This is a genomic window from Vibrio sp. TRT 29B02 (genome assembly GCF_050113655.1).
Taxonomy (GTDB): Bacteria; Pseudomonadota; Gammaproteobacteria; order Enterobacterales; family Vibrionaceae; genus Vibrio.
In genome coordinates, this window is the sequence record NZ_JBNJOJ010000011.1 from 1 (window position 1) to 57,671 (window position 57,671).

General features: G+C 42.7%; 52 protein-coding genes (1 of these 52 running past the window's edge). 18 read left to right on the forward strand and 34 right to left on the reverse strand.

From position 1 onward, the window contains the following. From ACQEXT_RS08470 to ACQEXT_RS08490, 5 genes are all read right to left on the reverse strand, one after another. A partial coding sequence (locus tag ACQEXT_RS08470; protein ID WP_426951499.1) for a hypothetical protein occupies positions 1-3,646 on the reverse strand: 3,646 nt, incomplete at its 3' end. Positions 3,647-3,672: 26 nt separating this feature from the next. Further along, the gene (locus ACQEXT_RS08475; protein WP_426951500.1) at positions 3,673-5,007 is read right to left on the reverse strand and encodes a hypothetical protein; all 1,335 of its coding nucleotides are present in this window, start codon (positions 5,005-5,007) and stop codon (positions 3,673-3,675) included. Position 5,008: 1 nt separating this feature from the next. Continuing rightward, on the reverse strand, positions 5,009-5,803 hold the full coding sequence (locus ACQEXT_RS08480) for a hypothetical protein (protein WP_426951501.1): 795 nt from the start codon (positions 5,801-5,803) through the stop codon (positions 5,009-5,011). 3 nt (positions 5,804-5,806) lie between these two features. Then, complete coding sequence (locus ACQEXT_RS08485) at positions 5,807-6,823, reverse strand: hypothetical protein (protein ID WP_426951502.1); 1,017 nt, start codon at positions 6,821-6,823, stop codon at positions 5,807-5,809. Beyond that, complete coding sequence (locus ACQEXT_RS08490) at positions 6,798-7,373, reverse strand: hypothetical protein (RefSeq protein ID WP_426951503.1); 576 nt, start codon at positions 7,371-7,373, stop codon at positions 6,798-6,800. The genes ACQEXT_RS08485 and ACQEXT_RS08490 overlap by 26 nt, the downstream gene beginning before the upstream one ends. A gap of 574 nt (positions 7,374-7,947) precedes the next feature. Here ACQEXT_RS08490 and ACQEXT_RS08495 point away from each other — a divergent pair. Continuing rightward, entirely contained in the window at positions 7,948-9,207 is a 1,260-nt protein-coding gene (locus ACQEXT_RS08495; RefSeq protein WP_426951504.1) for a hypothetical protein, read from the forward strand. A gap of 108 nt (positions 9,208-9,315) precedes the next feature. On the opposite strand, the gene ACQEXT_RS08500 is transcribed toward ACQEXT_RS08495, so the two are convergent. From ACQEXT_RS08500 to ACQEXT_RS08510, 3 genes are read right to left on the reverse strand one after another with little or no spacing between them, the layout of a single operon-like run. After that, complete coding sequence (locus ACQEXT_RS08500; protein ID WP_426951505.1) at positions 9,316-10,569, reverse strand: toprim domain-containing protein; 1,254 nt, start codon at positions 10,567-10,569, stop codon at positions 9,316-9,318. Beyond that, on the reverse strand, positions 10,559-11,524 hold the full coding sequence (locus ACQEXT_RS08505; RefSeq protein WP_426951506.1) for a hypothetical protein: 966 nt from the start codon (positions 11,522-11,524) through the stop codon (positions 10,559-10,561). The genes ACQEXT_RS08500 and ACQEXT_RS08505 overlap by 11 nt, the downstream gene beginning before the upstream one ends. Then, positions 11,521-11,961: a hypothetical protein gene (locus tag ACQEXT_RS08510; protein ID WP_426951507.1), complete on the reverse strand. Its 441-nt coding sequence runs from the start codon at positions 11,959-11,961 to the stop codon at positions 11,521-11,523. Before ACQEXT_RS08510 ends, ACQEXT_RS08505 begins: the two co-directional genes overlap by 4 nt. Positions 11,962-12,021: 60 nt before the next feature. On the opposite strand from ACQEXT_RS08510, the gene ACQEXT_RS08515 reads away from it, so the two are divergent. From ACQEXT_RS08515 to ACQEXT_RS08535, 5 genes are read left to right on the forward strand one after another with little or no spacing between them, the layout of a single operon-like run. Next, positions 12,022-12,315 carry a hypothetical protein gene (locus ACQEXT_RS08515; RefSeq protein ID WP_426951509.1) on the forward strand — a complete coding sequence of 98 codons (294 nt, stop codon included), beginning with the start codon at positions 12,022-12,024 and terminating at the stop codon, positions 12,313-12,315. Further along, complete coding sequence (locus ACQEXT_RS08520) at positions 12,312-13,415, forward strand: hypothetical protein (protein WP_426951511.1); 1,104 nt, start codon at positions 12,312-12,314, stop codon at positions 13,413-13,415. The genes ACQEXT_RS08515 and ACQEXT_RS08520 overlap by 4 nt, the downstream gene beginning before the upstream one ends. Before the next feature lie 7 nt (positions 13,416-13,422). After that, positions 13,423-14,055 (forward strand): hypothetical protein, encoded by a 633-nt coding sequence (locus ACQEXT_RS08525; RefSeq protein WP_426951512.1) that lies wholly within the window; start codon positions 13,423-13,425, stop codon positions 14,053-14,055. Beyond that, entirely contained in the window at positions 14,048-16,720 is a 2,673-nt protein-coding gene (locus ACQEXT_RS08530; protein ID WP_426951513.1) for a hypothetical protein, read from the forward strand. Before ACQEXT_RS08525 ends, ACQEXT_RS08530 begins: the two co-directional genes overlap by 8 nt. An 8-nt stretch (positions 16,721-16,728) precedes the next feature. Beyond that, entirely contained in the window at positions 16,729-17,541 is an 813-nt protein-coding gene (locus ACQEXT_RS08535; RefSeq protein ID WP_426951514.1) for a hypothetical protein, read from the forward strand. Positions 17,542-17,588: 47 nt separating this feature from the next. Here ACQEXT_RS08535 and ACQEXT_RS08540 read toward each other — a convergent pair whose 3' ends face one another. The 13 genes from ACQEXT_RS08540 to ACQEXT_RS08600 all read right to left on the reverse strand — a co-directional run bounded on the left by ACQEXT_RS08540 (position 17,589) and on the right by ACQEXT_RS08600 (position 31,551). Beyond that, a complete protein-coding gene (locus ACQEXT_RS08540; RefSeq protein WP_426951515.1) occupies positions 17,589-18,029 on the reverse strand; it encodes a hypothetical protein in 441 nt (146 codons plus the stop codon). A gap of 41 nt (positions 18,030-18,070) precedes the next feature. Next, positions 18,071-18,403, reverse strand: a complete 333-nt coding sequence (gene bamE / locus ACQEXT_RS08545; protein WP_426951516.1) for an outer membrane protein assembly factor BamE domain-containing protein — start codon at positions 18,401-18,403, stop codon at positions 18,071-18,073. 42 nt (positions 18,404-18,445) lie between these two features. After that, positions 18,446-19,786 carry a type II secretion system protein gene (locus ACQEXT_RS08550; protein ID WP_426951518.1) on the reverse strand — a complete coding sequence of 447 codons (1,341 nt, stop codon included), beginning with the start codon at positions 19,784-19,786 and terminating at the stop codon, positions 18,446-18,448. Between the two features lie 99 nt (positions 19,787-19,885). Further along, a complete protein-coding gene (locus ACQEXT_RS08555; protein ID WP_426951519.1) occupies positions 19,886-20,452 on the reverse strand; it encodes a hypothetical protein in 567 nt (188 codons plus the stop codon). 35 nt (positions 20,453-20,487) lie between these two features. Further along, positions 20,488-21,654 (reverse strand): hypothetical protein, encoded by a 1,167-nt coding sequence (locus tag ACQEXT_RS08560; RefSeq protein ID WP_426951520.1) that lies wholly within the window; start codon positions 21,652-21,654, stop codon positions 20,488-20,490. Further along, on the reverse strand, positions 21,651-23,360 hold the full coding sequence (locus ACQEXT_RS08565; RefSeq protein ID WP_426951521.1) for a GspE/PulE family protein: 1,710 nt from the start codon (positions 23,358-23,360) through the stop codon (positions 21,651-21,653). The genes ACQEXT_RS08560 and ACQEXT_RS08565 overlap by 4 nt, the downstream gene beginning before the upstream one ends. A 2-nt stretch (positions 23,361-23,362) precedes the next feature. Continuing rightward, complete coding sequence (locus ACQEXT_RS08570; RefSeq protein WP_426951522.1) at positions 23,363-24,055, reverse strand: hypothetical protein; 693 nt, start codon at positions 24,053-24,055, stop codon at positions 23,363-23,365. Continuing rightward, positions 24,042-25,688, reverse strand: coding sequence for a hypothetical protein (locus tag ACQEXT_RS08575; protein ID WP_426951524.1), 1,647 nt, complete (start codon positions 25,686-25,688; stop codon positions 24,042-24,044). The genes ACQEXT_RS08570 and ACQEXT_RS08575 overlap by 14 nt, the downstream gene beginning before the upstream one ends. A 3-nt stretch (positions 25,689-25,691) precedes the next feature. After that, a complete protein-coding gene (locus ACQEXT_RS08580) occupies positions 25,692-27,320 on the reverse strand; it encodes a hypothetical protein (RefSeq protein WP_426951525.1) in 1,629 nt (542 codons plus the stop codon). A gap of 11 nt (positions 27,321-27,331) precedes the next feature. After that, positions 27,332-28,513 carry a TcpQ domain-containing protein gene (locus ACQEXT_RS08585; protein WP_426951527.1) on the reverse strand — a complete coding sequence of 394 codons (1,182 nt, stop codon included), beginning with the start codon at positions 28,511-28,513 and terminating at the stop codon, positions 27,332-27,334. 290 nt (positions 28,514-28,803) lie between these two features. Continuing rightward, positions 28,804-30,000, reverse strand: a complete 1,197-nt coding sequence (locus ACQEXT_RS08590) for an ATPase, T2SS/T4P/T4SS family (RefSeq protein WP_426951529.1) — start codon at positions 29,998-30,000, stop codon at positions 28,804-28,806. Further along, a complete protein-coding gene (locus tag ACQEXT_RS08595; RefSeq protein WP_426951530.1) occupies positions 29,990-31,009 on the reverse strand; it encodes a type IV secretory system conjugative DNA transfer family protein in 1,020 nt (339 codons plus the stop codon). The genes ACQEXT_RS08590 and ACQEXT_RS08595 overlap by 11 nt, the downstream gene beginning before the upstream one ends. Beyond that, positions 31,006-31,551 (reverse strand): DotD/TraH family lipoprotein, encoded by a 546-nt coding sequence (locus ACQEXT_RS08600; protein WP_426951532.1) that lies wholly within the window; start codon positions 31,549-31,551, stop codon positions 31,006-31,008. Before ACQEXT_RS08600 ends, ACQEXT_RS08595 begins: the two co-directional genes overlap by 4 nt. A 227-nt stretch (positions 31,552-31,778) precedes the next feature. Here ACQEXT_RS08600 and ACQEXT_RS08605 point away from each other — a divergent pair, with 227 nt between their 5' ends. Continuing rightward, positions 31,779-32,417, forward strand: a complete 639-nt coding sequence (locus ACQEXT_RS08605; RefSeq protein WP_426951533.1) for a hypothetical protein — start codon at positions 31,779-31,781, stop codon at positions 32,415-32,417. A 53-nt stretch (positions 32,418-32,470) separates the two neighbouring features. Here ACQEXT_RS08605 and ACQEXT_RS08610 read toward each other — a convergent pair whose 3' ends face one another. The 13 genes from ACQEXT_RS08610 to ACQEXT_RS08670 all read right to left on the reverse strand — a co-directional run bounded on the left by ACQEXT_RS08610 (position 32,471) and on the right by ACQEXT_RS08670 (position 44,708). Next, a complete protein-coding gene (locus tag ACQEXT_RS08610; RefSeq protein ID WP_426951534.1) occupies positions 32,471-35,479 on the reverse strand; it encodes a hypothetical protein in 3,009 nt (1,002 codons plus the stop codon). A gap of 10 nt (positions 35,480-35,489) precedes the next feature. Then, positions 35,490-35,789 carry a hypothetical protein gene (locus tag ACQEXT_RS08615; RefSeq protein ID WP_426951536.1) on the reverse strand — a complete coding sequence of 100 codons (300 nt, stop codon included), beginning with the start codon at positions 35,787-35,789 and terminating at the stop codon, positions 35,490-35,492. Positions 35,790-35,802: 13 nt separating this feature from the next. Then, on the reverse strand, positions 35,803-37,002 hold the full coding sequence (locus ACQEXT_RS08620) for a hypothetical protein (protein WP_426951538.1): 1,200 nt from the start codon (positions 37,000-37,002) through the stop codon (positions 35,803-35,805). A gap of 8 nt (positions 37,003-37,010) precedes the next feature. Continuing rightward, on the reverse strand, positions 37,011-37,784 hold the full coding sequence (locus tag ACQEXT_RS08625) for an HNH endonuclease (RefSeq protein ID WP_426951539.1): 774 nt from the start codon (positions 37,782-37,784) through the stop codon (positions 37,011-37,013). Further along, complete coding sequence (locus tag ACQEXT_RS08630; protein ID WP_426951541.1) at positions 37,784-38,170, reverse strand: hypothetical protein; 387 nt, start codon at positions 38,168-38,170, stop codon at positions 37,784-37,786. Before ACQEXT_RS08630 ends, ACQEXT_RS08625 begins: the two co-directional genes overlap by 1 nt. Before the next feature lie 53 nt (positions 38,171-38,223). After that, positions 38,224-38,640 carry a hypothetical protein gene (locus ACQEXT_RS08635; RefSeq protein WP_426951542.1) on the reverse strand — a complete coding sequence of 139 codons (417 nt, stop codon included), beginning with the start codon at positions 38,638-38,640 and terminating at the stop codon, positions 38,224-38,226. 26 nt (positions 38,641-38,666) lie between these two features. Next, positions 38,667-39,821: a hypothetical protein gene (locus ACQEXT_RS08640; protein WP_426951543.1), complete on the reverse strand. Its 1,155-nt coding sequence runs from the start codon at positions 39,819-39,821 to the stop codon at positions 38,667-38,669. A 10-nt stretch (positions 39,822-39,831) separates the two neighbouring features. Further along, positions 39,832-41,208, reverse strand: a complete 1,377-nt coding sequence (locus ACQEXT_RS08645) for a hypothetical protein (protein WP_426951545.1) — start codon at positions 41,206-41,208, stop codon at positions 39,832-39,834. Further along, on the reverse strand, positions 41,201-42,391 hold the full coding sequence (locus ACQEXT_RS08650) for a DotH/IcmK family type IV secretion protein (RefSeq protein ID WP_426951546.1): 1,191 nt from the start codon (positions 42,389-42,391) through the stop codon (positions 41,201-41,203). The genes ACQEXT_RS08645 and ACQEXT_RS08650 overlap by 8 nt, the downstream gene beginning before the upstream one ends. A gap of 84 nt (positions 42,392-42,475) precedes the next feature. Then, the gene (locus ACQEXT_RS08655; RefSeq protein ID WP_426951548.1) at positions 42,476-43,177 is read right to left on the reverse strand and encodes a hypothetical protein; all 702 of its coding nucleotides are present in this window, start codon (positions 43,175-43,177) and stop codon (positions 42,476-42,478) included. After that, entirely contained in the window at positions 43,178-43,741 is a 564-nt protein-coding gene (locus tag ACQEXT_RS08660; protein ID WP_426951550.1) for a hypothetical protein, read from the reverse strand. Then, complete coding sequence (locus ACQEXT_RS08665) at positions 43,738-44,436, reverse strand: hypothetical protein (RefSeq protein WP_426951551.1); 699 nt, start codon at positions 44,434-44,436, stop codon at positions 43,738-43,740. The genes ACQEXT_RS08660 and ACQEXT_RS08665 overlap by 4 nt, the downstream gene beginning before the upstream one ends. Further along, a complete protein-coding gene (locus tag ACQEXT_RS08670; RefSeq protein ID WP_426951552.1) occupies positions 44,406-44,708 on the reverse strand; it encodes a hypothetical protein in 303 nt (100 codons plus the stop codon). The genes ACQEXT_RS08665 and ACQEXT_RS08670 overlap by 31 nt, the downstream gene beginning before the upstream one ends. Before the next feature lie 87 nt (positions 44,709-44,795). Here ACQEXT_RS08670 and ACQEXT_RS08675 point away from each other — a divergent pair, with 87 nt between their 5' ends. The 11 genes in view from ACQEXT_RS08675 to ACQEXT_RS08725 are tightly spaced (at most 56 nt apart) and all read left to right on the forward strand, a layout consistent with a single transcriptional unit that may run on beyond the window. Next, positions 44,796-45,344, forward strand: coding sequence for a hypothetical protein (locus tag ACQEXT_RS08675; RefSeq protein WP_426951554.1), 549 nt, complete (start codon positions 44,796-44,798; stop codon positions 45,342-45,344). Further along, positions 45,341-46,801 carry a hypothetical protein gene (locus ACQEXT_RS08680; protein ID WP_426951556.1) on the forward strand — a complete coding sequence of 487 codons (1,461 nt, stop codon included), beginning with the start codon at positions 45,341-45,343 and terminating at the stop codon, positions 46,799-46,801. Before ACQEXT_RS08675 ends, ACQEXT_RS08680 begins: the two co-directional genes overlap by 4 nt. Continuing rightward, entirely contained in the window at positions 46,801-49,644 is a 2,844-nt protein-coding gene (locus ACQEXT_RS08685; RefSeq protein WP_426951557.1) for a type IV secretory system conjugative DNA transfer family protein, read from the forward strand. The genes ACQEXT_RS08680 and ACQEXT_RS08685 overlap by 1 nt, the downstream gene beginning before the upstream one ends. Beyond that, positions 49,641-50,201 carry a transglycosylase SLT domain-containing protein gene (locus tag ACQEXT_RS08690; RefSeq protein WP_426951559.1) on the forward strand — a complete coding sequence of 187 codons (561 nt, stop codon included), beginning with the start codon at positions 49,641-49,643 and terminating at the stop codon, positions 50,199-50,201. Before ACQEXT_RS08685 ends, ACQEXT_RS08690 begins: the two co-directional genes overlap by 4 nt. Next, positions 50,185-52,569, forward strand: a complete 2,385-nt coding sequence (locus tag ACQEXT_RS08695; RefSeq protein WP_426951561.1) for a DNA topoisomerase — start codon at positions 50,185-50,187, stop codon at positions 52,567-52,569. The genes ACQEXT_RS08690 and ACQEXT_RS08695 overlap by 17 nt, the downstream gene beginning before the upstream one ends. Next, the gene (locus ACQEXT_RS08700) at positions 52,566-54,800 is read left to right on the forward strand and encodes an ATP-dependent helicase (protein WP_426951563.1); all 2,235 of its coding nucleotides are present in this window, start codon (positions 52,566-52,568) and stop codon (positions 54,798-54,800) included. The genes ACQEXT_RS08695 and ACQEXT_RS08700 overlap by 4 nt, the downstream gene beginning before the upstream one ends. A 7-nt stretch (positions 54,801-54,807) precedes the next feature. Beyond that, on the forward strand, positions 54,808-54,942 hold the full coding sequence (locus ACQEXT_RS08705; protein WP_426951564.1) for a hypothetical protein: 135 nt from the start codon (positions 54,808-54,810) through the stop codon (positions 54,940-54,942). Continuing rightward, on the forward strand, positions 54,935-55,981 hold the full coding sequence (locus tag ACQEXT_RS08710) for a hypothetical protein (RefSeq protein ID WP_426951565.1): 1,047 nt from the start codon (positions 54,935-54,937) through the stop codon (positions 55,979-55,981). Before ACQEXT_RS08705 ends, ACQEXT_RS08710 begins: the two co-directional genes overlap by 8 nt. A gap of 56 nt (positions 55,982-56,037) precedes the next feature. After that, positions 56,038-56,691 carry a hypothetical protein gene (locus ACQEXT_RS08715; protein ID WP_426951567.1) on the forward strand — a complete coding sequence of 218 codons (654 nt, stop codon included), beginning with the start codon at positions 56,038-56,040 and terminating at the stop codon, positions 56,689-56,691. 10 nt (positions 56,692-56,701) lie between these two features. Beyond that, the gene (locus tag ACQEXT_RS08720; RefSeq protein WP_426951568.1) at positions 56,702-57,421 is read left to right on the forward strand and encodes a DNA/RNA non-specific endonuclease; all 720 of its coding nucleotides are present in this window, start codon (positions 56,702-56,704) and stop codon (positions 57,419-57,421) included. 45 nt (positions 57,422-57,466) lie between these two features. Beyond that, positions 57,467-57,671: the beginning of a hypothetical protein gene (locus ACQEXT_RS08725; protein WP_426951570.1), read on the forward strand. It continues 1,136 nt past the right edge of the window; the window shows 205 of its 1,341 coding nt (coding positions 1-205); the start codon lies at positions 57,467-57,469; its stop codon lies off the right edge, out of view.

The window sequence follows — 57,671 nt, forward strand, 5'->3', positions numbered from 1 at the left end:
CAGGAGCTTCTGCATGTTCTGCGACATCATGCTCTGGTGTCACCGCTTCCGGTTGCTCAGGCTCACTCTCAGGAGCTTCTGCATGTTCTGCGACCTCATGCTCTGGTGTCACTGCTTCCGGCTGGTCAGGCTCACTCTCAGGAGCTTCTGCATGTTCTGCGACATCATGCTCTGGTGTCACCGCTTCCGGCTGGTCAGGCTCACTCTCAGGAGCTTCTGCATGTTCTGCGACATCATGCTCTGGTGTCACCGCTTCCGGCTGGTCAGGCTCACTCTCAGGAGCTTCTGCATGTTCTGCGACATCATGCTCTGGTGTCACCGCTTCCGGTTGCTCAGGCTCACTCTCAGGAGCTTCTGCATGTTCTGCGACCTCATGCTCTGGTGTCACTGCTTCCGGCTGCTCAGTATCCGAATCAAAGAAGTGAGCAAAATTGTCCGTATCGTAATGTTGTCCATCAAAGCTCTCATTCATTGCCATCTCATGCTGACTTGCATCCATCATCAATCCATCAGCCCAGTCATTGTTACTAGGAGTCCAATCGGGTTCAGGTTGGATGTTAAGCGAATCAATCGCAGCTCTTGCTTGTTCGTCAAAGTTGACGTTGAGAGTTTCGTCGGCTTGCTGTTTTAACGCTTCTAAGTGAACGAAGTACTTTGAATATTCAGTACTAGTTTTAAGTGAGCCAGATACCAAACTCTCGGAATTATCTTCAATTCCCGTCAGGTGCTGCTCTAATTCAGCAATGCCAATACTAAATGCAGAGAATTGCTTATTCACGTCATCGTGGGGACTTTCTAGTAGCGCATCAAGTTCAGCTTTTTGATCTTCAGCCCATGCATGCAATAGATCGACTATCCCCTGATTATTGTTAGAAGGGGAGTCGTCGTTGTCATAGACTTGTTTGAACACGTCGTTTAGCAGGCTTTGGCTATCTACCTCTTTGACATCAGCAGATTGAGCGTTTTCAAGAGACTCAAATTGGAGATTTTCTTTGCCTTGATTAATAACAAGTGGGTCATTGGATTCTGTAATTGACCTGTCATAGTATTTGTTTAGGCTTCTTTCTCGTTTTATTTGGTTTGCGCTGACTCCAAGTAATCGGGCTTTCTCATCATATAACCTGTCTAGTGCAGTCGAATTGACTTCCATGCGCTCTTCGAACTTGGCAATAGGGTATTTGTCCATGTTCTGCTCAAGGTTGTGAATTCGACGAGTGAGTGAAGTTATCTTCGCATCTACCTTGTTTACTTTCTCATCAATAGTTGGAGAAATAAGTGACCCTAACTGTGCATCCAACTCAGTCATTGGTTCACTTTCTATTGAATTCTCATTTACTTCAACCACACCGTTCTCAATATTTTCGATGTGCTGTGTGATCGCGTCTTCGTATTGTTCAATCGTATCGTCAGCAACAACCATTGATGCCATTTCTTCGCTGGAAGGCGACCAATGTCGAGTTTGGACCATTGATTGGTATACGTCGTATTTCATCCCATAGTTTTTCTGAAAAACTTCCTGTGCGTGGCCAATAGACTCTTTCATGTGGTAGTAGTTAGGTAGGCGTTGCTCAGACAAGTTTTCAAGGGAAGGGCACCAGCCAAAATCTTTTTGTCGTTCTTTAGTCCAGTGCGGACTTACACTGAATTTCATGGTGCTTTCAATTTTGTTTTCAAATAGGTCTGTTACACGACGCCATGCTTCTTGCTGGCTATCTTCAACTCCATTATTTGCCAATTCTTGTTGTACGGCATTTAGAAGGTCGTCAATGTCCGAGCCTTTTTGGGATTGCTGGAAATTGAGTAAGTTCATCCCTTCAACATCACTCTCAAAATCATAGGCAATGTATGGCAAATTGACCGCTTGGTGGATTTCAATAGCTTTATCCATACCAATGTTGGTGTTTTTGCCATTTGGCTCGATCCCTTGCGCTTCTAACTCATGCCTTAAAAAACGCCTTTGCTGGTCACTGTTGAAAAGGTCATTATCTGCGAAGTTGACTATGGGCTTTGTAGGGTGCTCGTCTATGATTTTTTTCACAGCTGACGTTAAGTTTCCTACATCCAAAGCACAGACTATGGCTAGTTCAATACCTCTCTGTTTAGCCATTTCCATTTGTATTAGGCCGTTCTTGACTCCCTCTGACGTGCCGATGATACTAGCTGTTTTCGGGTCGCCAAGCGTGACTGAACATTTGTGCTTATAGCCATCACCAAGTCCTTGAAATAGTTTATTCGTACTGCTCCATTCGGGCTTGTTAGCTAGAAGCTCTTGAAATGCTTCTATGTTTTCTTCGACAGGTTTGTTTTCGATCACATTTGCAAGGGGGAGCCAGACGTTGCCTTCAGGACTTACTTTAAGGCCGTGGATATATTTCACAGCCAACTCAGCGACATTTGCTTTTCCGAAGTAGGTATCTTGGAGTTGTTCTGCATTGGTTACGTCTTGAAGAGTGTTATATACAGAAAACGCTTCTGCTCGTTTGACTGCATTCTCTTCTATCACTTGTGCCTCAAACGCTGCTCTTCGTTCAGCACTTAGCTTTTCTTCTTCTAGGTGCTGCAGCGCTCTTTCGGGCGTAAAATAGGGCTGAACTTCATTTTCTGTCTTAAGGTAGGCCGTTAATTCATTTGTGGAAGAACCATCTAGTGGATTACTTGTATGTGAGAAGAGAAACTCGTTGTAGTTGACGTGCTCAGCGCCATCATGCTCTGTTACGTTAACGATTAAGTGACTGAGTCCGTATTCACCAAATGATTCATCTCGTTTGATGTAGGCACTAATTTTCCCACGAACCCCTTTTTTATTGTTAACTCGGGCTTTTCGATATACTGATGAAGGGATTGAGTTGGTTGGAGACTGGCTCTCATTCTCCTGCCTAAAAGGGATGTCTGCAGCAATTACAGACATATCAATATTGATCTTATCGCCTAGATGTTGCAGTGCGTTAGCATTGTCGACTAACAACATCCTTAAGTAATGTTGGTCAAATGTACTGCCGAAACGCTGATTGATAAACTCTTGTACTTTCTCACCTGTATTACTAAACATCGCAGAGATTTCGTTATTGCGAGTAAGTGGTGTATTCGCGCTATGCATGATATTGACTTCGAAGGATTTAACGAATAGGTCTGCTGCGCTCTTCGCGTCGGAAATACTTACTTTTGCTGCTTTAAGGTCGCCACCAGCATTCATCTCTTCTATCGCAGTGTCGATCATTAATCTTGCATTCTTGGTGATGAGGTTAGCTTCATCGCTTTCAATGGCCTTTCGCCACGCTTCATTAACCTCAGTTTCCAGCTCGCTACTGAAGCGTTTTTGCTGGCCTCTCCCATTAAAGAAGGCATTAATTGACGAGTTCAGCTTTTGCGCCAGCGGTTCGTCTTTTCCCAGCTGTTGAAAAACAGAGTAAATCATCGCGCCTTTGACTAGATTTTGGAGCTGAATTCGTACAGGGTTTGTGTTGTTCTTATCGCTAGCGGCAATATCATTGTAGTTCGTGCTGTACATAAACAGCGTCTTGGGTTGCTTGGAACGAACGAGTAAGGGGATATGGACTGAATTTTTTCCATCCATGGTTGCAAAACGTCGGTTGCTCTTACCACTAATTACGTTTTCTAAGAATTGCTTCATGTTTAAATCTGTCATATATGAACCTCTGCGAGTGACGCGAGTTATTGCGCTATTTGCTTAATGAATTGCTTATAACTGCTAGGCAATTGCTCTATTGGTAGTTTGGTGAATGCCACTACTTGGATCATGTGCTCAATACACAGACCGACAATGTTTATGTCTTGTGTCGTTTCAATAGACCCAAATAATGTTGGGGTGTTTGGTAAGCATGACTGTACGCTTTGTTCGTCTTGCATTGATGTTGCCACGAGAAATTGTCCATGATATGCAAACTTGTTTGAGTTTATTGTGGCAATATCTTCGGTGGAGTTTTTCAGTAATTCATCCACAGCGGCATACATAATTCGGCCTTCGTTATAGCTTTTTGGCAGAGGAAAAATAATGGGGCTATTTTTAGCAATTGCTTCCATCATAAGCGTGATCACTTTGGTCACATTTTCGTCCGTTACTGAGGTTTTTCTAGAAAACTCATCTTCAATAACCGGCAATAGTTTCCACTCTAAGATTTCAATGGCTGCGGACTCGTATTTCGCACAGGTGTATGCTAAAGAACGCTGCTCGTTATACTCTATGTACGTATATGGTTGATGCTCCTTTTGCGCGTACAAAGAGCTTTCGGCCATAATTCTTAGTTCATACGATGCACTTTTGCAGGATAGAATCGATTTAGCTTCAGCATCGATACTTTGGTATCCGCTTTTGACTGAGATAATGCCTTTGGTTGCTTTGCAAATGACAACCTTGAATTGATAAATAGACTGTTTGACTGCTTTCTCGAACAGGTTGAACAACTCAGGCTTGTTACTGAGATTGTACGTTGTTTCTACTTCGATATTATTCAGCCTATCAATCATCCGTCGTACATGTTCAGGAGGGATGCTCACGCATATTCGTTCAGCATTTTTCAACTGTAAGAAGGTGTTAATAGGGCAGTGAGGGTTATTTTGGTTGGTATCGAGATACTCAATGCCATCTACAGAACCAATCGTGATGCATGGAACTTCACCAATTAAGCCGATTGATACATTTAAGGTCTCTAGCAAGCTTTTCAGAACAGGGTTCATTGCAATATCTGTACATGCTTTTATGTCAGTGCCATCATATAGGCTCGGATACCCCCTCATAACTGACATAATCACTAGTTTTTTCTGCACTGGAACATGTTCAGCAATTACTAACTGATCTAGGCTAGCATTTTCTCCAAGATCTACTTGATAGAACTTCAGTACCTCTTCTAAATTAGCTCCATTAAGCCTGTCAAAGAAGCGCATAGCGTCATAGTGTTTTTCTGACTTTCTAAGACAATTCAGCACATCTTCACGCTGCGTCTTTTGAACAAGCGTGATTTCGTTTTGATACTCTATAGTACTAGCCATCTTAGCTTCCCACCTTCAGACCAAGGGATTGAGGGGATAGCTTGTTTGCTATCTCTTTGATTGCATTGCCAATACTATGAGCAGTTTCTTTGATGTTGTCGCCGAGAGAATGGAACTCCACTTTAAGTTCATCGGATAGCTCGGCGTTTCTGGTCTCCAGCTTCGCGGCATGCTTGGAAATATCATCGCCAAGCGATTTAATATTTCCGACGTCTTTAGTTAAATTGCGTTGTGCCTTATCGAACGTTTTTTTGTCAGCGTACTGAAGGTCTTTAATTTGCGTGTTGAGAGTTTGGTTTATAGTTGTGATGTTATCTTGAAGTGCCCGAGCTGCTTCAGTTACGGCTTTCGGTGAAGAGTCAGGGTCTATGAGTGTCTGGATCTGTTTTTTACTGTCTTTGACAAGCGAGTTTACTACTCGGCCTGTGCTGAGTTTTTGAGTTACTTCCGTTAACCTCTGTGCAGTTGTTGGGCTCTCTTTTTTAGATTGACTCTTCTGATTCAGGAAGTGAGCTGTCGCAACCGCCAGAGCACTGATATTGGAGGCACCCTCCAGCTTTTGCTGACTAGGCTGCATCTGTACTTGTGGATCGTTTTTTATAACAGTTGTAGGTCTTGGTATTTTGATTCCACTCAAAGCTTGATTAAGCGATTTACTTTGTACTTGCATCATAAGCTCGTGCTGGAGGTTTTGCTCTTCTCTAAGTTCCTTTTCCAGATCTGCTTTCGTCGCTTCTATCTCTTCATTGCTTAGAGCATCTAAATGCTCTTTGGTTACTGTTGATTGAGTCGCCATAGATCACCTCAGTTGTTGTTTAAGTTGCAGACCAAGTGCGCTTTGCTCTCGAAGCATCAGGTCAAGTCGTCGATATTTTTGAAGGAGAGATTTAGATTCGTTTAAAGCAAGGAGTCTTAAAGCATCAGACGAGTATTCTGCGTTGGCCAGTTCTTTTGCTCTTGCCTTAATCGTTTCAGGTCGGTTGGCTTCTATAATAGGTGCGTCAATTGCATGTGCTGTCGATGTTGAACGCCTATCCGTAAGCTGCCGCTCTATATAAGCTTTGTACGTATTGGTAAAGAAATACTCGCTGAACTTAGATTCGACGTTATCAGCGAATAACTCTTGATCTAATGTTGCAGGGTGGGGAAGACTGACGTCTTGATTGAATACTAAGTCATTAACGTCTCTGAGTCGGTCTAGCTCGTCTTGGCTGATGGTTGTGTATTCAGTTAGTGTTTTGGCATATAGCATTACATCATCGGCCATAGACTCTATGATTTCTTTTTCATCACTATCTGCAGATACCACTTTCTTCGAGTAATAGTCTCCATCAGCGAATGAGCCTTTCAGAAACCTTGCCGTCATCTTAGAAGACTTATCACGTTTTGCTTGGTAGCCTAGGTTACAAAGTGCTTTAGCGTTTGGCCCGTCTTTACCCTCGTCACGTCCCAACAGGTCTCCAAAGGTTTGCAATGTTGAGCACAATGCTGGTGTGTTTGTAGGATGATAACGCTCTTCAGAGTAGGTGTTTTGAGTTGCGGAAATGGATGTGGTGCTTGAAGTGATTTTGGCGCTGTTGTTTGCCTCACTGTTACGTACCGCCATCATTGTTTGCAGATTGTCAGAGATCATCCTATCGACTTTAGCTAGTCTTCTTTCCGCAGCGATTAGGTAGCCTTTGATTTCTTTTAGATACCAGTTCATATCGCGCACCGGATCAACGATAGTCCAATACAGTACTGCATTGCTTGGTAGCGACAGCGTTATCAGGGTGGTGATACACGTCGCTTTAAATACTCGGCGTATCTTGTTCATATGCTATTTCACTTTCAATCTGGTGGGCTTCTGGAAGCAAGTGTTTTTCAACGTCAAGTTGCTTATTAAGGGCTAAGCGGCTTGGGTTTTTTAGCGACGCATATTGGCAGGCAGTTACGTTCATACAGATCACATCGTTTGGCAGCTCGACGAAGCGTGACCGTACTTCTACAGGAGTGGTTACTTGCGCGCCCCCGTTAAAGAGTAAAGTGGACAACGCACTAGCTAAGTAGATGTCTAGTTGCTGACTATTGACTTCGCTCATCTTGTAAGCTTTGTAGTAGTTTGAGTTAGTCTCTCGTTGAAATGAGGTCAACCCTTTCTCATCTTGCACAAACACCTTGCCATTCACTTTTAAGAGTGCTGCGTGAGGAATGTATTTGTTTTGTGTTATTGCAAACCATTGAGCTAACCCAAACACGTCCATTTCAAGAGCGGCATTCCCATATGGAGCTTTTATAGGAAACTTCTTGTAAGTGAGTGATGAAAGGTCTGTTTGCTTGTGTTTAGCAAGGCGTTCAATAGTCTCCATGATCCTTGTAAGTAGCATCGCAATTCCTAGAAACTTGGTGTATATTTAGTCATTATAGTTATTTTGGTATTATATCTCAAATGAAAGCAAGGGTTAGGAAAACAGCTTTATACAAACCAGCTGTCTATGCGAAATTACTTAATCGAGCGGATATATCACTTGCGGTTTTACTGCAAAACGATATAGAGATGAGCGATAAGTCGCTGGTGATCTCCCAGCATCTATCAAGCCATTTTGGGTTAATAATCGATGGAATGAATGTATACGTCGGAGTGCCGACTAAGCTTTGGGAGGGCTTTGAACGTATTAATTGGCAATCCTTCTCGATTGACTCGGAAGGGTTCTATTTAGTTCTCTATTTTGATATCGATGTTGAACGAGAGTCTAGGACACGTACAAGTTTCGGAAATCACTCTACAACTAAGGCTACGGTCGATAGGTTGGCTCTAAAATTCCCTTGCTCCCCATTATTTATAAACAGACTCTCCAATAGTTCGTTTGTCCATATCTGTGAGATGGATGCACAGAATGAAAAGACAACCACCCCCTCAATCCCAATCACCAAGATTGCTTACTCGAAAGGTTGATTAGTATGTTACGAAATATATGTATTACAGCATCTTTAGTGGCACTGAGCATTTCTGCCGTGCATGCAGACGATAAGCTGCATTCAATAGATAACGATAATATTGTGGTTGCCGAAAGAAGCACATCAGTGCCTCCTGTAGAATCATTAAGCATTCAGTTAGCCGAGGTATTGGGGCGCCCCGTATTAGTGCAGCAGGTAAGCGGTAGTGATTTATTCTCGGTCGCTTATGATGATAAGGTGTATTTCACGGATACATCTGGCAGTGTACTCATTAATGGCGATGTCATCACTTTGGCCGATAATGTTTTAGTTAGTGATATCATCAAGCATGAAATTCGCGTTTTGTATGAGAAGCAGCAGAAAATCAAGAACTCTCAGCTATCTTCTCTCGATTCGTTCTTGAGTACGTCTAATAAGAAACCAAGTCCCAACTTATCATCATCACAAAGTCAATTAGGAATGGGTTCGCAGTCATTGGGAGAAAGTATTGCTGAATCCAAGACGTCTGCAACGACATCTATCGATGAGAAGAATGTAATTCTACCCCAAGCAAGCATGAGTAGCGCAGATCTAACGGCTTCAATTGCTATAAGTAAAAAACAACGTCAGCAGTTGGAGGGAGAGCGTCAGTGCTTAGAAAAAATGACCAAAGCAAATGATTTAAAAGAACTCTACCAGACATTCTATTACATGGATAAAGAGGAACGTATTACTTGTGGTAAAGCCTATGCCGCAGCAAAAGTGCCATTTACTGATGATGCACAGTACATTGTTTATAAGGCAGAGAATGAAAAGGATGTCATTACTATGTTCTCTGATTATACCTGTAGCATCTGTGTCAAAGACCATAAAAATATCCAAGAGCTTAACGCACGAGGTGTAACTGTTCGTGTCGCACCGTTTGGGCGCGGTGAGTATAAGAATGTAGTTAAAGCAGCTAGTGGTGATTACACATACGGAGAAGGCTACTCCATTCTTGGGAAAAACTATAATGCACTGGCTTGTGGGACAGATGATCCTATCGAGCGAAAAGCGATGTTCGGGGAGTTAATGGAAAACCCTTATAAGTACACAAATAGCATCTTGCCGCAGGCAGAAACGACATCTACAGATGGAGTTTGTACCGCTAATTTAATGCGCGAGAAGATCGTCATGGACCTCTATACAACTCGTGGAACGCCTTTCTATGTGTTTAGTGATGGTTCCACTGTGCGTGGTGGTATGGGCGTGAATCAAATAGTGTCTCGTTTACCAGCGAATTAAATTGGTACGGACCACCAAATAACCTAACTAATGAAGTAAAAAAGCCCTCAAGTTGCTATAGAACTAGAGGGCTTTTTTTGTTTGTAGGTGTTTTTCAGAAAAACCACTCTAATAAGCCATGAAGTTGTTTGCGTCAGAGTCAGGTGCAAAGCTTGTTTCCATTCTCCTGTCCTGTACGACTTTCTCTAGTGCGATCTCTTGCTCGCTTACGTGTTTTACTGTTATTGGATTTTCAGAGGCAATGATACTTTTAATTCCCCTTTCATAAATATCAGGCACTAATCTTTGAGCCTTAGATCTAATTCTAGAAACAGAGCTGTCATCAAGGTAAGAGCCTGTAAAAAAGACCTTTTCGTACTTTTGTGCAGCCGATGAAATCGTCGAAGCAAACGCATTTTCGTCTAACGACAAGTGCAGCATTAGCTCACAGGCTGGCCTTAGCTCACCTATTGGTAATGGTTCATCAATTGCTAATATGCTTCCTAAAGACGTTCGAACTTCTAAAGCGTGATGGCGATTCGATACCGCTGATTCATTAATCTTGTAGACGTATCGTTCAATATCGTTTTGATAAGGAGTCAGGTTGTAGATGGCGTAGTGAGCAGAGTCCAAGACTGTTTCAGATATGTGTTCGCTGTACAGTAAGTTAGTTTGTGGCAACACAGGTGAGTCTGTTCTTATGTATGACAACCTTCGCGCCTGATACAAGTCCTGCATTGCATTGTGAATATTTGTGATATTTTGAAAAGCAGCCAGCATGGTAAGATTTCTGGTTACAGCTGGTAGTGGTTGAAGAACGGCATCTAAGTTCTTTTCGAGAGCTTCAGGGTAGCGCGTGTAGTACTCCTGTCCTTTGTGGGCAATGGTGTAATTCTGTAGCTGGTTTAATCGCCCTCTGTCCTCGATGCTCTTCGCTAGCGTTATGCTAGTTGTCGTCAGCACTCCTCTAGGCTCAAGCTTACTGAGTTTGAGATTGAGCATTCTTATATACGCTCCTTCATTTGCTAATTGATGGTTCACTGGCACTGGTCTACTAAGCGCATTTTGAATGCCGTCTTTAGTAAGCTCTGATATATGAATACGCTGATGGGTAGCTCTTGGGGTTATGGCTTGAATATGCTGAGCGATCAGTTCACCTTGAGCATCATTATCTGTAGCTATAATCAACGTTTGATCCGGACTATTTTGAAGAGCTATTTGTTTAACCAAGTTGGGGTTTTTAGCTACCAAACCGATAGATTTGTTGATGTATTGGTAATCAAACAAATGTCCATAAGTTGCCATTACATCTATACCACTAGCGCGTTGTATAGCGCTAGCGGCAAGTGGGCTTTCAGAAATAATGATTCGTCTACCATTCATAACCAGAAAATGGGTCTCGGTTGTTGAATAGCTGATTGTGGAATGTTAAGCAAGAAGCGGCTTGGAAGTTACCGTTGAGATGGCCATAACACGCCTTTTCAATGGTACTACATGGTACATTTTTACGGCTTCCACCTTCATAAACAGAACAGATGCGTTCGTTCTGTGTAATCTTTTGCGCCAGCGAGAGTTCGGTACAATAGTTCGTTTTTCCATTCACAGTACATGCCTCTTGTTGAAGCGAACGCAGCTCAGCAGTGCAGGCACCAATAACCGGATAGCGAACATTAGTTCCTTCTTCTCTCTCCCAGCGCACAATGCATTGTTCGCTTTGCTTTGTGTAGCGACCACATTCAATCGGCTCAAATGGACTGCTATAGTTATTGCTTTTGATGTAGCACTTATTGAGATCTGAGGGGTTTTTAGCAATCTCACACGGGACTGCTATTCGTTTGCCTGCAGGGTCAGTTGTATAGCACGTTTGATTACTTTGGTCAGGTTGAGCCATAACATCATCGCGCCAGTTGTAATCGTCACCAACGTCATTCTTAATTTTGTCTAACTCATCGTTCAAGTCTAAACCCAAATTGACCTCATCCGTAAGGTTATCAGGGATCTGTTCGTTTACATCGTCAATGAGTTCATCGATAGTCTTATCTTTCACTTCTTGAATTTCCTCACATATCGCGCCTGATAATCCAGCCGTGATATCTGAAATGGATGGCAAGCCAATCATATCGAAACTCAATTCGCACGTTTCGAATGGATTGAACCAGTTTGACGGGTTTCCGCTTTTATCATCCAAATCACATTCATAATCGAGTGATGGGAGAGGGAGCTTGATTGAGATCTTGTCGCAAACGTTATTGATTTCAAGCGTCCACTTTTCATCCATCGCTATTGCTGTAGAAAGGTTTGATAGAAAAACCAAACCCAAGAGAATCCATTTAGTCATATCTTTCTTCCATTAACTGTTTGTAGTATTGCTATTTTGTTCACGACCGCGACTCTATCTGTAATTGTCTTGGAGTTGACGCAAGGAGGGGTAATTAATGCACTCTGGAAGGCTATCTCATAAATGGCATACCCATAGTCTTCGTTATCCAAACCTAGAAATGCTAAAGCAGTAATAGAGTCTATAAAAGGAAGGTAAGCCAGTAGGCGAATGAGGTCTTCGATAAGCTTTGTATCATGTTCTGTAAACGGTTTTCTGCAAACGGAAGGAAGTTTTTCGAATGTGGCTAGTAACTCAGTAACACTGACTTTAACCGCCCAATCTTCTCGTGTTTCTAATGACCGGAAGTAATTGAGAGTGCTTGAGCTATATTGCTCAATGTATTTATCTTTAAACGATATGTAATCACTGAAATCTTTCTTCAAGGTGTTGGGCATGACTTAACCGTTAGTGTGATATATAATATTAATACTGATATTAGCACGGATGATTAACGAATGAAATTTACAGATTCAATAGGTGTTAGCGGGCTAGTTGAGCAGAATCTTAGCAATCTGATTCAAAACTCTTCGGCTTCAGTTAATCCCGAACAAGTAATGAACGTCGATGCTTTCTTTTCTAAACTTTCCTTCTTTCACGATATGAGTGTAAAACCAGAGCTTCAAGAGCTTGTCCATAACTTCAATCAGCCTATTTTTGACTTTGATGAAATGAAAGTCCGTGCAATGTCTGATGCTGAACTGGAAGAAATGGCAGCGCAAATGCAGCTGGATAGCGGGTTGGAACTATGAACAGAAGAAGTTTAGCTATTGCATTATCGGCATGCTTATTTACGTCGCAAGCCTCTGCTGTGGTGTGTACCGATCCTGCTGGTAATGCTCTCCACATCCAAGAGATGCTAAAAGATGCGGCTCTTTGGGCAGAGGAAAAATCCATGTGGGTTGCAGGGATGGCGTCTGACAAAGCACTGAGCATTTACGAGACCATGAAAAATGAGTATTTCGCTAGTGCAAATATTTCCTCTCAAACAACAGCAGTAAGCTCTACAGCAAATGCTGCTTCTGAGGAACGCTACGCGACTTCTCCAACAGCTTGCGAAACTTTTACTCGTGTTAAAGCATTTGCTGACTCTTTTGATAATGTGTGTGAAAACCCCGTATCCAAAGCAATGTTCGAGCACACACAGGCTCAAATTACGGACTGTGGCGTTGGAGGCTCCGGCCTGAACTGTGGTCGAGTGGCTAAGCAGCGAGGTATTGTTACCAATAAACTTGCGACGGCTATTAACGAGAAGGATGGAGATGCGCTTGTTTTGATGCTAGACGGTGCGCAATTGTTGGGTTTAAGTGACATTCCAATGCAACCGGATAACAGGGATGAAAATGCTGTGGCATTCGCGTTACTTTTAGGTATGGATGAACCAGTAAATTTACCTCGCAATGCGGACGGCTCTCTTCCTGATGGAACTGACAAGCATTCATCGAAACGAATGAGTGATTGGGCTACTGGCCATGTTTATCGCTCTGTTGCTAACTCTGCACTGACCAAGGTTAAACAGATGCACGAACCGACTCCGGACGGAAAAGCGTCATTAATGGCTCAACTGAAAGAGCGAGTCGATTACTACAATAGCCCTGAGTTTCTTAAACTGCTGACCAACACGAACGACAAAGATCAATTGCCATCAAATTGGGAGATGCTGTCACCCGCTCAAAAACACGACTGGAACCGTAAAGCCTCGGCAGATAAGAAGCTCGTATCGAGCGAACAAGTCTTACGCATGCTTGGTGAAATGCAAATGCTTTCCCTGCAGCTGGAATACTTCACATTAGAGTCGGCGTACACAAATACGTCACTAAATGCTCTCCAATTAAAGCTACGCTCCCTATAGGTTTTCTATGAACGAAGATGAACTGCCAGTCTCTGACTTAGAGCGTGTCTTAGACATACTATTAGCTAAAGATATCCCCGCTCTCTATTTCCTATTCGAGCGTCTAGCTCTCGCATTGTCTGCGGTGTATTTCTTATCTGCATGTATGAGTTTCTTAAAGGTTCGAGCCTTAACGGGCCATTACTCAATGAGTTCTATGCAGATGTCAGAAGCATCGCCCGTTGAGATTTTTGCTAAGTTTGGGGCATGTGTATTCCTCGGGAGTTTCGGACTAGGGCAGGCTGTCATCAGTAATACGCTCTTTCTAGGGAACTTCGAGCCATATTCAATCGAAGTCATTCGGTCAATTAGTTGTTCAGTGGACGATATGTCAGGTTGTGTGCATTACGAATTAGGCGTTTTTGCAGATGGCTCTTGGACAAAGGCAACGATCAATGAAACATTCTTCGAGTTCTTTACGGGGTTGCTCGCTATTACAGGAACTATTTGTTACTTCCTCGGTTGGGTAAGCTTTGCCAAGTTGGGCTCTCAACGTGCTCCGAAAACATTCTGGCAATGTGTTATTCAAATAGCGATAGGTGCGTTGCTAATGAGGCCAACCGAGTCTTGGCAAATGATTACAGGAGGTTTCGGTGTTTGAAAATACGCTTTTTGATGCAATGCTAAACCCGTCAATAATGCACTGGCTTGCACTTATGTTTGGCGAGTGGATCTATGAATTGTCTAGTGCAGATGTTCCGATCGATCACCCTGTCTCACCTTTCATGGTTGTATTAGCGACTTTGTCTGTTTGTGCGATCATTGCTTTCGTCATTCTTGTTACCTTTTTGGGTGGAAGGGCTATCATTTCGGCTGGAGCAACAGGAGTCATCGCATCGCAAACAAGCCCTTTTTGGCACTTGAGGGTATTAGCTTCTGTTGCGTTGTTACTTCCTACCAATTATGCAATGAGTGAGCTAGATGAATACAACGTTTCCGTGTCGCAAGGTCAGGTTGGAGTTATCCAAGCCTCATTGTGGGGAGGCGGTGTTGCTGACGTCATGTATCAAATGTCTACAAGCAGTTTGCTTAAATACAATGTGTCGGGCAGTCCTGCTCTTGATAACACGGTAATGAAATCAAACGAACTGGCTAAGGCGTTTACTTGCAACGAGTTTTACTTCAAGAATGTTGGGGTAGCCAACGGTCAAAGCAAGATATACTACGTAGTCTCATCTAATGATTCTTCCGTCGCGACAAGTGGTATTGTTGGGATCGATAGCGTAGCTGAAATCGATGTAGCAAATGTTGACTCAATGACTTCTCCAGCGACGGTGCAAGTTATGCTGGGGGGGCCGAAAGCGTATTGTGGTGATTTTTCCATGAGTCTTAGCGAGATCAACAAAGAAGATTCAGATTCATTTATTGGCACCCTTAGTCGTTCTCTATACGCAGGTTTGAAGCATGTAAGCAATGTGTCCACCAATGTATCTCAGATGTCTCTAATTCGTTCCTTAGACATATATGAGGTGTTTGCTGACCGCTATTACCAAATGTTTGCAGGAACCAACGCTGACTCATTAGTTGAAACGTCAATCTCAGAATCTGGAGATAACAGCATAGATTCAACGATGACAATAAATGCTGGTGGTCTCCAGTCAGCATCAGCCAAGTCTCTTGAAGAGCGCGTTGCTGCGACAACTGACGCACTAAACTACCTTGCAATCTATCTGAGCTACAAACAGCGCTCGATAGCCAGTGAAACATCAAAAAGGTTCTATGCGGAGATTACTGGCGTAGAAGATAGTGGAGGGAGTTTAGAAGGTTTTTCTGAAAAACTTTGGAATGACCACATGAGTGATTACATCTCAGCTGGAATGTTCTGGTCAGTGTTCCACAACCTTTCAGAAGTCATGTATGCCAGTGGCCGTCAATTGAATTCGTTTTCTCTTGCAAATAGCGATATCGAGCAAGCACGCTTGTGTCAGGATGCAAATATTTTGCAGCGAGGCTGGAATGCAGTGGCTAGCGTGTTTAGTGACGAACGTTTCCTTTGTGAAGCATCTCAGCATGTAATTGAAGGTTTCAATGTTGTAGTAGCCCATGCAGCTACAAAAGCAAAAGTAACATTACCAGATACGATTACTACTAGCACTGGTTCAGTTCCCGTCGAAAAAGGTATGTGGCGCAGCTTTTTCTCTGCAGCAAGCCAAGATAACCCTATGAATGGTGCTGATGTCGACTTTCTATTAGTCGGATTAATTAACCTGATAGAAAATGTCTGGTCAGCTAGTCTTTGGTTTGGTAACGACAATGCTGTAGTCGGTGGAGGCATTTCAATGGATCGCTCCCTGCTAGCTGGTAACGATGCAATAATGCTCGACTTAAATGGTACTACAAGTCCATTCTCACTCCTTACACAATTGGGACAAGAAACGCGAGATTTAGCCTTCTTAGTGAAAAGTGTTTACGTATTACTTAAGTCTTTTGTCGAGGCTATCAAGCTCACAACAACTGCAGCTGCTCATGGAATGATGTCTAGTCCCGTAGGTATGGGATTTTCGTTCGTCACATTTTGGGTAACACTAGGCTCAACAATTTTATCTAATACAGCAGCAGAGATAGTAGATGTTGTTATTACGCTCTATGGCATTCTAGTCACTTCAAGCCTTGCAATTACCTACGCAGTTCCATTGATTCCCGTTGGCGGTTGGGTATTTATCATTGTAGGTATTTTGTACGCAATTGGAGCAGCAGCTGCATCTATAAACTTTGGCGCTATTTTAATGGCTCTTCCAAAAGGGGACGGGGTGTTTGCGCCTGATACTGAGCGTATTGTCAGTCTGGTTTATGGGATATTCATACGTCAGGCTCTGATTGTTGTAGGCTTCATATTTCACCTTACAATTGCTTATGTTGGGCTTTCTGTACTTAACCTGATCTGGATAGGGACATTCCTAAATAAGTTCGACAATCTATCGCTGTTGGACGGTATATTTTGGGTGTTTGCATTTTTTATTGGTTACGTCCTTTTCGCCTTTTTCTTGTGCCTGTATGCGTTCAAGGTAATTGGAAATATCGTCGATACTGTTGGTGTATGGGTGTCTACCCATTTGGTTGGTGGTGCGTTTGGTTCGAACCATGATGACATCCAAGCGTCAACTAGCGGGTTTAGTCAGTTGTCAGGCAAGCTTGATGACCTCGCTAAATCAGTCAACCGTACAGGCTCAAATTCAACGCAATCACCTCAATCGTCAAATTCGCGCAGTTCAACCGAACCGTCTAGCAATCCTAAACAAAACCCATGGAATAACGTTAACGCATGAGCAATGAAATGAAAGACAAAATCGATCCTGTTTCGGTTCAAGCGGTGCTGAATACTTTGGAGCAGCAAAGTCCCACAGGAGATAGTGTTGCGCAATCTAACGAACCTACTTTGCCTTTAACTCCCATTGATAGGGAAGTGAAGGCGACTCAGGTTAACGTGCAACAAAACATCGATCAGATTAATATTCATGTTCCACCGGCATTACCGCCGTCAACTCAGACAGTATTGGAAAATAGCCCACCACCAATTGAAGTTAAAGTGACGGTAAATCACCAAAGCATTGCTTATAAAGTCGGTAAGTGGGGGTGGCAGTTGATTGATGGTTGCACTCTCGTGCATCTGCGTAGCAATCAGCCGCTCTACAGGAACTATCTTGGAACAATCAAGAATGACTTGGTACTTTTGTACCGTGGCCATGAATCAATTGACAGCTTGGACTGGCTTGGGCATCAGAATCTTCCGATCCGCAAGACTCTCCAATCGATTGAACATCCTGACGTGATGGCTCAACGAATTGAGGGTAACTTTGCCAAAATTCGATTCGTGCTACTGGTGATGATGGTTGCGTTCTTAGGTTTGCTCATTGGTTATATTGTGGATACATATGAACTTATATTTGTAGAGCAGCTTTCCTTTCTAGCCCTGCTAAATAACTTGTACTTAATGTCAACGACATTACTGTTTGCCTACTTTTACTATGCCTATGCATACCACTCATTTGCGCTTTCTCATGATCGCTTCATGCTTCAAAGTGATTTTCACAAAGCACTAAAAGCATTTAGGCGAGATGCATGGTTTCCATTCTTTAAGGAGTTCTGATGCAAAAAAAGGGAGCACACGCTCCCTTTTTTAATTGCCCTTAGTGGTTACTTCAATTTGGAATCAATAACTTTGGCCAACAAAATACTTGCTGCGAATAGCATTAATCCTGCCGCTACGTGCTGTGATGGCGTTCTAAGACCCAAAGTAATAGCCATACCACCAAATTCAAAAGGGCTCATTGTGAGGCCGTCTAACGTCGTAATGCGGTCAATTCCTCTGTCCCACAGTTTCCCTAAGTTGTTTAAGTAGAGAAGATATAGCGTTGAGGCATGATTAAAGAAGTAATTTCCTACGCCCAAGATGATAATGGTCGCGCACACAGCAATTCGTGCAAAAATGTTAGTCCCATTGCTTGGAATCAACACACCTAGTAGTTTTGTGAACGCAATTGGTAGCGCGTAAAAGAAACGACGAACTAACGAAGTGTATAAGAGGGTGAACGCCACCATTGGAACACCGACTAAATAGTACAATAATCGTGTCATATTCTGTCCTTATGCTCTGTCTGATGGCGTAACGTGTATCACTAATTTAGAGGCTGATACTCTTCAGCGTCGTTCACAGTTATGTCAATCAAACGTTGTTGTTTGTTGAAGACAAAATCTACTCCTTGCTTGTAGATTTCCGAATTGTCTTTATAGCTATAACGATAACGATAAATCGTTCTGTTATCAGGATATTCAATTGCTTGAGGATATCCAAATACTTCTTTCACGGTTTGCTGTGTTGATAGACCAACTGATAATCTTTCCAGCTTTGCAAAGTTGATTGGCCTACCTGTTTGTTCAGGAGTTGCACAACCAACTAGAGCCGATGTCAAAAGCAATGTTGTCAGGATACTTTTACTGAAAAACTGCATAATCTTCTTGATTCCCAAAATGACTAGTTAATAGTAGCACAATTACGGATAGTAGCAATAGATGTTTGCAAGACCGACCGCATTTACATCGTCTATGTAAGCTCTAGTTTGTGCGCTGTAAGTCTTCATTCTTGTAATCCAGTTTGAGCCGGATTCATCTGCATAGAATTCGTTAATATTGTTATTGATAGTGATATTGCCCTCATCAAGAAAGTATGTTGTCCACTTGATAGGAATTAATATCATTCGAGCAGCCCCCGTAGCTCCACAAGTCGGCATAGGAACTGAAGTGTTAGCGGTCGTGACTACAGCCCCTTTTTGAACGAAATTGGGTAGCCTTTCTGATAATCGAGCTTCGTTGAGTGCGCCAAGTGCGATATCTTGAAATCGACTCGTCCCATCAATATCAATTAGATAGTTAGGGTCATTGGCATCATAGATATTACCTGTAGTAAAAATATGCCCTTCACTTAACGTTGTATGGTTAGTGGCGTTTCCGACACGTAGTTCACCAGCGATTATGTTTTGGATATTTGCATCTAACTGCTCAAAATAGTCGGTTTGGATACTTTCGAGATAGCTATTGTCTGACCGAAGAGATTTAGTTGTGATCTCTTCTGCAGCATTAAGAGACTCTATTTCACTGGTGCCGTCAGGTTCTAAAAAGCGCGTAGTTGAGACCGTATTGGATGCTCGGTCATATGCCGAAAATCGTTCGGCACTAACGATGTTTGCCCCTCGAACATCGCCTGCCGAGTCAAAAATAATCGACGCCCCATTTGTTAGATGCTCATCACCAGTAATAGGTGAACGACCATCTGTACGTTGATAGGGTGTATTTGCGATGTTTAGGCCGATTTCCATCGAAATAATAGCGCTAACAGGATCAACTCGAAAGAATGTGTTGGTAGCGCCTGCAGAACTAAACGATACTGCACCTTCTGCTTTTGTTGATAAAGTGGCTGCAACCAAGGGTTCGACATTGCCGCGAATAACCACCCCTCTCGCAGTGTTCGAGCGGTCGAGATACTGGAAAGACACGACTAAGTTAGTTCCATCATTATTGACAGTGAATCGATACACTTGGTCATCACCAACAATAGGCCGTTCGACGTAGTCACACGGTAAGTAGTTGCTTGGAGCCAAACCACCTGAACAGGTGGTTTGCTTCAACCAGCTTAGCCCAACATGAACAGCACCATTGTTAAAGGGTTGTCCCGCTGTACTAAATTGTTCATGGGGGGCGAGCAAACCGGTTGCTGGATCGCCTGCACTCGATATGTAGCGAACTACTGCATTTGCGATCTCTCCAAGTCGTTTTGCTTGGGTCTCGTATGCGGTGTTTTTGATATCTTCAACTTGCTTCGATTGCCAGCTGAGCATTAAAGAACTAAACAAAATAGCAGCAAGAGCAAAGTTTACGAGAAAGTTGCCTCGTTGCCTATTTTGACATCGGTGTATCGTAGTTCGCATACAAATCCCTTACGAGTCGATAAGCGTAATATTGGTTGTACCAGTAATGGCAGCACATGCAGTATCCATCGCTGCTTTACCCGAGATTCGAGTTGTACCAACGTTCACTTGAATGACTTTATCAATGTAGTTTTCGACCTCATCTATACAGCGCTCTGCGGGGATATTTGCAATGACTGCAGTTACGTATCCGTTAGTAAGTGTGGTTGATGTGCCACTAAGGTCAGTTGCAGTATTTGTCGTACCAAATGTAATTCCATTTTGTGAGTATGGAGTTACGAACTGGTCTCTAACAGCCGACTTCATAGTTGCAGGAAGGTACTCGTCACTGTTCCATACAGACGTATTGGAGAAGCCTTGATAAGTTCCCCATTGCTGTTTTACTACTTTAACTTTTGCAAAAAAGCCTACAAGCGAGTCCATCATTTGCTCAGATTGCTGCGAACGTTGGTTCTGCTGGTATTGGGTGTAAGTGTAAGTAGCAATACCTGTACCTAGGATGGCAACTAGTGCGAACTGTAACAGTGTTACACCAGACTGCTTTTTCCCATTTTTTACACGTACTTTTGTATTCATTTGTTTATCCTTTCGAGTTTTAGGTGTTGGTAGGTCTATCTGATAGATCCCATAGACATAGTGGCAATCACGAATAGTGTTAGGTACAAGCCAAAGGCAATGAGTGCCGCAAAGTTGACGTTCTTGGTAAAGCTAATAATTTTTTGTTCAATTCCTTCTAAGATAGTGGTCGCGATTTTATCCATATTGGATGTTGGATCGCTTAGTTCGAAATAAACGCTAAGTCTAAATTGCGTGTCTTTGTCGAAAAGGTCGTTTCTGAATGCCTCTATATCTGAGCCAGTCTCACTGTGCGTTTTTTCCATTTCATTTAGTTTTGATACCATGAATCGTGACGAATTCTTTGATATAGCCTTTAGAGATTGCTTTGTATTTACGCCAGACTTGTACAGCAGAGCTATTGACTGAAGAAATAGGCCTGATTGAATCAACCTTGACTGCTTTAATGGCATCCCAATCAATGGGAGTTTCTCTATAAATGTCCTCGCAGTTCCAGAAAGGTTGTTTGCTGACCAGCTATATCCAGCCACAGTTAAAATCAGCACCAATACACCTAACTCAAGGTTATTTAATATGGCGTTATTGATATTGCTGAAAGTTGTTAGCTCTTGCGGAACTCTAGCGCCCAAACTATCGATAATCTTCATTGTTTCTCTAACGAAGGTGTCTTGTGTGAACCATGCAATGCCAATTGTCATTACTAGGTATAACAAGGGGTCCCTCATTGAAGCTCTAACTACCGCCATAATCCGTTTCCTAGAGTCACCTTGCTTGATGATTACATCTAGTCCAGCGATTGGTTCACTTGTAGCGCCGAGCACCATACAATCGGTTTTTGTAAGAAATGGTTGCAAGCTGTAGGCAATCTCGGGAGTGGGAGATATAGAGCGCTCGTAAATTGCCTTGTATAGATGCTTCTCCACAGGCCTCTGCCATTTTTCAGGAAAACCTTCGACAAGCTTTTGATGCAATTGTTCTGTTATTTGCGTAAAAGCGGCTCCCGAATCTTTGCCGTTTATTCCACCGGATAAAGAGACGATAAACTGCATATAGCTGATGACTTGCGAGCGGTAGATAGTCTTGTACAGAGTGTTGATGCACAGAGTTAACAAGTTAGCTATATGATCTCGGGGTTTCTTAGCAAGTAGCCTGTTGCGCGTGGCAATAGCTCGTACTTGAATATTGTTCATTAAATCATTCATTTATAAACTACCTTTGGATGCTCAATTTGATGATTATTTCGAAATAGAAAAGCTGTATTAAGAGCCTGAAACTGTTCGATCACGTCAGTAGGGTCGAGCTTTCCTTCTCGGATGTAACTTAGTGCGATATCGAAGCGAGTGAAGTTGTTGTTTTGTAGCCACTTTGCACGAGCTGCAACCTTGTCACCTTTCCCCACTAACGCGAGGATCTCTGGAGTAAACTGCACTACTTCTGCAACTAACTGACGGCCTTTAATGCCTCGGTTAGAACACTCCGAGCAACCTTCGGGGTTACGCCATTTTACTTCTTTAATCCAGTGGCCAAGCCCCATCATCCCGAGCTGTTCGATGGCATTGAATTGCATTGCAGAAGGGGTGTTAATTTGCTGTATGGTTTTAGAACAGTGTGGGCAAAGTCTTTTGAATAGCTTCTGTGCGACGGCAAGCTTTAAAACCTCACTTGTTTGTAGTACTCGCGAGTTAGCACCAAGCCCAGCCAGTCGTTCAGGAATATCGAACGGACTATCACAGTGGAGTGTCGCTAAAACATTATGTCCGGTCAGTGAGCTTTGTACTGCTGCTTCGCATGTGTAGGAACTATTAATCTCACCAATAGCTATGTCGTCAGGGTCTGCACGTACAATGAAACTTAAAAGTCCTTGTACCGCGATCTGTTTTTTTTCATGACTTGATACTCCAGATTGGATTAGAGTGAACTGTTTCACTCCACGAATATTTCTTTCTATAGGATCTTCCACAGACAAGATATTTTTAGTGCCGTTACTGGAAGCATCGATTTCCATCAGAAGGTTTTCTTGAGTCACAGACTTGCCAGAGTTCGTTTCCCCAATCAGCAAAGTGATACCCTTACCATTTGTAGCATGGATGATCTGTTCAATTTGGTTGTAGCGAAACCCTAACTTTTTAAACGGAATTCTTTCTGCATCTGCGTCTTGATCGCCAGTGCAGCGCAGTACCATGTAGAAATTCTTGTCTTGCTTGTTGGTTGAATGGGAAGCAATACGAGCCCCAAGCCTACGGTCGGATATTTGCCGTACAAGCTGACCATCTAGTTTATCTTTTGCGTTAAATCCCGTTCCTTGGATGGAACCATCTTTTGCTGCGAGTGATGAGTAAAGGACCGATACCAATGTATGCAGAGTACCCTTGTTTCGGTCATTACCATACTGCACTAGCTCACCATCAATGCGGAATTTAATTGTGTTAGCATGGTCGCCACACTCAATATGAATATCCGATGCATTCATGTTGAACGCTTGCAGAAGCATATCGTCAATTTCTTTCTCAGTGTCATTTCGAGCTTCTTCGCCGCTTTTCTTACCACCAAGATCGATACCATTAAGCACAATATCTTCGACTGTCGAAAAAAACTCCACATGCACTTTATGGCCAGAGTTTTTCTGTCGTATTGCATCTCGGATTACTAGGCAAACATCTCGATATTCATCCGTGTTATCTAGTTTAGATTCGAGTTCATGAGTCATTAAAACGAAGCAGACTCTTGAGTGGCTATTTCTCTCAGCACTGCCTTTGTGGAACGACGCTGACATCAAGCCAACAACAGAACGAGCGTACTCTCCACCTAACGCCATTTGTTCCGCAGTGTAGACTTCACTAGCCTCACCGAGTTGGTCAAGTGAAGAGATTTCATCTGAAAAGTTCTGCCTAATGAACTCTGCTGTCATACTTACTTCCCTTGCATGCTATCGAAGACAGGGGGGGTAACAGCTTTAGTTTCGTAGTTCACTTCAATAGGGCTACGATTGGTATCAACAAAGTTCTCCAGACTTGCTTCGAGAGTCCCGATAGCGTATCTCTCTTGGTATTGTTGCTTCAGCTTATTATTGTGCTCTATTTTCTTAGCTATCTGCTCTGCACTAGTCACACGGCGTATGAACGACTCCTTAGTATTGGTATTCATAAACGTAATGCTAGTAGGGGTATAAGAGGTAATTACAAAAGAGCCAAATTTCTCTTTGCTTTCCTTGGCCATTACGACATCTACAGGTGGAATGGCTTCGCCATCAACAAACATTTCCGCTGTAATGTCTCCACCAATACCAAATATCTCTGCCACATAGACAGTGTTCATTTCCCAACCTTTGGGTGGGGCATAATTGACGGGCTCACTCGTGATTTTAGGTTCTTCTGGCTGCACAAGCTTTGGTTTCACTTCGAGTCTATTCAGAATTTTCTCGTTCTCTTCCAGTATTTGATTGAGAGTTCTTAGCTCTTCAAGTTTGTCCTTAAGAGACCTGTCAGAGTTCATTATCTCAATACGCTTTGCTTCAGCCTCTTCAAGCGTAATTACGGTTGCATGTGCAGGAATTGCCATGATTGATACCATAGCCGCAAGAATCGTTTTGTTAATTAATGTCATACACTGTAATCTCCGTTGTTAGTGCTGACGTGGCGACGTCGTATGAAAAGGCCTCGATAAGCGCACTTTGGTTTGCTTGCAAAATCTGATTAATAGAGTCGAAGGAATGTAGAAAGTCACTATTGATTGTCACTCTGTAAGTCGTAATATCAGATAGCATGTCTTGTTCCTTCATTTCTTCGTTGTGATAATGTCGTTGAACACTTCGAAACAGGTTCTCATCGATTGGATGCGGTCTGTTATTTTCTTTTCTTGTTGCAATACCCCAACTACGAATAAAGTTAAACGATTGAAAACTTTGAAGTTCAGCGATGAAGGATGGCAGATGGAAGTATGCACTGTTTATTTTGAAAGGAACTTCAAGCTTGGGATTTGGAATATCCAACACTGCAACAACGGTTTGACCGTCTAGCGCAACATCTTTATCCCTTACCCGTATACTTTGATTCTCGCTAGTAATTGCTTGCATAAAGTCAGTAATACGAGCTGTATGATCTGCGCGAATATAGCGTAGCAGAATGACCTCTCCGAGATATGGCTTTCCTACTTGGTGTAGGCGTTCGTATGAGGCGTTTGTCATTTCGTACCCTGCGATTGAGATAGGGGCTGATCCCAACGCATCTCTCATAGTCATAGCAGTGTTGAAGCCGAACTTTCGGATGTAATCAACATACCAATCGACTTCTTGTTGTTTTAGACGAACGACTATATCTCGGTCTTCGTCTGCTTGATTTGATGTAGGTAAGGCACTCTTCGGCTTTGGAACAGGCGTGGCTGATACGGTCTTTTGGGTATCCCATACACTGTTACTTACTTCTGGTTTTTTAGTAAAAATAACGTCTGATGCAATGTAAGCAGCACCGCACAAGAGGATTGTGATGCCTACGTATTTGTATAAGGCTCGACTTTCCTTTTGATTAAAGCGTTTGATGTTTCCAATAAACCATGATTTTTGTGGACCCAATTCATCAATAAATTGATGGATTGGGGTAGGGATGAATGCAATATCATCAAATAGGCAAGCGTCACCAAAGCTATTCAAACCGTCTTTCACTAGGGGAATTAGCTCATCATGTTCGACTTCGCTAAGGCCTATAGTCGTCAGACGTATGTTAAATGCGTCTCTTTCATTGAGATATTGGTCAGCAATCTTCTCGCATATTGTGAGAGCATTATTCTCAAGTGCCGACGGTGTTGAACTATTCGCCGTATTTTCGTTATCAGTTTCTTTTGTTCTGAAGGCCGTATCGATAGTAATGCGGCCATGAGATACACCAGTAATACTCCAAGAATCGTCTTGGACTTTGGCGATATAGATCGCCATGCTATCGTGTCGGTCACTCTCTTTAAATGGATTGCCTTGTTGTTCTAGGAGGGCGTGTTGGCGGAACGCAAACGCGAGAGATAACCCTTTTTGGGGTTCTACAGGCATCTCATTTTCTTTGGCTACAACTCCTAGAGCCATTGTTTTTCCAAACGTTTCTCTAACCCCCATTGAGGTATAACGTTTGAATAGAGGGTCAACTTGCGTGATGTATTTACTATTACTTTCAACGCCGTGTAAGTTCTTCCAATGTAAATCAGAAACTAGATATTCAAAGGCAGTGCCTTTCACTCGGAAAAATGTCGTCATAGCTTAACGCTCCAATATAGTAGGTCTCACGACGACAATTAGATTGGATTTATAACGGCGAGCCCCATTGCTACCGCCAGTCCACCAAGGGAACTGTTTTGCTAATGATGCAATGTCTGCAGAGGTAAGGTTACGCTCATAAGCACTAACCACAGTAGTATCACCATCACGGAGAATGACGTTTGCTCGGTTGTTTTGTCTGCGAGTTTCTTCCAATTGGATCTCTTGGTCGGATGTGCCCACTTTTTCAACATTTTTAATAACCTTTGTATTTACGACTACATCGAGATCTATGCGTCCCATGGAAGTAATTCTAGGTGTTGTGGTAATGCTGAAACCTTCGTCAATTAGTTTGGTCTCTATCGATTCTTGAGAAAAACCATCTGACGTTACAGTGACACTGCGACCTGACACGATACCTTGGTCTTCTAAGCTGCTCACAATGGTTGGTATGGCATTCTTGGTTTTGCTGCTTTTCCGAATATGGCTGTAGATTGAAGCATTTTTATGAACCATCTCAACCGCAGCATCAATGTTCCAATTGCCTGTTATAACGTTAGCTGACAATGTTCCTAATAATGCGTCTGGAATTACTGATGGAGATCCAAGCCCAAACTTACCTGTGCCAGCTGTTTCAAATGCGACCTCCCAATCAAGAGATTGGTTCTCACTTAAATCTGTAATGATTTCAAATACGTCAACTACCACACCGTATGAGGTTGTTGAGCGGAGGTTATAATCTTTCAGGAAGGTTTCGATTTTTTTAAGACTAGGTGGAGTATCTTTGACTGTAATGCTGTGGTCATGTTCATTGACAAATACCTTTCCACTAGTCGTTAACATCAACTCGACCTGTGATTTAATTTGCTCCAATGCGTTTTTGGTTTCATCTTGAGCCGTAAAGGTAGAGCCACTACTGTTTTCTGCTGCGTTAGTTGTAGCAGACTGATTGAAGCTCTTGGTGTATGTAACTCCATTTGCGTCTACCAAAAACGTCATTGGTTCAGTGCGATAGATCGTTACTCTATTGTTTTCGTAACGCCACCATGTATTCGTGTTTGCGGTGATTAGGTCCATAGCATGACGCAGACTCAGACCTGATACGTTGAATTTCATTGAGAACCCATTGGTAATTGTTTGGTTCTCCAGAGCTGCGGTATCCAGAGTGGCGATATCAATGACACCAGTACTATCGTCGCTACTTGCAATATCCGCCGAAGCTTGCTCTTGAGAGGAAAATGCACTTTCTAGATACACCCTTGCATCCTCTGCAATGTTTACGACAATGCCATATTTTTGGTAACGACGATTGATCTTTTGGATTAAGGTCTGTAAATCAATGTCGTCTTGACGAGAGAAGTTCATTACGTCATCAAATGCTGGGGGCAGGGGCTGTTCAATCACTGTTTCAAATGCACCACCAAGTACATCAAAGGTGTCCATGTACTCGAATGGTGCCTTTTTTAGTTGGTCTGTGTTGAAATCATATTGACCCGCGACACTTTGACTGAGTTTCGATTGGTCATCGCCAATCCTTTCATTACTTGCGATTTCATCCGTACTGCTACAGCCAGCTAAACCAATGACGGCAGCTATCATGACTGCTAAAGGTTTTTTAGAAAAAGTAATCATGCAATGGGCCCCTATTTTTGTCTTGATTTACGGCGTTGAATACGCACAACTTTGTTTTGTTCAGCCCACTTAGCTACTAGTGGAAAGTCTTGGTTTTGAGTGCTAAGCATCAGTTGATTTACAACCCCATTGACACCCGAAAAATCACCTTTAAGAACTGCGTGTGCGAGAATTGGATAATCGACATTCTCAGTGTCCCAAATCAGTTGCCACCCTGACTCAATCGCAAAATCATTGATTGTTTCTTTTAACGACTTTGCTGGGGAAACTTGCCACGTTCTCATTGGCTCAATTGTGCGAGTTCGTTTAGTTGCGTGAGAATCGTGAATAGCTAGTGTTTTAGCATAAGGATCGATAGCGATTTGTAGGTAAGGATGTTGAACCCCAATTGTTGTAATGATTGATTTCCAATCCTTTCCTTGCACCAATGAGATGTATTTGTTGCTGCTGCCTGCTGGTGGTGTGTAACGCCATCCAGCCGGTAGAATTTGACGAATGAATTCGTTCATGTTGACTAAAGGCGCGAGCGTCGAGGTAGGGGATACATTGTCCATGCTTGCAAGGTCTTGGGGTTGGACAGTCGCTTTTACATTGCTCGCTTGCTTTGACGCAATTACGATCACATTTGATGGGGAGTTAAGCTTTAATTGTTCCGCTAGCAGATCATCGCTTGCTTCTTTGACCTGTTGCTGGAGAGCTAGCGTGTCGCTTTGGATGCGTTGCTGCGTATTGTAGAAGTCTTGTTGCTGCAACTTCTGCTCTTCGAGGATTGATTGTTGCGTCGCCGCGTTACGTGCAATTAGAGCAAGATTTTTGTCTTGATATTGCTTTTCCATTTGGTAACGCTGGCTTTCCAACGCTTTCTTTTCAGCGATCAATTGGTTTTGGTCGTATGTCAATTGGTTACGATCTTGAATCAAAGCGGTACGCTCATTGTAGACTCGTTCCATTTTTTCACTGGCCAGTGCAGCGGTCTCTTTGTTGTATTTAACCAGCTCTCCCATCACAAACTCGGTCGTTTGAGCACTACGCTCAATGGCTGCAGTTGATGCAGCTGTATGTTCCATTTGGGCTATTTGCATTTGACGGTCAAGAGGGGTGGCAACTGAGTCATACGACACGTAAACACCAGCAGAAGCATTACATGCTATGAGCGATGCTAGAGTTAGCATTCGACATTTGAGTGAAATCATAACGTCCATTCCTTAATCCATATACTAGTAATTGTATTATATATCACATGACAATCAACGATTAATTTCATCGATTGTTTTTGAGTCTTGAATGGCACGTCTTAGAACGTCGGTGCCAGAATATTTTAATAATGTCCATCATAGAACGATCATAGTATGCCAATATTCCGGCCACTACCCACCAGCCAAGTGCAAGATATAACATGCTCATTGAGGGGAAATAGCCAAGAATGGGAAGCGGTACGATAGCGCTCGCATCAAGGATGCCAAATCGGAAACGGTAGTTTTCCTCATATGTGGTTTTGTTGGTATCTTCCATAAGTTCGCTCTACGAGATTTAGTGTTTCGATAGATATTTTCCCCTCTTTAAACAATCGCTCTGCGTCTTGGTAGAAGGAGGTTCCTTGTTCCCACATACACTTGTTTATTTCATTTCTCAGTGCTGAAATTGGGTTCTTGGAGTTTTCAATGGCATTTTTAAGGCGCATCTTAACTTCATATGTATGATCGAGAATTTCACGGCAGGCCACCAAGCCCCCGCCAGCACGGTCAATTCGAGGATATAGTTTTTGCGCTATCATGATTTCACTTTCAGATATCAGGCTATCGATTAGCGAATCACGTTTTGCCACATCAAATTTCATATACACCCTAGAGTAAGCCGCACTCACTGAGTTACCGTGAACGCTTGATGACACTAGGTGTCCCGTATTACTGAACTCAAACGCCGCTTCAAAAGATTCTGCCTCAGTCATTTCGCCTACGGCAATCCAATCTCCAGCTTGTCTCATGGCTGTTTTGATTGCTTCGGCATAGCTAATCATATCGCCGCTTACACCGTCCTCACTTACGTTATGAGGGATATGTTGGTTAGAGGGGTGGAGTTTTACTTTGTGCCAGAGGTTTTCGACCGGACGAGAGTATTCTAAGACGCGCTTATTGGGGATCTTTTCAAGGATGTAACGCATGATTGCTGCGATAGTCGAAGTTTTGCCTTCTCCCGTAGCCCCAATCAGTAGGACTAGTCCTTGTTGCAACTCACCGACTCTTTTCGCTATGTGCTCCGGTAGCTCTACTTCTTCAGTTGTCGGTGGAACTTCTGGCAATGGTCGTATGGCGCAGTTGTAGCCGACAGTATTTCCTTCACTGTACCTATTTGCAGATAAACGGAAGTTACGTTTATTGTTCGCATCACGAGGATCAGTAAGGGTGTATGCTGGATTTGTAGAGTAGCCTTTATCTGCTCGTTCCATTGTTTTGATAGGCGTTTGCAGTAGCGCTTTAACTTGGGAATGGCTTAGTGGTTCTTTTGATATTACTAGTCTGTTTTGATATTGGCGAGCACGTAGGTAATCGCCGCTCTTAATGTACACATCGCGAAGGTTGTTTTTGATCGCAAACAATAAAATGTCATCAAACGTTGAGTCTTCGATTGACGTAAAAGCGAGAACTTGCTTTGTGCTCCAACCATTTATATTAGAGTTCATTGAATCGCTCACTCTTCACTGTTTCCATTAAGGCCTCGTGCTCAGGGGTGTAGATTGTTATGTCTCTATTGGTTAGTTCTTCTAAGCTAACTGCGCCTTCGATGATAGCGTTTCGCACAGCATTGCTACTGCTTTCGTTTTGACGATGAGAACTAATAGCACTCCACTCACTAGGTTTTATTGAAAAAGTACTTTGCTCGGTTATCTCGATACTCGTAGGATTTAAGATCAACTCTTCACCAGTATCATTGACAGTGCGCGACAATCGGTGATTCACCGCCTTCACTTGAACTTCTGTAATCGTTCCACCTTCAACTAAGCGCCAGTAGCGAACCATACCGATCAAGTCAGCAAAAAGTAGGGTATATCTCTTTCTGAATTCACTACGAGCCACTTTGACACCATTGTTCCAACCCTCGTTACTTCCTTTAACCCATATTTCACGTTCTTGTTCATTTTGAGGAAGGATAGAGCTTGGAGGGAGCTGAAGATTCTTGGGTTTATCTGAGAACAGGTAGTCAGCCCAATGTGGGGGGGATATGGCTAGATAAGGATATTCTCTGATGATGTACTTCTTGTCCTCCCTTACGATGAGTTTTTTATCGACTCGACGAACTGAGCTATCGACCTCATCAACAATACCGCCTATGAGATACATTCCTTTGGCAGCTCCTGAGCTGAGTAATCCACTCCATGGAGAGAAATCTAGAAGCCCGTTCCAAAAGTTTTTCTCACTCATCATTTTGTCTTTGATGTACTTCATTTCCGAAGCGTATCCGTGCTGATAACCGTACTCGCTTGAAGTACTTTTTAGCTTAGAGTAATAGGCTTTTTTATTGCTTACATCATCAAGGTATAGCTGATTGGAACTATCTAACTCTTGCAGTACCTGCTTATCGAGCGGTTGAATCATTTTTGGTTGTTGAACCAGACTACCTTCGGCAAGGGCTGAAATTGAAGTTGTCATTAGAAATACAATAACAGCTGTTTTGATGAGAGGTTTTTTCATTTGTGCGCCTCTCTAGAATCAGAAAGAACTTTATAGCTCAAAAGAATGGTTTGAAAATTTGGGTCGATTCTAATGTCTACGAAATGCCCAACTTGGACATCAATCTGTTCCAATGCTAAAGCTAATGGTTGTTGTCTAAGCTTGACTTCGACAGGTACGCCTGTAGCTGGTTTCCTACCAATTTCGTACACGCGACTCATATCCCAATTCAGATTGACAGCTACCGCTTGCATTGCGACTTTTAGATCGCAATTGCAATCAAATTTTCCGATATTCTTGTCTAAACCAGAGAATTTTGAGCTAATTTTTTTACTCGTCTTTTTGTTCGCATCAAACATGGTTTCTTGTTTAGACCTACGTAAGTCTGCTAATGAACGTATCTCATCGAGTAGTTGCTGTGAATTCGCTCGCAACTCTTGATCTATAAGGTTTGGTTGCTGGTCTGGTGGCGGTGCAGTCGTATTGATTTTGTTAGTCTGAGAGCACGAACTCAGCAACGCGCACATAATCATTGGTATTCCATACTTTCGTGTAGCTGTCATTTCTGCACCTAATAGGTTGTCGGGTTGTAGCAGTTCTATTATTATATATTACACACCGAGTCAATGTTAACAAATTTTGAAGTCTCGGTGTAAAGATATGGATAGAGCGTATATGCTTGGCCTGAATCTATGATTAGTGTGGATGTTATTAAAAATGTATGTATGAAGCTCATTGAATATAAATTATTAATTTTCTTTATATATTGAGCAGAAAGGATTTAAGGTATATGTCTAGATTTTCGTCAGTTGAGTCTGATCTGCATATCACCATTTCACAAAAACTTATAAAAAATGCAGATCTTGGTGACTTATTAAAAAGGGAATTGCCCGTTCAATTAGGCAAATTATCGAACAATCATTGTACGATTAGTGAGCTAATTGAGATTCAACAATTCATCGACTTCAATGCGAATAAGCTAAGGAATAATGTTTCTATTGGCATTCGCTTGTCTGGTGGGATCGCACTGTTTTCAAAGAAAAGCGGTATCCCAATCGGTGAAGTGGAAAAACTGTTAGAGTCGGGGAATTTCGAACAGCTTATCTACCCGTTAGGCAAAGTGACGGGTAAACATGAGCAATGGTTTTACGATGGGAGAGTTTTCTATAGTGAGAGACAGATATCCAATTTTAGAAAACAAAACTTGTCTGTTTTGGTTAGTTGCATAGATAACTATCCACTTTTTGTTGATACCCTTTGCCAACAGTTAGGACGTATTCAGGAGCATTACATCAAACTTGTTGATGGCAGGAATACGCCTCATGGTTCACGTATTTGCAGATTGCTTGAACAATTATTGGGTATCCCTTCGGGCTCGTTAGATTTGTCTCAAACTAAGTTTGAAACTGTTCTAACCAGCATTCGGTGAAGACGTTTTTCAGTAAAATATCATCAATAAAAAAGCGCCAATGGGCGCTTTTTTTATGCTGCATGTTCCAAGTTAATCAGTATCGTATTTATTGCATCGTGTGTCGTCAACGGCTTGTCGCTATACGCTGTGCTGTTGATTAAGCGCTGAATCTCAGCAATGCATGATCCAGAAGGATATGCGTTTCCGAGCCTTTCATATGCTGAACGCTCACCAAATTTCATCTTGGCCAACCGCTTAATTGTTTCGTCACTCTCATCTGAAGAAAAATTCCACAAATAAGATGGCGTTATCTGGTTACGTAGCATTTGCACTACATAGCCCTCATACGTGTCAAATTGGCCAATGTAGAGGATAAGGCGACCAAATCCATCTGACTGCTTTAATCGACGTGAGATTTCGTTAGAGAGGCTGTCTGATAGCTTGTACGTACTTTTTAGGCTGTCTACGTCCTCTTGAGTTGCGGCAAGCACGTAAATGTTTGTGGCCAGTGACAAGAAACCTTTGGGTGCGTGTGCCATCCTTTGTGCTGCGATCGTTTGAGCTAAGTTATATTTACGAGCAATCACGTTAATACCATCGACAATTTCATCCATTTCAAGTGATTTGAATTGCGCATATTCATCGATGAACTCATGTTTCTTGATGTTCGTCTCTGATTCTAAAATTAATCTGTAGTGTTCTTTATAAAGGTCTGGTACATACGTCATAAAGTCGTTGGGATCGCGCCAGAAATTCCTAGAGGCTAAGTGTCTAGCAAGAAGGGCAAATATCTGTTTCATGGACTTATCACCAACGCTTTGAAACAGACTTCTTACATCAACACCAACGACTTTGGCTTGTGATACATCTATTTGCGACTTCTCCCCCAAGATGTAAGGGAAGCGAGCAATTACCCCCTCCATTGCAGTTATGACGTAGTCTACCAGAGGAACTGTACCAGCAGGCTCGACAGTGAGAGCATCCATGCTCGCGCGAGCTTCTGTGTCCGAACGGACGTATTCAAGAAAGTCCGGTAATGCGTGTGCGCCTTGTCGGTGGCAAAATCTAGCGTGGTCGAAGTACCGCTCTTCATCAAGAGTAAATAACTTATCTCTGATGGTGTACCATGTTCTAACTTCAGTTGCGTCGAAGGTGAGTGTTCCATCTCTTAGCATCTGATTTATGTCTCTGTGGTACTGCAATTCTGAACCAGTGTAGTAACCGAGTTTATTCTCGTAATGGAGTGGGTTCTTTTTCGTGTAGACGAAAAACAGCTTTATAAGCCGAGCTAGTGTATTGCCTAACTGCCCACTAACAGGAGTAGCAGAATCACCATTGATAAGACGGCTTAGAAATTTGATGGTGAACTCTACTTCAAAAGGCTCTAGGCGGTCTAAGCCAAATTGCGGTTCAAATACGTTGTAAGCGTTTCCCTTTGCGTCCTTCAGTTTGATGCAAGCAATTTTGTGCATTTGTGACTCGGGCAACCAAGATCTCAATGAGCTGAAATAGTTATGAACCCCACTGCCGAAGTCTAAGTACGACATAAGGGGCAAGTCCTGATTTCCCTCTGCGAGAATGAAGGCATTATTTAGTATCGAGCTAAATACTGTTTTACCTGACTTCATTGGGCCTAGTATGAAGTTTGCTATGTAGTCTTGGTTAGGGCAGACCACACTAATAGGGAACAACTTTCCATCTTGCGAGGATAGGCATATTGTTCCGTTTCTCATGGGGGTTGCAGGGCGTGTTATAGGTAAAGTCGAAAGGTGTTTAGTATCAGGTTGGATACACGGACGGGAGCTAAGCTTCTTAGCGAACGCTGGTAATGTCGAGAAATAGCTTTGTGCAAGGTTGCTTGGGCTTCTAAACGTTGGTGAGCCCCATGAGGTTAACGCCTGCTTAAGCTCTCTTTTGTACTTCTTTGTTAGCTCTTCATTGGTAGACCAAGTCGCGATACTCATCGTTCCTTTTAGCAGAGTGCAATTATTGTCGTCTGCTTCTCTGATTAGGTTGTTTATCGCTTTATCAATACTACGACCGTATGCAGTTACTCTGAATAGCAATAGGAATGTTTTACGTGCGGCCAACATGTTACGAATTGACTGAGTTCCAGTTTCTAGCTCGAAATAGGCTCTAAATGGAATACGTTTACCAATCGAGCGGAACAGTTCTTGGAAAGTCGCATAGTCTTGTGTATTGAAGTATTCGCGGTCTAACGTTGCTATGTAGTAATCACCACTCTGGATAAGGCTAGATGTTCGAGTTGGAGCTATCTTGTCATCACTAATGATCTGATATGCGTAGGGAGGGTGGCTAACAAAATCATCCTCTCGATAGTTTAAAGTTAAGTCAATCGGCGTGGTAGAGTGTTTTGATTGCCAGTTGGTCTTTGATAGAGATATGAGGTCTTCTTCTTCCTTTAAGTACTTCAGGAACGTTTCAGACGTTAGTTTTACTAGTCCTAAGTATCGATTAAAGCGACTTTGAATATCCTTAATATACGCTTGGTGCTCTTGAATAATATCTGTTGATTCGCGAGCGGTATCCTGTAAGAGAAGAGGGATTTCATCAACTACGATTTCCTTACCATTAAGTACGGGCTTACCTCGTTCATTTACAAGCATGCCTGAGCGTGTTGTAGTTACGACCATAACTGTTCTCTCAAAGGAACAGTTGGCTTCCAAATCCGCCATTTGTCTTTCAAAGAAGTGGCTAGAGTCCAGCCCGAGTCGCTCGATGGTCTCGAAGGTAGGCTTAAATATATCTTTGAGTTGCGATCCAGTCCTATGAGGATCTCTGACAAACATAAACCCGATTTTATGATTGCCTATCTTTAGAGTGCTTGTTGTTGCACGTTGAACAGCATCAATATGGTCTATTTCAGTCTCATCAGTCAAATATCTCTGTGTCCCCATCACTTCAAATGCAGTAAAAACACTTCCATCAAGACATACGGTAACGCTGTCGTCGAGCATGGAAGGACACAAAATATTGCAGTGCGAAAATGCATTTTCCTGTATTGCATCGCCCAACATATTAAGGATATTGGTAACGGTCGGAAGATTTAAGCCTAGCATTCACCCCTCCTTAAAACAGAACATTAATTTTATGAGCAGGAGCTGCCGCGAGTTCATTCTGCGCGGGTGATTCTACTTTTTTCATTTTGTTCGCGGTGTAATTGATGTGCTTTTCTTTCAACCCTTCGATAACCGGCACCATAATCTTTTCAAGCGTTTCTCGCTGCGGTCGTGAACCAAGTTTATCAAGCTCAAGTATATCTTCGGCTTGTACTACTTGCCCTGCAGGGTATTGTGTAACGAGCGATAGAATGATGTCTTTTTTAATGCGCTCTTGATACAGTTCTGAGTCTTGAATTGCTGAATACATATTTCCTTACTCCCTAAATAAGCTCGAATTGTGGGACCAAACCGATAGACACCAGTTCCTGTGAAAACTGTTCGATTCGATGGGGGTCCATTTTTATTGCAAAACGGATGGTTCCACTAACAAACCCAGCCAATTTGTACCCTTTCTTGACAAGGGATATAGCCTTTTGACGAGACAATATGCGGTCGTACGCTCTAAGATAAGCAGCCATTGGCGACTTCGACTTGTCTTTATTGCTGTGATAGCTCATGGCCATCCAGATAATCTCGTTTACGAGGCCATTGGTGTAACTCATGAAAGGGGTTTCGACTGGTGGTTGTTCAGGGAAATAAGGCAATTTACCAGCTTTCGTTAGGTAAGCTTGCCCTAGTTTTAGTTCACAGTAGTTCAGCATATCAATCAACTCTGGCAACGTAGCCCATACTCGATACACTTCAGCATTCAACTCGCAACCCAGCGGCATGGCATTTTGATGGGTTTTGTCGGTGCTAATAACTTCAAACTCAACCATGCCTGCAGAGTTGTTAGCTAATTCTATGAGTTGCCTAACGACTTCTTCGTTAACAGGTTCTCCATTTTGGTCAGTACCGCAGCGTTTTCCAGAAAAACCATTCTCGGTTCTATAATCTGTCGAGAGTGGGTAGTTCTGGTTGGTTAGGTGTAGGAAGTAGGGAGTCTTCGGCGGCTTTGCGCTAACAATCCGTTCGTCTTTTTGCTTTTTATGCTTATTCCCCTGTAATTTCTGCAGACTGTTTTCGATAGCGAAATCGAGAGATTGACTATTGACCCCATCGAGCCTGTAAATTAGTTGTCCTAAATTTGGGCAGATAGTATCCCTAATTGCTGACAGCACCGTAAAAGTTTGCTTCTCATAATCAACATTGAAGTTGGCCAGTTTTACAGCTATTGATTGGAATACTTTTAGTAGGACTGGCATTTTCTTACCAAGGTCATCGCCAAGGTTAAGTTCAATTGCCACCGATGATACAGATACACCAAAGTAAGAAGAATGAACTACTTTGTTGAATTGCCCAATCGAGGGGTGTTTCGTAAAAAAGTTACTTCGCTTATTTGTTAAGTAAAAATACCTTGGGTCTAGCTGACGTAAGCTGACACGTTCGACGTTATTAGGGGCGTTGCTTGTGCATACATGCGCAATATCGTTGTAACCATCTCCGATATCATCAATCCACAGAATTGCAAAATTATCCATACTTGTTCCTATATAATCTGTTTGGCTTGCGCTAACCATTGAGCCGGATGATTCTGACTAGTCGGATCGTCCATGCTTAGGCTGTACTTGGCATACTTTTCGATTTCAGTTTGAAATTGTGTGTGATCGAACAATAGGCGAATGCCAGAAAACGTACCTGTTGCTCTACTTGCGTATTCGTCCTCACTCATTTGTACAAAGGCATTGGCAAAATGAAGTGGGTCAGTTGTTTTAAAGTCACGCTGAATGACTGCTTTAGTGCTTTCAAGTGACTGGAGGTAGACAGATAGGTAATGTGCCTGCTGTTTTAGATGCGAGTAGTATTTAGTATTTCTGGAAGTTTCATTTAGGATGTACTCGTGGGCATAGCAAGCTATTTGGATTTGATTTAACGTAGCTTGTGGTATGTTGGGAGCGTAGATCATAATTCCTAGCCCATTTGCGCCCACCCAACCTAAATGCTTCGTAAGGTGACAGAAGGGGCAGTTTATTTCAAAGTTCGATGGCTTATTGTTCGTATGATCTCCATCAGCATGATGCACATGGAAGCCTTCAGACATTTCAATAGTACATTCCTTGCACGTAGGCACCTGTGTTCCTTCGTAGGTCGCAATCGTGTCGGTGATGAATTGGCTTCGAGCGACTTGATAGTTCTCATCATCTTTTTCTGCGTTTGGATTATCTGAGCGAGCCACAGCATGTATGTTTCTCACCACGCCAACAAATAAATCAGTGTTGTGTTGACTTCTACCTAGCTTGCCAATATTGGAAAAACCAATCATCAGAATACTTCCTCGTTCATCGGCGTTTTTGAGCCGTTCTCTAAGAATTCAATAGCATCAATGTTGGAGTTATTAAGCACTGTTTTTGCAGCAATTGACTGGTAAAGAGTAGGTGATGCCAGAAAAAGGGAAATCACAGCCATTACTGCAGCCAAAGACTTAGGTAGGTTGTTTTTGTGGCCTGTCGCTAGTACCACTAAACTTGCTATCATTAAAAATATGCTAACCAGAAACATAAAATTGAAAAGAGCTGATGTACCAGCGTCAACGGTTACTGCCAACCGATAGATGCCAAAACCAATTCTATCTCCCCCTTCAGCTTGTGCATTTACGGAATTACTAACAAGAACAATGAGCCCTGTTATCGACTTAGCTACAACTCGCATAATTACTACTCTAAGTAAGCCATAGGCTCAAAGAACCTATGGCTATATTGGTATTATTGTGTAGATATTTCTGACTGGATTTCAGTCATCCATGCGCTAGCTTCCGTTGTTTTTCCGGTAAGCTGTTTGTTCGCAATGTTCTGCCAAGTGCCAATTCCACCAGCAACCACACTGACGATAAATAGACCAGCCGCAACCCCTTTAGTTTTTGTCTGGTCGCCGCCATTGTTGCGCAGAGAAGCAGCGAAGATAATGACTGACAGTAGTCCGAAGACAATGGCGATTAAAAATGAAATGTTATAGAGACTTTGTGAACCTGCTACCGTTACTTTGTCAACGTTTCCAATTACAGATACAAGATCTGGAATCCCATCTTCAGTGGTAGCAAAGGCGACTGCAGAGACTAGAGCAAATAAAGCGCTTGTTGCTCGTAGTGTCATTCGATAGATTTTATTGATGTTGTTAGTCATTCTGGTTTCCTACTTTTTTAGTAAAACTATTGATTTCCACGGATGTAATATCTTTCAAACTGCGTTTCGCCAGTTTGAAGGTTTATGTTACGAACAGTCCCTATGCCTGCTACATACGTGTTTTGCTTCAAGCTCAGGGGGGAGTTAGTGTTAGGGTTGTACACCAGCACTTCTTTCTCTTTTGGCTTAGTGGTAATGACTGTCCAGTTTTTAAGCTCCACCATGTTGCTAGCGACTTGACTTACAGGCTCGGCCTTAGATTTAATGCGCGTCGATGGGGGAGTGGTAGATGATTTCTTCGGTTTCTCGGATTTTTTTAGTGCAGCGAGTTCGGCAGGGGTAAACTCTTCTCTTTTCCCGTCAATATAGAAGTGTCCAGTCACACGAAGTCGTGATGCACCATTAGGGCCGTCTTCAATGCCGATCACCTTGTGTGCTCCGTGTTTACTGTAGAAGGTTTCGCCCATGGTTAGGGTTATCGTATTTGACTTACCATTTTTTTTGGGCGCATCGATGACGAATACAGTATTGTCTTTTAGCGGCGGTGCAATAATGTTGAACTCTTTTAAGCGTGTTGGCTCTTTAACAATCCCACTTGCTACCCCCGCGACTTGGACATTACTCACTTGCTTGCTTAGGTTATTTAGTTGCCCCTGTATATCCTCAAGACGTTTACGAGCATAGTCGTCCACAAGGTGAGCATCGTTGTTAAGTTCACCACTCTGACGTAAACGATTAAGTACAGTATTTACGACCATATTCGGGTCCAGCGCAGGTTGTTCTGGCATTTCTATTTGTGGAGGATTCTGCTGAAACCACACCTGTATATCGTTAATAGTTTGGCTCTTTGCTTCATCAAGTTTGCGAGTGATCGCTTGGTCGATGTTGTCTTCAATGCTAGTAACAATTTTCGTTTGGATTGCATTTACTTCACTATCCGAAATCTCTTTTTGACTACCGAATTTTTTAGTGAGTGATGTACTAACATTTTGGATGTAGGTTGAAATAGTGCTTATGTTTTGTGGCTGTATCACAAATTTGTCGTAGGCTAAGTAGCCACCTAGCGCCACACTAATAGCCAACGAAGCTGCGGATAAAGTAGTTCCGAGTGACATGCTAAACTTTTTCTTGCCACCGTGATTTATGTTTACTCCAGTTGGAGCATCTTGAGCGTCTGACATAACTATCCCTCTATTTTGCGTAGGTTAATGTTGTCCTTGCTGGTTCAGACTTGGATCGTTCTGCAAGGTCTTTACTTGATGAATAAACAGGGCTCACCATGACCATTCCCACAACGTACCTGTTGGGGATTGTGATCGTTGGTGGCAAATTGGCATTCCTTCTTAGGTCTGGAAGAAATTCTTTTGCAACGTTTGCAACGCCGCCGATAATCTTGTCTTTGGTCTTAGTTATCGCAGGGGTACTTATCACCACGCTGCCATCAGCAATCGTGGTTGTGGTATCCACGACGAAGTCAACAAATGGCACCATGAATGCAGCACTTGTTCTTGCTAGGGTTCTCTCTAAAAAGTGGCTATCGTAGTTATTATCAAAGAGTGGAGAGGTGTCAGTTTTAATATCTACGCCGTACGCATTAATCGGTACTGATTCGTCATCAAATTCAATGCGATTACCACGTAATAACACGCCATCTTGTCTTGCGGTCATTTCGAATGCACCTACAATAATTGCTGGTCGCAGTGGTGGTTCAACTACATCGCAGAATACTGGAAGGTTATAATCTGAGTTCACCTCCCAACGCAGCTCGCACATGACCATATCACCAGAACCCGCGACTTTAATTTGCTTCGGCTTCTTATTGAGGGGCTGTGTATCCCCCTCTACTGTTGAGTCGGTGCGCTCTAAGCTAGCTTTCGAAGTGGTATTGGTCGACTCAATAGTATCGCGCTGTATCCAATTTGAAATGTCACCACTGACGGTGTACTCATTCTTGATTGGTGCCAGTTCACTATAATTTTTTTCAAGTTTTAGCTCGTATTCGGCAATTTTTTTATTCGTTGCAGCGACAGGAAAATGGCTTGGCAGTGAGAGTAGCTTGGCCACATTCTGTCGTCTAATTTCTTCTGGCGTACTTTGTTTGGCTTTCGCTTGGTCTTCTTTCTTTTTAGTCGTTGCTTTCTCTTCTTCTTTTTGTTTTTCTACAACCTTTTTTGCTTGCGGCGGTTTCTTTTCTGCGTTGGATTTTTGGGCTTTGTCCTTCAGTGAGCTAGTGCTGTCAATGTGGGTTCGCCCTGCCTTTAATGCACTATTTTTTTGGTTCTCTTCGTGGCTGGTTATCGCAAGCTTCGCTGGCGAGCTGTCTTCTAATGTCACGTCGGTTTGGCTGGCCGCTGAAGATGATGCTGGTGTGTGTGACACTTTTGATTTCACGTTTGGCGTAGAGGAAATTTGCTCAGAACCTTTCGCAGCAGTTCTTGCGTAGAAGAAAGCACTTGCGGCCAGAACAATGACAATTACCGTAAGGAAAATGATGATTTTTTTACGCTTTTCACTCTTGGCTCGCGAGTTGTCTATAGGGTTATGTTTCTGCACGTTGTCACTACTCATGAACGCTTACCTCTTTCTCGATATTGTCAACATAGAAAAAGTACGTAGCTCTAGGTGCTGCTCTAAAAACGTGTAAATTGCCAATACGACTAGCAGCATCAATCTCGTATTTCAAAATGGCCTCGGTTCTGAAGTAGTAATAGTCGTTAATCTTGTATGCAAGGGATCTAGGTGGTAGTCCACTCACGTTAAGAGGTTTTGCGTTCGCTGGTGGGCGACCGCTAAGAACAGCAGATAGATTAGGGTCATCGTCGCGGTTGAGTTTTTGGAAAGATACTTTTAGAGCTTCTGGTTTTAGTGAATTCTCAGGAGATATTGTTGGCAGCATCACGCTGACCTTCGCATCGATGGTTTTCTCTGGATAGGAAGTAACTCGAAATGACACTGGTTGTGCTGCATCTTTTAGAAAAACAAACCCAGATACATCCTTATTGTCTACTTTTGGAATGACAAGAAGCTGGTTTTCATTTGTTTTCATTACTTCGAATGATTCAGTTTTGTACGTGCTGCTATCTGGAATATGGCTTTTTATCGGGTATGGTTGCCCAGTCACATCAAAAAAACTGATTACTGTAGGGCTGTTTACTCGGTTATTGATGGTGATTTGCTTCGTGCCATTTGGGTCGTATGGAATCGATCTTACATTAACTTCTGACTCATACACGGGACGGTTTTGTGCAGCATTTACTTCTGTACTGAACTTTCTATCTTCAATAATCTTGCTTGGATCGTTAAGTAATTTTTGTTCTGCAGTTACATTAGCTCTCGCTTGAAGAGCTAATGCTAAGTTGTTCTCTTGCTTTAGTTTTGCAAGGCGCTCCTGCTGCTCTAGCATATTCTCCATAACCAATTCACGAACAACGTTCTGGTGGCTTAAGGGCATTTTGTTGACCACTAACAACATGTTGTCTAGCGTTTGGTATTTTTCAAAAAGAGCTTTTCGTATGTCAGATGGATTGTAGTATGTGCCATTATTCGAGTCATAGTCTTGCCCGACATAGGCGTACTCGTTTTTATAGGTACTAGATGTGGTATTAGGTGAGGGTGTATTTACAACAGCGTCTAACTGTTCAATGGACATAACATCATATTGACCAACGACCTCGATGGCACCTACCGCTGGGAAGGTGCTAAAGCAAAAGACAAGCATTAAGCTTGCTACTTTCAATCGATCGTCAGACATATTAAACATACCCTCTATACTCATTTCGTTATTATAAATTAAATGAAAATTACTGCGACTTTTTTTTGCTTATCAGTTTCACCATTACTCAAGCGACAAAACACTACGCATAGCTAGACCGTGCCACCTCAATAACTCAGATGTCCTTTCAACAAGCACTTGGTATCTTATTGGTGCGTCTAAGTTCTGGCCAACCATCTTAATTCTGAATACGTACTCAAACTCATATATGTATCGAGTGTCTTCAACATTGACCCAGCCTTGGTTTTGCTGAAAAACCCCTCGTTGATAGGTTCTGACTCCTTCTTTAATGAAGTTGGCAGAGTCAATGTCAATTGACATAGAAGTACGGTTATCTAGAAGAGTACTTACGATATTTGATTCTTTGAGTTGTTTCTGAAAATGCGCCCCTCTACTAATAAATTCATCTGGCACCACATTTAGAGAGAATATATTGCTATTGCATTGAGAAGAAATGTATCCATAGCTCTGCCAGTCGAATGTCAAACAGTATTCTAGTGATTCTGATATCCACTCTTCTATTTCATCAATGTTAAGTTGGCTAGGTTTATTAAGAGGACTTGGGGTGAGGTATTGTCCCGCTCGATCTACAGCTACATAATCACGACTTAGATCGACGGAGTTTACATTATCGTAAAGGTAAATTGAGCTAGCGAGCAGGATAAACGAAAGTACCATAATGCCAAACCAAAGTAATAACTCACGTCTTAAAAAATCGAGCAGCTCTAATGTAGCCTCGTGCGCTTCATCTCGTTGAGTAGTCATTTAGATTCTGATTCCTATAATCTCAAACTGGTAGGGATTATTGCTCTTTATTGAAGGTCTAACGAATAGCCTTACCACTCTGGTTTGTGGGTGCCTTGATGTACGCAATACTTTTGTTACTACCGTTGGAAAAACAACAACGTAGTACTGATAGTTAGTTTTTTCCCATGGCACTGCGATGACTGGTTTCCATGAAGCAGCTGCATAGTTAGTTGCCTCTTCCTTTTCGATGTCCTTACCTACTCGTTGTGCATACAGTCTCTGATATACGCGCCCTGCGTTATAAGCAAAATATTGTTCAGCACAGTAGTTACTTTTAGCTTGGTAGTTTATTGGGGTTAAGGAAAAGCAAGTAACGATTACTCGTTCTACAAAGTTAATCAACTTAGCGTCAGATAGAGAGCCAACGGGCCGAACTGTAAGTTCCTGTACAGTGTTGCCGTCTTTTATGTAGGCTTTTCTTACAGGGGATTGGTTGACGCTGTCTGCAATCATAACCAAGAGCACAAATGACACTACTAAGAGCCCCCCGACGAGTAATGTCTGGATATGTTTTACAATCATGATTGCCACCCTGTCATGGAAGTCATTTTCCATGAAGTTTGGTTAGTTCCGATCACGGTGATAAAAAAGCGTATTTTGTAGCTTCTTATCTCCCTATTCTTGTCTTGTAGCACTAGCCGAGCAAACACCTCAATTTGAACCTTATCTAGTGTTATTTCATTTAGAGGACGGATGCTCGCTTGTTCATATAGTTGTGAAAGGGGGATACCATCACTCTCGCCATCAACTAGCAGGGGAGTATCAATGATCGATAACTTAACTCCACGAATTTTTTCTGGGTCATCAATCGCCTCTAGGATCTTGTAGTTCTTCATATTTGCCAGCACGTCAGCTTTGTACGTACCTTCTGATTCGTTAAGTATTTTCAAAGTGTTTTTGAAAGACGTGGTAGTGAAGTTCATCTGCTCAGTAAGCTTGAGGGCTACGTGGTTTTGAATCATGGCCACGTAGTCGTCGAACCGATGTTCTGGGTCAATAATTGGCTGGCTCACAATACGCCCATTTGTTGTCGGAACAAGAAACTGTCCGCTAGCTTCTTCCCATTGCAGCCTCGTGATGTAGTACATGATTGACATTAACGTAGTCGCCAGTATTGCAAACATGAGCATGCCTGTACCTGAACGTCGAATAATGCCTCGAATGTGTTCTGCTATGGCACTATTAATTACTTCAGTTTGATTAGGTCGCTTACCCATTCGACCTCTCCTTGCTCATTGTACGTATTCAGCTCCCATTGCTTGTTTTTGTTGTTGAGCGCTAGCGTTAGCGATGCGGCATAGAGTGAACCACATACGCAGACGATCACGATAAGCTTCATTAGGCGGGTGACAGAAATTAGCTTTCTTGTGTCGCCCCACCACACAGGAACCTTAAATTTAAAGGCTCCGACTCGCACAATCTTAGTGATTTGATGCGGGAGGGAATCCAACCATTCTGAGAAACTCTTTTCGATTCTTTGCTTATCCACAATTCAACCATACGTAGTGACTATTTGTACTTGTTCTATTATTATATATTACATTAAAACGGAATTGTGTGAATAGGTGCATTTTGTATGTCTAATTTAGATACCACGTTGACTACGACGCAACGACTATTGGTTATATCTTTCCTCGTTTTGACATTCGTATTGCCGTTGGTTAATCAACTCGCAGGAATCATGGTGGCATTGTTTCTGATCTTCTTGGGGGGAAGGCTTGGTAATGACTGGAGTGAAAGGCGAGGGCATACAATTCTACCTGTCTATTTTAAAGCAATTGGCGCTGCTGGGCTCTATTTCTACTTGTTGTTGATTGCGGCTCTGATTTGCTTTGTCTCGATCTACGACGATGAGGTTCTAACTAGCGCTCTTTCTGTGACAGGCACTAGTCATGACTTGACCCCTCTTCCGACTGAGATGTTGGAAGCTGGTGCGATTACCGCTGGCTGTATCTATCTACTTTTCATCTCAACACTAGTTCGAATTACTTGGAACGTTAGCCGAGGTAGCCGTGTAACTAGTGGTAATTACTTAGATACCATTATTGCTACAGCGCTATCAGTGCATTCAGTTGTTGGCGGTTTTATTAAAAAACGTTTTCGCAGTGAGGGAGCAATTTCATGAGCCAGCACCACCGCGAAAGAGATCTGATTGACACCCTTGCTGATTATGGATGGATGGTTCTTGTTGGACTAGTAGTAGGGTATATGTTGCTCTTCCAGTACGAGGTTTACTTCTTCTATGTCTGGAAGTGGTGCCGCATGAGTGAACTTTATTTCTGGCATATTCTTAGCACTCCTTTCGATTCAGACTACTTTCTTAATGGAATCAACACTCTCCGTACCACTGCGCCGATTGATATGGATTGGAATTGGTTCTTTGAGTTCGAAGCGTACCTTAATGAGTATCTGCGTTTTGTGTACGCATCTTTTTTCTTTGTCATTGGTGCTAAGCTCTTCTATAACTTCCTGTTTGTGACAAAGCCACTAAACGTTCAGACAATGATGGAACTCTACTCTAAGGAGTCTTCAGCACTTGAAACGCTAGTCTACGACAATCCTTTGAAACACAACCTTGTCTACGATTTTTCCAACCGTTGTGATTTTCATAACCGCCATGCCCAAGCCCTACAGCCGAGTCAGTTTATGGTTGCTTGCCCGCCGCCATTAGCCTCTCCGTCAGAGATGGCCAAGCACAAGGCTCTCATTGCGAAAGGGAAGGACTCTATCTATCGTCCAATCGCCAAGCTAGACCGAAAAAATGGAGTATTTTCATTCTCTCGTGAGCGAGCAAAACGTGCATTCGAGCGACAGCTAACTAATCCACCAGCGAATAACCCTTTTTACTTAGATGAGGCCAATGTGCCGCGATTGTTTGATGATAAGGGCGAATTGATCCCGTTACAAAAAAACGAAAACGGTCGCATTATTAGCGGCTTTTCAACAAACAAACTGCTCAACAATGGCCGCGAATACAAAGGCTCTGCCGCTAATGTTGCGTTACTGTTTAATCATATCGAAAGGGAAGTCTACTTTTCACTGTGTAGCCGTTACCGACATCCTTCAATCCCTTTAGATACCCTTGTGCTTGCATTGACTAAACAACATGCTTTCACTCGCACCTATCTAGTGTCATTACTTAATTTAGTCAGAAAAAATGAAGTAATAGCGTCTACGGAGTTTTATTTGCTTCAACGTAAAGATCGCGTTTTGTACTTTGCCCTCTACAGTGCCTCTGAAGAAAAACCATTTTGGGAAGGCACAGGGATCATGGCTCACTATCACCATGAGGTCGAACTCGGTACTGCTGTAAGTAGCCCACAGGTTATTACTGCAGTTGATTCACTCGAAAAAGAATACCGACGTCTTAAAAAGCACGAGCCTGACTTCCACAGTATTTTCGAGCGTCTTACCCATGAATTTTCAAATCAGCATCTTTTGGATAAAGCTGATCCGATTATGACAATCACGGAAGAGGGTGAGTTGGCCATTCTTGGAGATATCAATAAGGACGCCCCTCTGAGTGAGTCCACCGATGCTCCTTGCTTTACTTCGGTTAATCAAGGAAGAGGGGGTAATTAGTGAGTAGTAATTTCTCTAAGCGTACTCGTTTTGCAATGCAAACGGGCGCTTTAGATCAGCGAACTGACTTAGTTGATGACCGCCCCATAACGTCATTGATATTTGACTACATGCCAATGCTTATTTCAGCATTATTTGTGGCCGTCGGTGTGATTGCAATCATGTTCCCTTCAATATCGCTCTTCATCTTTTTATTGGGACTTCCACTGTTCCTTTATGGGACTTCAGTTCAAATGGACTATCTAGTTTCAGCGCCTTACGCAAAAGACAAGGTTAAACACAATCAGAGAAAGCGTCGGAAAGGCAGAAAGTACGATGGAGAGAAGGCCAAAAGTGGTTTATTCCTAAAGCTTGGTGATGCATTCATGCTAATAGGATATGACCTTTTATTTGGTCGTCAAATCTGGATAAACGTCGACCGTGAAACCCGTATGGGTCTCATCGCAGGCACAACAGGTTCGGGAAAAACAGTAACGCTAAATTCAAAGCTGTACCAGAGTTGCATCCAAGGCCACTTTAAACACGGAGCCCCCGTTCTATTGGCTGATGGAAAAGGGTCAGTCAATGGCCTTTATGACTTCTTATTCTATATTGTGCGAGCTGGGCGTATCCATGATGTTCGCATTATGAATTTTTTAACAGGTGGAGCCGAACATAACCCTGAGAGCATGTTGGATGAGGACTATCCTTCGAACAAGTTCAATATCTTTTCTAGTACCAACTCCGAAGAGTCGCGTGGCATTATCATGGGGATGGGGCAAACAGGTGACGGGGGCAGTAATGATTACTTCCGTGACCGAGCATCAAACATGGTAGCAGGTGCATTTCCTCCGCTTATCTATGCTCGCGACCATCTGGGCGAACCTCTTGATATTACGGTTTTACAACAAAACCTTGGCCTTCGAGAGATGATTAAACTCGCATCACGACAGGATATACCCAAGACGGTCACTCAGCCTCTTCGTGAGTACCTGAAAACCCTCAACATGATTAATGATGCTTATTTTGCATCCCCTGATTCAGAAATTGAAATCAACCAAAAAGCCGATGAGCAACATACTTACAACAAGTCAATGGTGAGTAAAGCTGTGAACGAAATGGCTGGAACATTTGGGCACATTTTTAGTTCAGTAGGATCAGATATCAACGTTCGCAATGTAATAATGCACGGTCAAATCCTACTGACGATGCTACCGACCATTGAAAAAGAACCGGACTCGATGGCCGAACTTGGTCGTCTCTTTATTGGTTCGATGCGTCCTGCATTTGCTAGTATGTTTGGCTACAAGATACAGGGCTCAAAGCAAAGTGTTATTGATGGCCTAGCTATTAATCGTATTGTTCCGGTTCGTGTTTTCTTAGATGAGGTGCTGAACTACTACCAGCGCGGTCTATCTCAATTCCTTTCATTGATGCGTGACCGTAAAGTATCAATGTATCTACTTGGTCAAAGTATGAAGGGGATGGAAGATGCAGGGATGTCCGAAGCCCGACAGTCCGTTGCCAACTTGAACAATAAGCTAATTTTTAGCTCACAGGACTTTTACGAGACGTTTGATCTATTGCAGAAAACGTTAGGTACATTTCGCATTAAACGTCTTGCAGAAAAAACTCAAAGTGTTTGGGGAGGTTGGATTAATGGAGACCGTCTTCAAGACTCAGAAGAAAATATCCTATCTGAGCGAGATATAGCTAGTGCAGACCCAATGGAAGGTGTGTACATGTACCGTGGTAATGCTATTCCATTTAGAAGTGCCACGTTTTTTCCTGATGAAGATAGGGATGGATCATTAGACCAATTTTACCTGAATCACTTTGCTGAACTGGAATACCCAACTGAAGATCATATCGAAAGGACCCGAGCTATCCTAGGGCTTGAATCTGCGTTCAAAGACAATACTTTGAACGGTGTAGATCCTAAAGCAAACCCCAACATTATTACTGCAGACTTTGTCACTAAGCTTGAGTCGGTTTGTAGCGCCATTGATAGACGCAACAAAGTCGACCTCTATAGCTCATTCGATGCGATTGTCTTCGCAATGTTGCACGACTTGGTTCAGCATGACATTCAGAAAGTTAATGAGGAACAGGAAAAATTACTTCGGGATGCTGACCAAGAACGTGAGGATAGAACGTCCAATCGTTCAATTGATGAAATTATTGAGAGTAGTGACGAGTCTACCGTGCTGGTGGACGCTGAATCAGCATTTGCGTCTCACTCGGAGTATTTCAGTGACGAACTTGGAGTTGGTTCTTACGCTATACCAGATTACTCAAGTGATGATGATGACCACTCTTCCCAAGTCTATGAAGAATATGTGAGCGTAGCTTCAGATCAGCATGTGGTATCAACTGAAAAGGCTGCCGATGACGTTGATGACAGTGAAGACCCAATTACAAATGAGGCGGAACCAGTTACGGCTCCGGTTGGTGTAGGTTGGTTTGACCGAGGTGCTTTGTCACAGGCTCAAGCTTTAACACCATCATACGGAGAAGTAATAGGTGCGTCTGAATCCCCTAATGAAGTAATTGAGAATAAATCGGGTTCATCTTCATTTGAAAGCAATGACGCAACTCCGTTCGACAATGAACACTCACAAGCTGTTGCAAGAGACATTGCGGCGGTTAGTTCGTTATCCATTGAAGAAGTGAGTCGCGAGCTATTGGATGTTGAAGTGTATCCAACCAAACCGACACCACCACAATTACCAGAATCAGAGCACCAGAATCTAACAACAAACGTGACGCACGATTTGAATTCTGCAGATGAACGCCATCGAGCGGAAGCGGAAGCCAAGCATGGTGAGTTGATTGATAACTTCTTGGGGGGAACCATAGGATGATTGTAGATGTTCCAATCGATCACACAATGACTAAAAACCAAGTTAGCTACTATGAGCAAATTGCAGCGCGAGAGTCGTCTAAGGAGCCTATTGCTAATTGCATTCTGAAGGTATCCAAGACGCTCAATATCCATGCTAACTATCTCTATTCGATTTCCATAGCCGAGGGTGGTCAAACTGGTAAGTATTCTAAAAACGCTGATGGTACGCATGATATGGGGGTTATGCAGATCAACTATGAAAGATGGGCAACTGAATTACCAAGAATAGGGTACTCAATTTCACCGTCCTATTGGCGCAAAATACTCAAGAACACATGTAGCAATATTCTCGTCGGCGGTATTATTTATCGTCATCGAGCGAAACCAACCAAAGACGCTTTTACCGCAATGGCAAATTATCACTGGTATTCGTCTGTAGATAACAAAGCTCCCCATATTAGGTACAAGAGTCGAATCTCCCGCATCTACAATGCCATCATTGAAGACCAAAAATCGTTTGAAAAAACGGGTAAAGTCGACGAACGTCTACGGTGTAAATATGCTTATTGTGACTGAGAAATACCGGATTGCAGCGATAATAGCGAAAGCACTTGGTTTCCGTCATTTTATTGCAGACCATTTTGAAAATGATAGAGGTGATATCGTTTGTTTTGCTTCAGGTCATCTCTTTACTACGATTCATGGCCAGCCTGATGTTTATGACTGGCAGACGCCTGATAATTTCAACAATCTTCCTAGACAGTTGCAGATGGTGCCGAATGAATTCAACGTTTTTATTCGTGGGGCAAACGTACCCAGCACGGCGTTGTTGCAGTCCATAATAGAGAAGATGCAAGAGAGCGATATGATTATCAACGCTTGTGACTTTGATAGGGAAGGAGAGCGTATTTTTTATGACATCTTTAACGCTGCGAACACGCAAGCTCATATCTATCGAATGGATCTCTCTAAAGGACTGACTCGACGTTTAGTGTGTGAGTCATATGCGAATCTTCTTGATGGAACTGTCACGAAAAGCAGGTCCTATGCATCTTCAGCGCGTAATTGCGGTGACTTTGCGTACGCACTTGCAACTCAAGTGGCAACATTTCATGCTCGTAGCGGTAAGCTTCACCCAGCGCTATCAGGTTATAAAGAAGCGAAATCGAGCACTTTATCTTTGGGACGAGTGCAAATTCCTCTCTTGCGATTGATTGGTTTGAGATGTCAGGAGGTAGAGCAATACCATATTCGTTCTATCAACGTGCCTCAACTAACTTCAAAAATATCGCGTTATCGATGCGATTTCGTTTACAGTCCAGAAAAGTCGGGCACCGATCCCTCTTTGCTAGAACATCCTCGTTTATCTGAACAATACGTTGCAGTTCGTCAGCAAATGAGTCGCGAAGTTGAAGTCTTGGAGATTAGTGTTGAGCCCGTCGTGTTTAGTCCACCAGCTCCCCATAATACAGCTAGCATTCAAGGTGCCATGGAAAACCTTACCCCAAAAGAAACGATGGATGCTATGCAAGGTCTATACATGAAGGGGCTTATCAGTTATCCCCGCTCTGACAATGATTCATTATCGAGTGACCATTACAGCAATGGGCGATTAGCTTCACTACTGGAGTCATTGAGCCGAAATGATGGTTTTTCAGTAAAAGGTGATGATGAATCTCTAGGGGCATTAGCTCGCTCACTAGAACATGCGCCACCGCCTAGTTGCGTGGAAAACCATAATGTTCTTGCTCATAGCGCAATAGTGCCAACAGACGCAGCCCCTTTAAGCGGTCAGCTCAACGAGAACGAACAAGCTGTATACAACGAAATTTGTTCGCGTTTTGTTGACTCCGTTAAAGGAGAAACTTACGGGCAAGAAGTTTCACTGGCTATCGCTTTTAAAGAAGAGCCTGTGGCTCTGCTTGGTGAAGAACGCAGCATCTATACATGTTCAAGAACGGTCGGTGAGGGGGATAAGAAATTAACGAGTCTTAAAGTTGGTGACACTTTTGAAATCAGTGACCTCAAGGTAGAGCAGATACGCCGAGATGTACCTCAATATTACGCAATGAGTGCTTTACCGCTTGCTATGCAAAAGGTTGGTTTAGGAACGGCGGCTACACGAGATACAGCCATCGAGACTTTACTGAAGCGAAAGTACGTAGAAATTTATCAAGAGGGTGGGGTTAGGTATGTTGTGATCACCCAACGTGGTATTGCTTTGCTCATGATAATGCCTATGGAGTTTAAGACACCGGAGTTAACTGCTCAATGGGAGACTCAGCTTACAGAGATAGAAAATTGCCAAGATATGGATTTGGCTGCCACGTTGCGACGTGAGTTTATTTCTGGAGTATTCGATAAGGTTCAGTACCTTTGTCGTTTGTTCAATACGGGGCAAATGAATCCTTCAGTTTCATCAGCACCCGCCAGTCATACCCACAAGAGTCAAGTGGCAGTAAGAGCCCAGCAACTGAATATTCAGATAGATCTCGAAAACTTTACCACTACTCAGCAATGTCACAATTTTTTGCTGGCCAACCCTTTGCCATTCCATAAGAGAGAAAAATTTGCCCTTGGTAGTCGAGGCCTGAGCGTGGATAGTGAAATACTACGAGATAGTCGACAGGTCGCGATTCGCAAGAAGCAAAACGATACCGACGCCCCCCCTTCAGCGCAGCAACTGTTAACCGCTAACGAACTCTCTAACTTGGTGAAGATAAAAGTGCCTATCCAAGCAAAAAAAAGTGCAAAAAAGTGTAGTGAGTTTATTGAGTTGGCTTTGTCTAAGAGGACTCCCTCGCCGAATCAACTACTTCAAGTAAAGAAACTTGCCAAGGCCCTTAATTACCCGATACCCAAAGAAATTCTTAGGTCACGTCAAAAGGTCACAGAACTAATCAAGAACTTGAAGAAACTCCAAAATAGCAAGGTAAGCAAATGAAGTATTTGGACGGAATGACCGATAGACAAATTCAGGCGATTTTAGCTGAGGGGCATCCTCTAGCTGTTACAGCTGGAGCTGGAGCTGGAAAGACTGCTGTATTAACTCGCATGGTTTATCATCGCCTTCAAAAGTACATCAATGACACTACAATAAAGACGCCGATAGTTTCGATTACTTTTACTCGGGATGCTGCCAATGAAATGAAGCAACGCATTAAGCAAATGGTAGGCAACGATTTAGCGACTAGAGTTATATCTACCACATTTCACCAGTTCGCGATCAATTACATTCTCAAGCCACATTTCCACTTGCCGTTTTTTAAAAACAAAGGCTTCCGTCGTTGGAAAATTGCGTCTGGTCGAGATGTATTTTTTCACCTTAATCAAGCTACAGATCTAGCACTATCTAACTCGCAGACTCGTGATTTTAAGAGTTTGGATAAGTCTATCGAGCTGAAAGAGTGGATGTCGTTGATTCGAGCGTTTGGTCACTCACCTGAGAGTTATTTTTCCCAAAACAAAGCAGGCTTTCATGAGGTGGCTCGTACATTTGCAGAGTTAATTGATTTCAAGGAGGTCCCTCGTTCACTCAACGAGACTCAGCGTCGTAACTTTTATTGTCTTAAGATATGGCATCGCTATGTTGAGATAAATCGCTCACCTGTTAATAGCTTGATTGATCTTGACGAAATTCTTGTGATGGCGACGCATCTATTAGAACAAGTACCAGAGGTTAGAAAAAAGCTTAAGTCTCAGTTCAAGGAGCTTCTGATTGATGAGTTTCAAGATAGTAATCCGTGCCAGTACCGTTTCGTTTTAGCTCTAGCTGGAAAAGGTGATGGTTTGGCAATCTTTGGTGATATTCAACAAGCGATATACGGTTTTCGTGGCAGTGATCCAAAACTATTCGGTGAGCTTATGAATCAATTTCCAAACTCAAAGCTTATCAACCTTCCAGACAATTTTCGAAGTGCAGAGCAGATCGTTGTTGTCGGCAATACCCTAGCTAGCAAAATGGCTCTTAAATTGACTTCTGAGCCGATGATTGCGCGTAACCCCGCAGTACCTCATGAGCCAGTCGTGTTTCAGGAACTGGATTACCCTGCGTGTGAGGCTGAATGGATAGCGACAAAAATGCAATGGCTTAAAGATCGCGGTATTCCTTACCATAAAATGGGGGTTCTCTATCGCTTTCGGAAGTTGGGGGATGCACTAGAAAATGAGCTATTGGCCAGACGCATGCCTGTTCGCAGGGTGGGAGGGGCTGAAGACAAGTCATTGTACGAAGATGAACGCATCATAGATATTGTGCTGTACCTACATTTATTGTTTAACCCATCATCTAACAAAGCCATGCGTAGTTTTGTATCGGCTCATAGTAACTTTGGCCTGTCAGTCTCTGAGTACAATGCACTTTTACAGAAAAACGCCTTTCATGAAAATCATCATAAAGCTATTTCCTATTTCACTAATACGCACTACAACAGAAATGAACCAGCTTGGGGAGTGTTTAACAGCATTGCACAGGCTCTATTTGATTTATCCGCTCGATTAGAGCGAATTCGTACCTTTGAGAACTACTGTCGACATCGTAATGTTCAGTTCAACGGTTTGCCGCCGGACCAAAAAGAAAAAGTGCGTAGTCAGCATGGGGAAGGCTATCAAATGGCTGTGTCGGAGTTTATTGGCCGCATTCGAGACTACTATTGTCATTCATTCTTGATGCCTTTTGCCACTCAGCAGTCACGCGCCAATATGCTTTCTCGCTACCAAGAACGGATCTACGACGACTTTGACTCAATCTTTTCCTATCTTACTAACCCTAATCGGCTTGTTCATGAAAATATCGACGTGTTGGAGTATATCTGCAGCCGCCCTTTGCTGATTGATAAGTCGACAAAGAAGCAAGAAGAAAACACCACTGATATCGAACTAATGACAATTCATGCATCAAAGGGGTTGGAGAAAGAAGCCATTTTCATCATTGGTTGTTCGAATGAAACGTGGTTCAAGGACCGCAGAGTGCCAGCTGAAGGCTCATTACACTATGAAGAAGAGATGCGACTAAAGTATGTTGCTATTACCAGAGCAAAACTGCAGCTCTATATGACTCGGCATCGAGCTTACAAGTACCGAAATAACTTTGTTGAGACGGAGCGTTTGGACTTTCTCAAACACATTATTGAACTACCAGTCATGAAGGTAAATGACCTTAAAGCCGCGGGGTGAAAGCACTATGCCAAATTCTAACAGCACACTAACACCGGAAGAGGTTGCCTTCCTAGAGCGGTTAGATGCTTTCGTGCTTGACGATAGCTACTTTGCAGACGTCAGTGAGGAATATGATGCTATGGAGCAGTGTGATGAGTGATGTGGATAAGCAATGTCGTAGAGATAGTGTGTGGCTTGCTTCGTGCTCCAGTATGCGCAGCGTACTACTATCTGCATTTGAACATTCTAAAGATTTCAGAATATGTCTGCCAAGGCCTTTGCAGCTGCCCGTTAACCCTATTAGCTGTTGTTTCTATGATGGGCTTAATGGTTTGAGTTTGATTGCAGATGTATACCATACCTTTAAAGAGTCTGGCATTTACGACTCTCGTTATGCCTTATTTCACGAATACTCATCGCATGAACTTCGAGTTAAAAAGGGGAGTCACGGCAACCAGCTAATTCTCGTAGAAAAGTATTCATTTAGTGAGAGCATCGACTCAGAAAGTGGCGAAATAGTGAAAGTGGCTAAGCGTCTTACTCAACCTGTGCGCTTCTACCAGAATGTATTCAATGCACGGAGTCTTACCAACAATCCAGTACCCACCAGCTCAAGTGTTCTAGATGGACTAGCTCATCCAGTGGGTGACGTAAGTCTTCTTCATCGCATCATTGGAGGGGTAGTTTCTCACGACGGTATTAAAGTTCTTTTTTCTCGTGAGCTAGTTGCGCCAGAATTCGACAGCACGACTCGCGTTCTTACTATCTCGCATCCGTCGACATATTCGACGAACGGTGAGTTTTTCTACGCGATGTTGCATTACCTAATGATCGCTAACGCAACTCTTTACAGTAAAGGGGATGTTGATGTCGAAGTCGTTGCTTCAATTGGTGCCTTACTTTTTTTTAATCACATACTGGTGGATTACCAGTGCCCTGTTAACTTGGAGCCGATTCTAGAGCGCTTAAATTCTCTTGATATGACAACATGCTTTTTCCATGCTTTGGAAGCTGAACAGGCGTTTCGACGAGTGGTGCTTGCTGGTGGATTGCTCCCATTTACCAAGCAGATCCAGACACAAGTAGCCAGTGCTATCGCGCGTGATTTTTTTATGTTTTCAAAAAGTGAGAGCGGGGGGTTAACAGCTCAGTCAGTAGCTTCCCTTCAGCGATCCGAATCAATGAATATTATCTTTTAATTCTGACTAATGTGTGCTATTGTTAACTTGTCAGTTAATACTTTGGAGAATCCAGCATGACCCCTTCTAATTCATCATCTTTCGCTACTCGTGACGCAGTAAACTTTTGGGCGCATGTAGGTAAAGCGTATCCTACCCCATCTGTATGTAAGTCGAGCAGTCGTATACTTATGTCTCTATTTAGCCATGCTCGTGCATACATATCATTGAAGATTGGCGATATCCGTCAGCTAGAAAACATTACCGAAGTGAAAGTGAGTTTGTATCGTAAGGACAGCATTACAGCACTCCGCTTATCGTTCAATAATGAAGCTGGTGATCCATTCTTCTCAATGCTGCCCTTTAACGCTTCGCTTGATTCTGTTGTTAGTCCAGTCTTTCCAAAGAATGGCCAGCAGATGGAGATAGAAATTCACTTCATTGATTATCTAAATAACAACATCCTTCAGAAAGTTATTCGCGTTAAAGTTGATAGCTTGAAATTTTCCGATGAACTAGTCAAAGATTACTCTGGACAGTTGCGAGCAGAGATCCCTAAAGATGTTATTGAACTTGATGCCAAGACGTTGTGTACTACCCCATTTCATTTGCTCGACAAGTACTTTGTTGTCGATAGTAGTGCGACCATTATCAAGCAGGACAGTGAAGAAAACGAACCGCTATTCAACGAAGGCATTGAAAGTCCTTACAACGCATTAACTGCAGTGTAACGAGGTAGGTATGAATAAATTAAGATTGCTGAGTTTGGCGTTGTTGATACCGGCTTCCTCTATGGCTAATGAGTTAGTTGACGTCAGATACAAAGATTTCACTATTACGTTGGATTGCTCCACAAAATCGGCAGTAGCTTGGAATTACACATCAAGTAAAGATACGAATAATTTTAAGCGCCATGATAACTTTTACTTTGATGATAACGTACCCTCTAAATGTCAACAGACATCGGTAGATACGTATAAATCAAAGGGGGATGTAAAATACGACCGAGGGCACCTAGTGCCAGCAAACGCCATGGATTCTGACGAGTTATCTTTGGCTCAGTCGAATAGCATGGTCAACGTTCTTCCTCAAGTCGCTCAAATGAATCGAGGGGCTTGGTATCAAACAGAAGTGTATGTGGAATGTCGTCGAGATGCATCGCCTGTGACAGTGTATGGCGGTGTGTATAGTGGCACTATGCCGCAAGATGGTAACTTTCTCGTCTCTCATGGCGTTACAGCCCCAGAAGCTTTTTGGAAGGTCGCATTGACTCAAAATCAAATCATTAGCTGGTGGATACCGAACTCACCAGAAGCGACAGATACGAAAATTGATGACTATATTGTGTCTGTGGCTGATATTGAGATGAAAGCTGGCGTATCAATACCGATTTCTGGCTATCTAAAAGAAACTAAAGCTTTAAAAACAAATGCGCTTACAGAAGGCTGCAATCGCAGTTAATTGATAGGCTAACAAGCACTCCACATTTTACAAGAAAACGACAATATGGCTTCTAGAATACTTCGATATGACAACGTTCGAGCAAAAGATGAATTACGCGCCTTTTTCCTTCAGCCTGACTCATTAGAGAATGGTGCAGAGATTCTTAAGAAGTGGTCTCAGCTTGGGCTGTATCCTACGAGTGAGGATGAGGTAGCAAAGTTCATCACAAAAATACAAAAGCAGCAATCAGCAGTTGTTACAGAAGCGG

Bases quoted from the DNA above. Each gene is read 5' to 3' on its own strand.
- ACQEXT_RS08475 (WP_426951500.1), bottom strand. From the start codon at position 5,007: ATGGCTAGTACTATAGAGTATCAAAACGAAATCACGCTTGTTCAAAAG.
- ACQEXT_RS08480 (WP_426951501.1), bottom strand. From the start codon at position 5,803: ATGGCGACTCAATCAACAGTAACCAAAGAGCATTTAGATGCTCTAAGC.
- ACQEXT_RS08485 (WP_426951502.1), bottom strand. From the start codon at position 6,823: ATGAACAAGATACGCCGAGTATTTAAAGCGACGTGTATCACCACCCTG.
- ACQEXT_RS08490 (WP_426951503.1), bottom strand. From the start codon at position 7,373: ATGCTACTTACAAGGATCATGGAGACTATTGAACGCCTTGCTAAACAC.
- ACQEXT_RS08495 (WP_426951504.1), top strand. From the start codon at position 7,948: ATGTTACGAAATATATGTATTACAGCATCTTTAGTGGCACTGAGCATT.
- ACQEXT_RS08500 (WP_426951505.1), bottom strand. From the start codon at position 10,569: ATGAATGGTAGACGAATCATTATTTCTGAAAGCCCACTTGCCGCTAGC.
- ACQEXT_RS08505 (WP_426951506.1), bottom strand. From the start codon at position 11,524: ATGACTAAATGGATTCTCTTGGGTTTGGTTTTTCTATCAAACCTTTCT.
- ACQEXT_RS08510 (WP_426951507.1), bottom strand. From the start codon at position 11,961: ATGCCCAACACCTTGAAGAAAGATTTCAGTGATTACATATCGTTTAAA.
- ACQEXT_RS08515 (WP_426951509.1), top strand. From the start codon at position 12,022: ATGAAATTTACAGATTCAATAGGTGTTAGCGGGCTAGTTGAGCAGAAT.
- ACQEXT_RS08520 (WP_426951511.1), top strand. From the start codon at position 12,312: ATGAACAGAAGAAGTTTAGCTATTGCATTATCGGCATGCTTATTTACG.
- ACQEXT_RS08525 (WP_426951512.1), top strand. From the start codon at position 13,423: ATGAACGAAGATGAACTGCCAGTCTCTGACTTAGAGCGTGTCTTAGAC.
- ACQEXT_RS08535 (WP_426951514.1), top strand. From the start codon at position 16,729: ATGAAAGACAAAATCGATCCTGTTTCGGTTCAAGCGGTGCTGAATACT.
- ACQEXT_RS08540 (WP_426951515.1), bottom strand. From the start codon at position 18,029: ATGACACGATTATTGTACTATTTAGTCGGTGTTCCAATGGTGGCGTTC.
- bamE (WP_426951516.1), bottom strand. From the start codon at position 18,403: ATGCAGTTTTTCAGTAAAAGTATCCTGACAACATTGCTTTTGACATCG.
- ACQEXT_RS08550 (WP_426951518.1), bottom strand. From the start codon at position 19,786: ATGCTCAGCTGGCAATCGAAGCAAGTTGAAGATATCAAAAACACCGCA.
- ACQEXT_RS08555 (WP_426951519.1), bottom strand. From the start codon at position 20,452: ATGAATACAAAAGTACGTGTAAAAAATGGGAAAAAGCAGTCTGGTGTA.
- ACQEXT_RS08560 (WP_426951520.1), bottom strand. From the start codon at position 21,654: ATGAATGATTTAATGAACAATATTCAAGTACGAGCTATTGCCACGCGC.
- ACQEXT_RS08565 (WP_426951521.1), bottom strand. From the start codon at position 23,360: ATGACAGCAGAGTTCATTAGGCAGAACTTTTCAGATGAAATCTCTTCA.
- ACQEXT_RS08570 (WP_426951522.1), bottom strand. From the start codon at position 24,055: ATGACATTAATTAACAAAACGATTCTTGCGGCTATGGTATCAATCATG.
- ACQEXT_RS08575 (WP_426951524.1), bottom strand. From the start codon at position 25,688: ATGACGACATTTTTCCGAGTGAAAGGCACTGCCTTTGAATATCTAGTT.
- ACQEXT_RS08580 (WP_426951525.1), bottom strand. From the start codon at position 27,320: ATGATTACTTTTTCTAAAAAACCTTTAGCAGTCATGATAGCTGCCGTC.
- ACQEXT_RS08585 (WP_426951527.1), bottom strand. From the start codon at position 28,513: ATGATTTCACTCAAATGTCGAATGCTAACTCTAGCATCGCTCATAGCA.
- ACQEXT_RS08590 (WP_426951529.1), bottom strand. From the start codon at position 30,000: ATGAACTCTAATATAAATGGTTGGAGCACAAAGCAAGTTCTCGCTTTT.
- ACQEXT_RS08595 (WP_426951530.1), bottom strand. From the start codon at position 31,009: ATGAAAAAACCTCTCATCAAAACAGCTGTTATTGTATTTCTAATGACA.
- ACQEXT_RS08600 (WP_426951532.1), bottom strand. From the start codon at position 31,551: ATGACAGCTACACGAAAGTATGGAATACCAATGATTATGTGCGCGTTG.
- ACQEXT_RS08605 (WP_426951533.1), top strand. From the start codon at position 31,779: ATGTCTAGATTTTCGTCAGTTGAGTCTGATCTGCATATCACCATTTCA.
- ACQEXT_RS08610 (WP_426951534.1), bottom strand. From the start codon at position 35,479: ATGCTAGGCTTAAATCTTCCGACCGTTACCAATATCCTTAATATGTTG.
- ACQEXT_RS08615 (WP_426951536.1), bottom strand. From the start codon at position 35,789: ATGTATTCAGCAATTCAAGACTCAGAACTGTATCAAGAGCGCATTAAA.
- ACQEXT_RS08620 (WP_426951538.1), bottom strand. From the start codon at position 37,002: ATGGATAATTTTGCAATTCTGTGGATTGATGATATCGGAGATGGTTAC.
- ACQEXT_RS08625 (WP_426951539.1), bottom strand. From the start codon at position 37,784: ATGATTGGTTTTTCCAATATTGGCAAGCTAGGTAGAAGTCAACACAAC.
- ACQEXT_RS08630 (WP_426951541.1), bottom strand. From the start codon at position 38,170: ATGCGAGTTGTAGCTAAGTCGATAACAGGGCTCATTGTTCTTGTTAGT.
- ACQEXT_RS08635 (WP_426951542.1), bottom strand. From the start codon at position 38,640: ATGACTAACAACATCAATAAAATCTATCGAATGACACTACGAGCAACA.
- ACQEXT_RS08640 (WP_426951543.1), bottom strand. From the start codon at position 39,821: ATGTCAGACGCTCAAGATGCTCCAACTGGAGTAAACATAAATCACGGT.
- ACQEXT_RS08645 (WP_426951545.1), bottom strand. From the start codon at position 41,208: ATGAGTAGTGACAACGTGCAGAAACATAACCCTATAGACAACTCGCGA.
- ACQEXT_RS08650 (WP_426951546.1), bottom strand. From the start codon at position 42,391: ATGTCTGACGATCGATTGAAAGTAGCAAGCTTAATGCTTGTCTTTTGC.
- ACQEXT_RS08655 (WP_426951548.1), bottom strand. From the start codon at position 43,177: ATGACTACTCAACGAGATGAAGCGCACGAGGCTACATTAGAGCTGCTC.
- ACQEXT_RS08660 (WP_426951550.1), bottom strand. From the start codon at position 43,741: ATGATTGTAAAACATATCCAGACATTACTCGTCGGGGGGCTCTTAGTA.
- ACQEXT_RS08665 (WP_426951551.1), bottom strand. From the start codon at position 44,436: ATGGGTAAGCGACCTAATCAAACTGAAGTAATTAATAGTGCCATAGCA.
- ACQEXT_RS08675 (WP_426951554.1), top strand. From the start codon at position 44,796: ATGTCTAATTTAGATACCACGTTGACTACGACGCAACGACTATTGGTT.
- ACQEXT_RS08680 (WP_426951556.1), top strand. From the start codon at position 45,341: ATGAGCCAGCACCACCGCGAAAGAGATCTGATTGACACCCTTGCTGAT.
- ACQEXT_RS08690 (WP_426951559.1), top strand. From the start codon at position 49,641: ATGATTGTAGATGTTCCAATCGATCACACAATGACTAAAAACCAAGTT.
- ACQEXT_RS08695 (WP_426951561.1), top strand. From the start codon at position 50,185: ATGCTTATTGTGACTGAGAAATACCGGATTGCAGCGATAATAGCGAAA.
- ACQEXT_RS08700 (WP_426951563.1), top strand. From the start codon at position 52,566: ATGAAGTATTTGGACGGAATGACCGATAGACAAATTCAGGCGATTTTA.
- ACQEXT_RS08705 (WP_426951564.1), top strand. From the start codon at position 54,808: ATGCCAAATTCTAACAGCACACTAACACCGGAAGAGGTTGCCTTCCTA.
- ACQEXT_RS08710 (WP_426951565.1), top strand. From the start codon at position 54,935: ATGAGTGATGTGGATAAGCAATGTCGTAGAGATAGTGTGTGGCTTGCT.
- ACQEXT_RS08715 (WP_426951567.1), top strand. From the start codon at position 56,038: ATGACCCCTTCTAATTCATCATCTTTCGCTACTCGTGACGCAGTAAAC.
- ACQEXT_RS08720 (WP_426951568.1), top strand. From the start codon at position 56,702: ATGAATAAATTAAGATTGCTGAGTTTGGCGTTGTTGATACCGGCTTCC.